Origin of the sequence: Bradyrhizobium sacchari (assembly GCF_002068095.1) — a bacterium.
Classification (GTDB): Bacteria; Pseudomonadota; Alphaproteobacteria; order Rhizobiales; family Xanthobacteraceae; genus Bradyrhizobium; species Bradyrhizobium sacchari.
Genome location: NZ_LWIG01000013.1, coordinates 52,373 through 109,088, shown reverse-complemented (window position 1 = coordinate 109,088; position 56,716 = coordinate 52,373). Strand labels below are relative to the sequence as shown.

The following is a 56,716-nucleotide window of genomic DNA, read 5'->3' as shown; positions in this document are numbered from 1 at the left end:
CATCGTCGAGAACGAGCTCGCCGACGGCCGGTTGCAGCTGCTCGACACCGAGCTCGCGATAGCACCGCTGACATTCACGGCGAGCTGGCTCGCCTCACCCGACGTCGTCGCCGTGGAGCGCGTCGCCGAGCTTGCACGGCAGATTGCGCAGAGCAGCCTCGCGGTTGACGCGCCCGCGCTGGCGGGTCATTGAAAAAGAGCCGGATTTTCTACCGTCATTCCGGGCTCGCACGGGACCGCGCTACGCGCGGCCCGGAAACGAGAACCCGGACTCTCGAGATTCCGGGTTCGCCCTTCGGGCGCCCCGGAATGACAACGATCAATGGAAGAGACGCATGAGCCGAGTCGCCACCAACCTGCAAATCGATTCCGCCCGCCTGTGGGGCTCCATCCACGAGACTGCGCAGTTCGGGGCGACGGCCAAGGGCGGCGTGCGGCGGCTGACGCTGAGCAACGAAGACAAGCAGGTGCGCGATTGGTTCCGCAAGGCCTGCGAGGATGCCGGACTCGAGGTTCACGTCGACGCGCTCGGATCACAGTTCGGATTGCGCAAGGGGCGCGACATGTCGAAGCTGCCGGTCGGCATCGGCTCGCACCTCGACACCCAGCCGACGGGTGGCAAGTATGACGGCATCTTGGGAACGCTCGGCGCGCTGGAAGTGATCCGCACGCTGAACGACGCCGGCATCGAGACCGAGGCGCCGATCTGCGTCGTCAACTGGACCAACGAGGAAGGCTCGCGCTTCGCGCCGGCGATGATGGCCTCCGCCGCCTATGTCGGCGATTTCACCACCGACGACATTTTGTCGCGCAAGGACATCGACGGTACCACCGTCGGCCAGGCGCTCGACAGTATCGGCTATCGCGGCGACAAGCCGGTCGGCTTCCAGAAGCTCGGCTGCTTCGTCGAGCTGCATATCGAACAAGGCCCGATTTTGGAAGCCGAGGGCAAGACCATCGGCGTGGTCGATTCCGGCCAGGGTGTGCTCTGGTACGACGGCAAGATCTCCGGCTTCGAGAGCCATGCGGGTTCGACCCCGATGCCGTTGCGGCGTGATGCGCTGGCGACGCTGTCGGAGATCGTGCTTGCGATGGAGGCGATTGCGAAGAAGCATGGGCCGAACGCGGTCGGCACCATCGGCGAGGCCGTGATCGCAAATCCCTCGCGCAACGTCATTCCCGGCGAGATCGCCTTCACCATGGACTGCCGCAGCGCCGATGGCGCGATCATGGATGCGCTCGACCGCGACCTGCGCGCCGCCATTGCCGAGATCGCCGGGCGCCGCAAGGTCGAGGTCAAGATCGACCTCGTCTGGCGCAAGCCGCCGACGCATTTCGATCCGAAGCTGATCGCGGCGGTCGAGAACGCGGCGAAGACGCTCGGCTATTCCTCCCGCCGCATCACCTCCGGCGCCGGCCACGACGCCTGCAACCTCAACACAATCATGCCGGCGGCGATGGTGTTCGTGCCGTGCAAGGACGGCATCAGCCACAACGAGCTGGAGGACGCAACCCAGCCCGACTGCGCCGCGGGCACCAACGTTCTCATGCATACCGTGCTGGCGATCGCCGGCGTCGCATCCTGACCGGAGAGAGCCATGCGCGGAGTTTTCGTCGACGCCAACGAAGCCCTCGCCGTGATCATGGAGCGGCTGGAGAAGCCTGGTGACCCCGAGGTGCGGATCCACCGGGATCCGGACATCAAGCCCGAGCAATATCCCGAGATCTTAGGCGGCGCCGAGATCGCCATCGTCGACCACACCGCGCTGCCGACCGAGGTCGCGAGGAAGTGCACTGGCCTGAAGCACGTCGTGTTCCTCGGTACCGGCGCGCGCAGCTACATGAACCCGGAGGAGCTCGCCGAGCTCGGCATCTCCGTGCACCTGATCAAGGGCTACGGCGACACCGCCGTGGCGGAATCCGCGATTGCGCTGATGTGGGCCTCGGCGCGCGTCATCGCGATGATGGATCGCGAGATGCGCGTCGGCAGCTGGCTGCGCGAGGACGGCATGCAGCTCACCGGCAAGACACTCGGCCTGATCGGCTTCGGCGGCATCGCCGCGGAGGTCGCGCGTATTGCCACGGGCAGCGGCATGAAGGTGATCGCCTGGAACCGCTCGCCGAAGAGCTATCCGGGCGTCGAATTCACCGATCTCGATACGGTGCTGGCGAGGAGCGACGTCGTGTCGCTGCATCTGCTGCTCAACGACGACACACGCGGCATGATCACGCGCGAGAAGATCCTTGCGATGAAGCGCGGCGTCATCCTCGTCAACACCGCCCGCGCCGCTATCGTCGACGAGGGCGCGATGATCGACGCGCTGAAGTCCGGCCATATCCGCCATGCCGGCCTCGACGTCTTCAATATCGAGCCGCTGCCCGGCGACCATCCGCTGACGAAGCTGCCGAACGTGACGCTGTCGGCACATTCGGCGTTCCGCACGCCGGAGGCCAGCGAAAACCTGATTGAAGCGGCGTGGGTTCACTGCCGCCGAATCGTGAAAGGATAAGAGCAACAACAATGGCCGACTATCGCACCTTAAAGGCAGAGCCGCTCACCAACGCCATCCGCGCCATCGTCAAGGCCGGCGGCTCCTCGGACCACGAGGCCGAGCTCGTCGCGACCAACCTCGTCGAGGCCAATCTCAGGGGACATGACTCGCACGGCGTCGGCATGATCCCGCGCTACGTCCAGAGCGTCACCAACGGCGGCCTCGCGGTCAACCAGCACGTCAAGATCGTGCTCGACACGGGGCCGCTTCTCACCCTCGACGGCCTCACCGGCTACGGCCAGGTGATCGGCCATGAAGCGATGGAGCTGGCGGCCGAGCGCGCCAAGAGCAACGGCGTGTGCCTCGTCGGCCTCTCCAACTCGCACCACATCGGCCGCATCGGCCACTGGGCCGAGCAGTGCATCGACCACGGGCTGGTCTCGATCCACTTCGTCAACGTGATCTCGCGTCCGATCGTGGCGCCCTGGGGCGGCAGCGATGCCCGCCACGGCACCAACCCGTTCTGCGTCGGCATCCCGCGCAGGGGCAAGGACCCGATCGTGCTCGACTTCGCCACCAGCCGGATCGCACAGGGCAAGACCCGCGTCGCCCACAACAAGGGCGTCGAGCTCGAGCCCGGCACCATCATCGACAATGAAGGCAAGCCCACGGTCAATCCGCGCTACACCGTGATCCCGCCGTACGGCGCGATCCTGCCGTTCGGCGAGCACAAGGGTTCGGGCCTCGCACTCGTGTGCGAAATCCTCGGCGGCGCGCTCTCCGGCGGGCAGGTGGTGAAGGGCCCGTCCGACGGCAAGTACAACGTCATCAACGGCATGCTCTCGATCGTCATCGACCCCGGCAAGCTCGGCACCGGCGAAAACCTCGCGCGCGAAGTCGAGAGTTTCGTTGCCTGGCACACCGGCTCACCGCCCGGCCCCGGCGTCGACAAGGTACTGATCGCCGGCGATCCCGAGCGGGAGACCAAGAAGAAGCGCCTCGCCGAAGGCATTCCGGTCGATCCGACCACCTGGCGGGAGATTTTGGAGGCCGGGAAGAAGTTCGGGCTGGATCAGGCGGCGATCGAAAAGATCGCGGGCTGATTCAAGCGGGAGCGCGCTGACCTTCCCTTCTCCCCTTGTGGGAGAAGGTGGCGCGATGCGCCGGATGAGGGGTTCGCTCCGCAAAGAAAATATTTCTCGAACCAGAGGCCAATCTCCGCGGTGAGAGACCCCTCACCCGTCTTCGATGCTTCGCATCGAAGCCACCCTCTCCCACTAGGGGAGAGGGCGAGCAGCGAACTAATCCACCATATCCGCAACCGCCTTGCCGCAGGCCGTGGTGTCGGCATTGCCGCCGAGGTCCTTGGTGCGCAGCGTGCGCTCGGCCAGCGTACGCTCGATCGCTTCGACGATCGACTTGCCGGCTTCCTTCTCGCCGAGATGTTCGAGCATCATCGCGCCCGACCAGATCATGCCGATCGGGTTGGCGATGCCCTGGCCTGCGATATCGGGCGCCGAGCCGTGCACCGGCTCGAACACCGAGGGAAAGTCGCCTTCGGGATTGATGTTGCCGGACGGCGCGATGCCGATCGTGCCGGTGCAGGCCGGGCCGAGGTCGGACAGGATGTCGCCGAACAGGTTCGAGCCAACCACGACGTCGAACCAGTCCGGGTGCAGCACGAAGTTCGCGGTGAGGATGTCGATGTGATACTTGTCCCACTTCACACCCGGAAACTTCTTGGCCATCGCCTCCACGCGCTCGTCCCAGTACGGCATGGTGATGGAGATGCCGTTGGACTTGGTCGCCGATGTCAGGTGCTTCTTCGGCCGCGATTGCGCGAGCTCGAAGGCGAATTTCAGGATGCGATCGACGCCGATGCGGGTCATCACCGTCTGCTGGGTGACGAACTCGCGATCGGTGTCCGGGAACATGCGGCCACCAACCGAAGAGTATTCGCCTTCGGTGTTCTCGCGCACCACCCAGAAATCGATGTCGCCGGGCTTGCGACCCGCCAGCGGTGACGGCACGCCGGGCATCAGCCGCACCGGACGCAGATTTACATACTGGTCGAACTCGCGGCGAAACTTGATCAGCGAACCCCACAGCGAGACGTGATCCGGAATCTTGGCCGGCCAGCCGACCGCGCCGAAATAGATCGCGTCGTGCTTGCCGATCTTCTCCTTCCAGTCATCGGGCATCATCTGGCCGTGCTTCTCGTAATAGTCGTAGGACGAGAAGTCGAAATGGTCGAAATGCACCGAGACGCCATGCTTCTTCGCGGCCGCCTCCAGGACGCGCAGGCCTTCCGGCATGACTTCCTTGCCGATGCCGTCGCCGGGAATGACCGCGATCCGGTATTGTTTCTTGCTCATCGAGAACGTCCTTGGTTGGTCCGGCAGCCGCCGCCTTTTTTGATCGCACTGCAATGGACCAAAGTCGGCGGCAGCGCAACGCTGCACTGCAATGTTGACCATGGCGCTGCCGGGCGCCTACTGATTTCATCCAGTTCCCATCCTCGCGAGTATTCCCCATGGATCTGCATCTGCGCGGCAAGCGCGTCCTGATCACCGGCGCATCCAAGGGCATTGGCGCAGCCGCCGCCGAGGCGTTTGCCGAGGAAGGCGCGCATCTCCTGCTCGCCGCCCGCAGCGGCGACCAGCTCAAGGCGCTGGCGGATCGCCTGCGCGCTGCGCACCAGATCGACGCCGTGACGAGCATTGTCGACCTGCGCAAGGAAGAGGATGTGGCGCGGCTGGCGAAGGAAGCCGCCGACATCGACGTCCTCGTCAACAACGCCGGCGACATCCCCGGCGGTTCGATCGACAAGATCGACGAGGCGACCTGGCGCCACGCCTGGGAATTGAAGGTGTTCGGTTACATCAACCTCACGCGGTACATCTACGCCCAGATGAAGGCGAAGGGCGGCGGCGTCATCGTCAACGACATCGGCGCCGCCGGCGAGAAGTTCGACGCCAACTACATCTGCGGCAGCGCCGGCAATGCTGCGCTGATGGCTTTCACCCGCGCGCTCGGCGGCAAGAGCCTCGCAGACAACATCCGCGTGGTCGGCATCAATCCCGGGCCCGTCGGCACCGACCGCCACGTCACCCTGCTCAAGACGCGGGCGAAGCACCAGTTCGGTGACGAAAGCCGCTACAAGGAATTCCAGAAGAGCCTGCCGCTCGGACGCCCCGCGCATGCGCGGGAGATCGGCGATCTCATGGCCTTCCTGGCGTCGGACCGCGCCGGCTATACCTCGGGCGTGATCTACACGGTCGACGGCGGCATCAGCGCGGGCTGGGGTTAACTCTATCCTCGTCATTGCGAGCGTAGCGAAGCAATCCAGGAATGTATCCGCCGGTAGCAGTCTGGATTGCTTCGCTGCGCTCGCAATGACGTTTGAATAAGCACAGGAGTACGATAGTTGTCTCAAGACCTGATCCGCGAAACCGCCTGCACCGTCGTCGACAAGCTGCGCTCAGGCGACGTCTCACCGCTCGAGCTGCTGGACGTGGTGGAGAAGCGCATCAAGGAGGTCGACGGCAAGGTGAACGCGCTGCCGACACTGTGCTTCGATCGCGCGCGGACCAATGCGAAAGCCATGATGCAGAAGCCGGCCGGCGCGCGCGGGCTGCTCGCCGGCCTGCCGGTGCCGATCAAGGACCTGACCGATGTCGCCGGCGTGCTGAACACGCAGGGCTCGCCGATCTTCAAGGATAACATCCCCGCGAAGTCCGATCTCATGGTCGAGAACCTCGAAGCCAACGGCGCGGTGGTCTACGCCAAATCCAACACGCCGGAGTTCGGCGCTGGTGCCAACACCTTCAACGAGGTGTTTGGCGCGACGCTCAATCCCTGGGATACGGCGAAATCGGCAGCCGGCTCCTCCGGCGGCGCCGCCGTGGCGCTTGCGACCGGCATGGCGTGGCTGGCGCAGGGCTCCGACATGGGCGGATCTTTGCGCAGCCCTGCGGCATTCTGCGGTGTGGTCGGCATGCGGCCAAGCATCGGCCGCGTCGCACATACCCCCAAAGCGGGCATCGATCGCAATCTCGGCGTCGTCGGCCCGATGGCGCGCAACGTCGAGGATCTCGCGCTGCTGCTGGATGCCATGAGCGGCGACTATGCGGATGATCCGCTGTCGCTGCCGGCGCCCACGACCTCGTTCCTGTCGGCGGCCCAGGCGGGCAAGAGACCGAAGCGCATCGCCTATTCCCCCGATCTCGGCATCACCCCTGTCGATCCCGAGGTCAAGGCGATCACGCGCAAGGCCGCCGAACGTTTCGCGGAAGCCGGCGCCATCGTCGAGGAGGCACATCCCGACTGGCGCGAGGCGCATGAATGCTTCCACGTGCTGCGCGCCTTCGATTTCGCGATCACCAAGGCCAATCTGCTGCGCAACAAGCGCGATCTGCTCAAGCCCGAGGTGATCTGGAACATCGAAGAAGGCCTCAAGCTCACGGTCGAGCAACTCGCGCGCGCCGAGGCGCAGCGCGTCAACATGACCGCCCGCGCGGTCGATTTCTTCAAGACCTATGATCTGTTGCTGACACCGACGACGATCGTCCCGCCCTTCCCGATCGAAAAACGCTATGTCGCCGAATGCGGCGGCAAGAAATTCGAGAATTATGTCGAATGGCTCGGTATCGTCTACGCCATCACGCTTGCCTGCTGCCCCTCGCTGTCGCTGCCGTGCGGCTTCACGACATCGGGCCTGCCGGTCGGCGTGCAGGTCGTCGGCGCCCCGCGCGCCGACGCGCAGGTGATCGCCGGCGCGAAGGTGCTGGAGGACATTCTCGGCCTGCGCGCGACGACGCCGATCGACCCGAAGATGAAGGCATAAGGTACGCCGCACCGGGGACCTTGGCTGTCCCCGGTGCCGGCATCTTCGCCATCGAACCGTTGGTATGTGACCAGCCACCACGGCCTTGCCCCCAAGATCAGTCCTAGTCGTTCACTTTGGGGCCGCCGTGGTACTGGTGCGCATCATAGCCGACGTCCTCGGCCATGGCTGAATAGTCCATGGAGGCCGGATGGACCTGCGACAGCTGGACGGCGCCTTCCGAATTCGCATAGGGATGGTGCACCACGTCGCGCGCGGCGGCGGCGGCGCAAAGCGCGACCAGAATGGCCGACGCAGCGAGAACAGACTTCATCATGATTCACGTGCCTCTTGTTGAATGCCACCAGCAAACAGGAGATGGCTTTGGCAACGTAGGAATCCCAGGCTGAATCCGCGCTTGCGTTATAGGCGTCGCATAGGCATTCCGTGGGTCCTGGATCACCTCGATGCCGTATGCGCCTCCAGGCTCCGGCTGTAGCGCGACATCGCGAAGCAAAACATGAAGTAGATCGCGGCGACGAAGATGTAGACCTCGACCGAAAACTGCTGCCAGGCCGGATCGATGATCGCGGTCTTCGCCGTGGTCAGCAGGTCGAAGATGCCGATGATCAGCACGAGGCTGGTGTCCTTGAAGAAGGCGATGAAGGTGTTCACCAGCGGCGGGATGACATGGCGGATCGCCTGCGGCAGGACGATCAGCCGGTGCTTGCGCCAGTAGGACAGTCCCAGCGCATCGGCGGCTTCATATTGTCCGCGCGGCACGGCCTGGAGACCGCCGCGGATGACTTCGGCGAGGTAGGCGCCGGCGAACAGGATGATCGCGATCTGGGCACGCAGCAGCTTGTCGATGTTGAACCCGCTGGGCATGAACAGCGGAAACATCACGCTTGCCATGAACAGCAGGCTCACCAGCGGCACGCCGCGGATCAGCTCGACATAGAGCACGCTGAGCGAGCGGATCGCCGGCAGCTTCGAGCGCCGGCCGAGCGCGACGAGGATGCCGAGCGGGAAGCCGAAGGCCAGACCGAACGTCGCCAGGATCAGCGTCACCGGCAGTCCGCCCCAGCGGTCCTGCGAGACAAAGGACAGCCCGAACACGCCGCCCCACATCAGCACGCTGATCAGCGCCAGCGCACCGATCCAGAGATAGGCGAGCTCGCGTCGCCATAGCGCGCGGCGGGTCGAGAGAAAATACAGCGCGATGAACAGCACGACCGACAGCGCCGGCCGCCACTGCTCGTCAAACGGATAGGTGCCGAACAGGATGAAGCGGTATTTTTCGGGGATGATGGCCCAGCAGGCGCCGACGCCACGCACGGCGCGGCAGGCGCTGGAATCGTTCGCCGGCGTCAGCCACACTGCGTTCGCGAGGCCCCATTGCGCGAAGCTGAAAATGCCTTTGGCCAGCAGAGCCAGCAGCACGACCGTGAGGATGCCGTTGGGGATCGACGAGAACAGGTTGGTACGCAGCCAGCGCAGGGCCGGATTGCCGATCTGCGGTCGGCGGGCGGCGCGGGGTGCTTCGGGGATGTCGGTGACTGCGCTCATGCTCAGCGCTCCACCAGCGCGATGCGCGCATTGTACCAGTTCATGAAGAAGCTGATGGAAAGACTGATGGTCAGGAACACTGCCATGATCAGCGTGATCGCCTCGATCGCCTGCCCGGTCTGGTTCAGCGTGGTGTTGGCGACCGAGACCACGTCCTGATAGCCGATCGCGACCGCGAGGGAGGAGTTCTTGGTCAGATTAAGGTACTGGCTCGTCATCGGCGGAACGATCACCCGAAGCGCCTGCGGCAGGATGATCTGCCGCAGCATGAAGCTGCGGCGCAGGCCGAGCGCATTGGCGGCATCCCACTGGCCGCGCGGTACGGACTGGATGCCGCTGCGCACGATCTCGGCAATGAAGGCCGAGGTATAGGTCACGAGCGCGATCAGTAGCGCGAAATATTCCGGCGCAAGCGTCAGCCCGCCGACGAAGTTGAAGCCGCGCAGCTGTGGCCATTCGATCGTCCAGGACACGCCGAGCACCAGCGAGACGGCCGCCGGCAGCGCAACGATGAGGCCGAGCGCAAAGGGCCAGGCCGGCCGCGGCCGGCCGTCGCGCATCTGCTGCGCGATCAGCCGGCGCCGGATGACGTAGAACACGACAAGGCCCAGCACGGCCGTGCCGAGTACCCAGAGTTGCGGCGAGCCGATCGGGATAGCCGGCAGGATCAGGCCACGATTGGACAGGAACACGCCCTCGACGGGCCGCCACGCTGCGCGCGCGGCTGGCAGCGCCTGCATCAGCACGTACCAGAACAGCAGCTGGAGCAGCAGCGGGATGTCACGGAGGGTTTCGACATAGACGGCGGCAAGCCGCGACAACAGCCAGTTGGCCGACAGCCTGGAGATGCCGATCAGCGTGCCCAGAAGGGTCGCGAGCACGATGCCGATCACCGCAACGCGCAGGGTGTTGGCGATGCCGACGACGAAGGCCCAGAGGTAGGGATCCCTCGGACTGTAGGCGAGCAGGCTGTCGGCGATCGGCATGCCGGCCTCGCGGCCGAGGAAGGCGAAGCCGGTGGTGATCCGGCGGGCCGACAGGTTGGTGACGGTGTTGGACCAGAGGAAGGCGATCACCGCGAGCGCGATGCCGACCACCAGGACCTGCCAGAACAGGCCCTTCAATTCGTTGCGGCCGAGCGCGAAGAGGCGGCGGCGCGGCGGCGGTCTGGGATGATCGGCGGTCACAGCACAAAAATCCTTCTCGAATGCAATGATTTCCGGCGGCGCACGTCAACTGTTGCACCAAACCTGGTTTCATGCAACAAATGTTTCATGGCCGAGCCCGCGAAATCCTCGCCCCTGAGCGAACTGCGCATCGCATTGCCATCGCTCCCCCTGCGCTTGCAGGAGGTCGGCCGCTTTGTTGCCGCCAATGATTACGACGCCACCACCCGCTCGATGCGCGATCTCGCCGCCGAGGCCGGCGCCGATCCCGCCGCGTTCACCCGGCTCGCCAAGGCGATCGGCTATTCCGGCTGGGACGAGCTGCGCGCGGCGCTGACCGAGGCGCGGCGTCCATCGCAGACCTCGCCCTTCTCCGGCCGCGCAAAAAGCCGCCGTCACGGCCCTCACGCCGACGTCGCGCTCGTCATCGACAAGCTCGAGGCCGAGGCCGCGGGCCTTCCGCGCATTCCCGCACACCCCATTGCGGAAGCCGCCCGTGCGCTGCACGAGGCCAAGCGGATCTGGATCGCGGGCTATCGCAGCTGCCGTAGCGTCGCCGAACTCCTGAACTACGAACTGCGGCTGTTCCGCCCCGAGCAGGTGCAACTCGTCGGCGCATCCGGCCCCGACGATCTCGATCTCGGCGCGTTCCGCCCCGGCGAAGCCGTCATCGTCCTCGGCTTCCTGCCCTACACGCATGCGAGCGTCCGCGTCGCCCAGGCCGCTCATTGCAGCGGCGCAACGCTGATCGCGATCGCGGACAGCCTTTCGGCACCGATGGCTGAGGGCGCCGCCCACGTGCTGCTGTTCGAAGCGGCCTCCTCGCCCGGTTTTTTCCCCAGTCTCACCGGCGCGATCGCGATCGCGCAGTCACTCGCAGCGGTCACGTTCTCGCTCGGCGGCCTCGCCGCGAAGAAACGTCTGGAACATACCGAGGCGCGGCTCGCCGCGGCTACCACCTACGTCTCGGAGAAAGGTTGATCCATGAGCACTCGCACCAGCCGCGTGCTGCACCGCTCGCTACGCGAAACCCCGCCCAAGGCAATCGGCGGCGAAGGCGTCTATCTGTTTGCCGAGGACGGGCGCCGCGTCATCGACGCCTCCGGCGGGGCGGCGGTCTCCTGCCTCGGCCACCAGCATCCGCGCGTGATCGCGGCAATGACGAAACAGGCCTCGACGCTGGCCTATGCTCACACCGCCTTCTTCTCCTCCGAGCCGGCCGAGGCGCTGGCCGAGAGGCTGGTCGGCCACGAGCCGGGCGGACTTGCCTACGCCTATTTCGTCAGCGGCGGATCGGAGGCAATCGAAGCCAGCATCAAGCTGGCGCGGCAATATTTCATCGAGCGCGGCGAGCCGCAGCGGCAGCATTTCATCGCGCGGCGGCAGAGCTATCATGGCAACACGCTCGGCGCGCTCGCCGCCGGCGGCAATGCCTGGCGCCGCGCGCCCTATGCGCCGCTGCTTTCGGCCGCGTTCAGCCACGTCGCGCCGGCCTTTGCTTATCACGAGAAGCGCGAGGGCGAGTCGGATGCGCATTTCGTGGCGCGGCTCGCCGCCGAGCTCGAAGCCGAGTTCCAGCGGCTTGGCCCTGACACCGTGGCGGCGTTCCTCGCCGAGCCCGTCGTCGGCGCCACCGCCGGCGCGGTGACCGCACCGGATGGCTACTTCAAGGCGGTGCGCGAGATCTGCGACCGTCACGGTGCGCTGCTGATTCTCGACGAGGTCATGTCGGGCATGGGCCGCACCGGCACGATGCATGCCTGGGAGCAGGAAGGCATCGCCCCCGATATCCAGGCCATCGCAAAGGGGCTCGGCGGCGGCTATCAGCCGATCGGCGCGATGCTGGCGAGCGGCAAGATCATCGACACCATCCGCGCGGGCTCGGGCGCCTTCCAGCACGGCCATACCTACCTTGCGCATCCCCTTGCCTGCGCGGCGGCGCTCGCGGTGCAGGATGTGATCCTCGAGGACGGCCTGCTCGATCGCGTGAAGGAACGCGGCCGGCAGCTCGAGCAGCGCCTGACCGAGCGCTTCGGCAATCATCGCCATGTCGGCGACATCAGGGGCCGCGGGCTGTTCTGGGCGATCGAGCTCGTCGCCGACCGCGCCAGCCGCACCTCGTTCGATCCCGCGCTCAAGCTGCATCAGAAGATCAAGGCCGAAGCCTTCGCCAACGGGCTCGGCTGTTATCCCGGCGGCGGCACCGTGGATGGCGTCCGCGGCGACCATGTTCTGCTGGCGCCACCCTATATCGCTTCCGCCGCCGAGATCGACCTGATCGTCGACAAGCTCGGCACGAGCGTCGACAACGTGTTGCGTAGTGTCAATCACTGAGGGGAGAGTACTATGAGGAAAGTGGTTATCGCAGCGGGCGTGCTCGCAGCATCGACGGTGATCGCGTCGGCGGCGACGCTCGACACGGTGAAAAGCCGCGGCACGCTGGTGTGCGGCGTCAGCGCCGGCTTTGCCGGCTTCTCCGCGCCGGATTCGCAAGGCAACTACAAAGGTCTCGACGTCGACTATTGCCGCGCACTCGCGGCAGGCGTGCTGGGCGATGCCAGCAAGGTGCGTTACGTCTCGTTGACGGCGCAGAACCGCTTCACCGCGCTGCAATCGGGCGAGATCGACGTGCTCTACCGCAACTCGACGCAGACATATCTGCGCGGTGTGACGCTCGGCCTGCGCCAGGGCCCGATCAACTTCTATGACGGCCAGGGATTTGTGGTGAAGAAGGACCTCGGCGTGAAGGAGCTGAAGGACCTCAAGGGTGCCACCGTCTGCGTCGCGCAGGGCACGACGCACGAGGTGACGCTCGGCGATTACGGCCGCGCCAACGGCATCGACTGGAAGCCGCTGGTGTTCGACCGCGTCGACACCATGTACCAGACCTTCTTCGGCGGCCGCTGCGATGCCATGACCCAGGATGCCTCCGCGCTCGCCGGCGCCGTGACGACCGCCGCGCCGAACCCGGCCGACTACGTCGTGCTGCCGCAGACCATCAGCAAGGAGCCGCTCGGTCCCTTCACCCGCAACGGCGACGAGGTCTGGAGCGACATCATCACCTGGCTGCATTACGGCCTGATCGAGGCTGAAGAGCTCGGCGTCACGCAAGCCAATGTCGACGAGATGGCGAAGTCGCAGACGCCCGCGATCCAGCGCCTGCTGGGCGCCACCGGCGATCTCGGCTCGCGGCTCGGGCTCGACAACAAATGGCTGGTCACGGCGATCAAGGCCACCGGCAATTACGGCGAGATCTATGAGCGCAATGTCGGCAAGGCCAGCCCGCTGAAGCTCGATCGCGGCCTCAATGGCCTCTGGAGCAAGGGCGGCTTGATGTACGCGGTGCCGTTCAAGTAAACGACTGCCGTTTCACGGACGCGCTGCAGCGTCCCGGCGATGCGAAGCATCGTCCGGTGCGCTGCTGCGCAGAGCCGGGCCCCGGTCATCGCGAATGGGCCCTGGCTCTGCAGCGTAATACTCCGCATTGCGCTGCGTCCGGGGCACGAGACCTGTGAGGTAATCATCTTCAATGACGACGCCGCCCCCTCGCATCGCTCTGATCCACGCCCTCAAGCACTCTATCGCGCCGATCGAGGCGGCCTTCGCGAAGGCATGGCCGCAGCCGCGCCTGATGAACCTACTCGATGACAGCCTGTCTGCGGATCTGGCGCGCGATGGTAAACTGACCGACGCCATGAACGACCGCTTCGTCACGCTCGGCGACTATGCTGTGGCAACTGGTGCGAACGCGATCCTCTTCACCTGCTCGGCCTTCGGCCCCTGTATCGAGGCTGTGGCGCGCGCGCATGCGCCGATGCCGGTGCTGAAGCCGAATGAAGCGATGATCGAGCGCGCGGTGACGATGGGCAAGCGGATCGGCCTGCTCTCGACCTTCCCGCCAACACTGGTCTCGATGCCGCCGGAATTCCCCGCCTCGGTCCAGGTCGTGCCGAAACTCGCCGAGGGCGCGCTGGCCGCGCTCGACCGCGGCGACCGCGCCACACATGACCGGCTGATCGCGGAAGCCTCGCGCGACCTACGCGATTGCGACGTCATCGCACTGGCGCAGTTCAGCATCGCGGCAACGGCGCCGCTGGTCGCGGAAGCCACTGGTCTTGCGGTCGTAACGACGCCGGACAGCGCGGTCGAGAAGCTGATGAGGCTGCTGAAAGCGAGCGCTTAGGCGCCCGCTTTCGTCCGGCGCCTTGCATTCTTGATTGCCAGCGCGAGCGCGGCCTTGGTTTCGGTCACGAAATCCTCGACCAACTCCTCGCGCGTCGCATGTGCCGACCCGCCGGTGAACAGGCCCTGCTCGGCCAGCATCACCACGCCATGCACCGCCGCCCAGATCTTCAGCGCTTGCCGTTCGCGCAAGTAGCCGACGGCCGGCGATTCCAGCGCTTCGATCACCAGCCCGAGCGTCTCGCGCGTCGCCTCGTGCAGCTCGCTGCCCTTGGCGGCGCAGGAGACGGTGCGCGAGGCAAACATCAAGCGGTAGATGCCGTTGCGGCGCAGGCCGAAATCGAGCGTCGCGTGCGCCAGCCGCGACAGCTTCGATTGCTTCGACGGCTTTGCCATTGCCTCGCGCAGGATCGTGCTGAGCTGCCGGAACGCCTCCGCCGTCACCGCCGCGAGCAGTGCCTCACGGTCGGCGAAGTGCCGATACGGTGCCGGCTGCGAGACGCCGAGCTGCTTTGCCAGCGCCTTGATGCTGATCGCCTCCGCCCCGCCCCGCTCCGCCTCACGCAGCGCGGCCTTGATCAGGGCGTCACGGAGATCGCCATGGTGGTACGTCTTCTCGGGCTTGCGAGCGAGTTGTGAACGCATGTTGCGGCAAAGCCTATAAGTTTGCGCTTGACAGGGAAAGCCCGCCGCGAATGTAATAGCATATAACTTACGCCGAGCGGCAAATGCCGCCGACAAAAATCGACATGAGGAACGCGGGCCGCCTTTCGCGCACGCAAACGACCAGGGAAGCCGCCATGGCAGAGCGACTGAAGGTTCACGTCGATCCCGACAAATGCCAGGGCCATGCGCGCTGCAAGGCGCTGGCGCCCGAGCTGTTCGAACTCGACGAATACGGCAACGCGCATGAAGCCGGCGATGGCACGGTCCCGCCGGGGCTCGAGGACAAGGCGTGGCTTGCCAAATCCAACTGCCCGGAAATCGCAATCGACGTGATCGAGGAGTAGCGCGGGCGTCCTGTCCGCCCGCGTGCGCGTGATTCCAGCGACCACAAGCCGAGGATTCCCCCGACATGTCCGACGTCAGCCAGCCCGTCGCCCATCCGCCCGTCACCGACTGGGTCAACGATTTCGACCACACCGATCCGCAATGGACGGACGATCCGTTTCCGATCTGGGATGAGATGCGCGCCGCAAGCCCGGTCGTGCACACCGAGCGATTCCTCGGCTGTTACATGCCCACGACCTACGAGGCGGTGCGCGCGATCGCCAACGACACCGAGCATTTCTCCTCGCGCCGCATCATCGTCCGCGACGTGCGGCCGGAGATTTCCAGGAACGCGGCCCCTCCGATCACCTCAGATCCGCCCGCGCACAAGCCGGCCAAGCAGTTGCTGCTGCCGCCGTTCACGCCGGATGCGATGAAGAAGCTGGAACCGCGGATGCGCGCGATCTGCAACGAGCTGATCGACGGGTTCATCGCGGACGGCAAGGTCGATGCCGCCGCGCGCTACAGCAAATACATTCCGGTCCAGGCCATCGCGCACATGCTCGGCATCCCCGAGAGCGACAGCGATCTCTTCATCAACTGGATCCACATGATCCTGGAGCTCGGCATCAAGGACCAGAGCAAGCTGCTCCAGGCCTCGGAGGAGATGACCGCCTATTTCAGTGCCCACATCGAGGAGCGCAAGGCAAAGCCGACGGACGATCTCATCTCCTATCTGATGAACGCCACGGACAAGGAGGGCAACCCGCTGGAAGATTCCCACGTGCTGGGATCGCTGCGCTTGCTCCTGATCGCCGGCATCGACACCACCTGGAGCGCGATCGGTTCCTCGCTTTGGCATCTGGCGAGGACGCCGGCCGACCGCGAGCGGCTGATCGCGGAGCCCGCGCTGATCCCGACGGCGGTCGAGGAGCTGCTGCGCGCCTATTCGCCGGTGACCATGGCCCGCGAGGTGGTCAAGGAAACCACGGTCTCGGGCTGCCCGGTCAAGGCGGGCAACATGGTGCTGCTGTCCTTCCCAGCCGCCAACCGCGATCCAAAGATGTTTCCGGACGCTGACAAAGTCGTGATCGACCGCCGGGAGAACCGCCACGCCGCCTTCGGCCTCGGGATCCATCGCTGCGTCGGTTCCAACCTTGCGCGAATGGAGATGCAGGTTGCGCTGGAGGAATGGCTGAAGCGGATCCCCGATTTCCGCCTCGATCCGGCAGGCACCGTGACCTGGTCGCAGGGCACGGTGAGAGGCCCCCGGCAGTTGCCATTTTTGCTGGGAAAGGCGATGTAGGCCTCTCCAAACAGGGATAGAGAGAGGCCGGACGTGGCAGAGCAAGTAATCCAACCGGCCTCCGACCATATCGACATCGCCGATGCCGAGCGGCGGATCAAGGCGATCCTGATCGGCTCAATCGGCAATCTCGTCGAATGGTACGATTTCTACGCCTATACGGCTTTCGCGCTCTATTTCGCTCCCGCCTTCTTCCCCGGCAACGACCCCGTCGTCCAGCAATTGAACGTCGCCGTCGTGTTCGCGGCGACCTTCCTGATGCGGCCCCTGGGCGGCTGGTTCTTCGGCTACCTCGCCGACCATTTCGGCCGGCGCATCTCGCTGACCCTGTCCGTCGTGTTCATGTGTTTCGGCTCGCTGATCATCGCGCTCACGCCGACTTATGCCACGATCGGCTTTGCCGCGCCTGTCATCCTGGCGCTTGCCCGCGTGATCGAGGGCCTCAGCCTCGGCGGTGAATACGGCGCCAGCGCCACCTACCTCAGCGAGGTCGCCGATCCCAGACATCGCGGCTTCTATTCCAGCTTCCAATACGTCACCCTGATCGGCGGCCAGCTCACCGCGATCATCGTGCTGCTGCTCCTGCAGAAGGTCTTCCTGACGCCGGAGGAGCTGAAGGCCTGGGGCTGGCGCATCCCGTTCGCAATCGGCGCGGCGCTCGCGATCTTCGCCGCGGTGATGCGGCGCGGCCTACATGAGACCGAGGCGTTCGAGGAAGCCAAGAAGGTGGTGAAGCCGACCGGCTCGATCACCAATCTGCTGCGCTACCCCCGCGAGCTCTTGCTGGTCGTCGGCCTCACCGCCGGCGGCACCGCGGCGTTCTACACCTTCACCACCTACATGCAGACCTTCGTCAAGCTCTCGGTCGGACTGACCGAGGACCAGACCACCTTCGTGATCTTCGGCTCGCTGATCTTCGCGACCATCCTGCAGCCGATTTACGGCGCCATCTCCGACAAGATCGGCCGCAAGCCGCTGCTGATCTTCTTCGGCGTCGCCGGCACGCTCGCAACCGTTCCGCTGCTGATGACGCTGAAGGAGACCAAGTCGCCTTTCATGGCCTTCATCCTGATCTGCTGCGCCTGGCTGTTCGTCGCCGGCTACACCTCGATCAACGCCGTGGTGAAGGCCGAGCTGTTCCCGACCAATGTCCGTGCGCTCGGCGTCGGCCTGCCCTACGCCATCACGGTCTCGATCTTCGGCGGAACCGCGCCGGCGATCGCGCTCTACTTCAAGAGCATCGGGCACGAGGACTGGTTCTACTTCTACCTCAGTGGCATCATCTGCCTGTCGCTGATCATCTATTCCACCATGCGCGACACCAAGCACGCTTCCGCAATGCATCGCCACGAGTAGTTCATTCACGAGTAGGCCATGGCCGACGACGAGCCGCCCGACAGCAAGCTGACGCGCACCAAGGAGAAATGGGCGCGCGAAGGCCGCTTCCTCACCGGCAGGATCACGCGACCGGAAGACCAGCGCCTGCCGCCCGGGCAGCACCTGACCAAGGACTGGCCGGTGCTCGATCTCGGGGTCACGCCGCCGGTGTCGCGTGAGCGCTGGCGGCTCGACGTCTACGGCGCGATCGAAAATCCGGTGTTCTGGACTTATCCCGAGTTCGCCGCGCAGAAGCAGCAACAGTTCACCTCCGACATCCACTGCGTGACGACCTGGTCACGCTACGACAATGAGTGGGAGGGCCTCGCCACGCGCGAGCTGCTCGCCGTCTGCCGGCCCCGCGAGGATGCCCGCTTCGTCGTGCTGCATTCCTACGACGGTTACACCACCAACCTCGCGCTGGAGGACTTTGCCGCCGAGGACGCGCTGCTCGCCCATAGCTGGTCCGGCCAGCCGCTGACGGAGGAGCATGGCGGACCGGTACGCATGGTGGTGCCGCATCTCTATTTCTGGAAGAGCGCGAAATGGCTCCAGGCCATTGAATTCCTGACCGAGGACGCGCCGGGTTTCTGGGAAGTTCGCGGCTATCATAACCGCGGCGATCCCTGGGCCGAGCAGCGCTATTCTGGCGACTAGGATTCAAACAGAAACGGGGGAAAGCCCATGCCGACGGAACGCTTTCAATTCACCGGCGAAGGCGGCCATCAGCTCGCGGCGGCGCTGGAGCTGCCCGACGGCGAGCCTTCGGCTTATGCACTGTTCGCGCACTGCTTCACCTGCGGCAAGGACACGCTGGCGGCCAAGCGTATCTCGGTCGCCCTCGCCGCCAAAGGCATCGCGGTGCTGCGCTTCGACTTCACCGGGCTCGGCTCCAGCGAGGGCGATTTCGCCAATTCGACCTTCTCCTCCAATGTCGCCGACCTCGTCAGGGCCGCCGATCATCTGCGCGAGACGCACAAGGCACCGTCGATCCTGATCGGCCACAGCCTCGGCGGCGCCGCGATCCTGGCCGCGGCCGCAAAGATTCCCGAGGCAAGAGCGGTGGTCACCATCGCCGCGCCCTCAGATCCCGTCCACGTCACCGGCCTGTTCAGGGAGCATCTCGACAGCATCCGCACGCAGGGCGAGGTCGAAGTCTCGCTCGCGGGGCGTCCGTTCCGGATCAAGCGCGAATTCCTCGACGACATCGCCGAGCATGAGCTGATGAAGGATGTCACCGGGCTGCACAAGGCGCTGCTGGTGATGCATTCGCCTGTTGACGACACCGTCGGCATCGACAATGCGACAAGGATATTCGTTGCGGCCAGGCACCCCAAGAGCTTCGTCTCGCTCGACCACGCCGATCATCTCCTGACCAAGTCTGCCGACGCGCTCTACGCAGCCGATGTGATCACAGCCTGGGCGAGCCGCTACGTCGATTCGGCAACGGCCGCGAAGGTGATGGATCTCCCCGAGGAACCGCGGAAGGTCGTGGTGCAGGAGACCCGCAAGAGCAAGTTCAACCAAATCATCACCGTCGGCCCCCATCATCTGGTGGCAGATGAGCCGAAAGCTGCCGGCGGCGAGGATGCCGGTCCCGGCCCCTATGACTTCCTGCTTGCAGGCCTCGGGGCCTGCACGTCGATGACCATGCGCCTCTATGCCGATCGCAAATCGCTGCCGCTCGATCGCGTCACGGTCACGCTGAAGCACGCGAAGATCTACGCCAAGGATTGCGCGGAGTGCGAGACGCGCGAGGGCATGCTGGACCAGATCGAGCGCGACATCGCGATGGACGGCGCGCTCGACGCCGAGCAGCGCAAGAAGCTGATGGAGATCGCCGACAAGTGCCCGGTGCACCGCACGCTGACATCGGAGATCCGCATCGTGACCAGGGCCGTGGAGTGAAGTGTTGTTGTTTGAGCATGATCTTTTCGGAAAACCACTTCCCACATTGCGCTAACGCGGCGCTTCGGGTCCGGATCATGCTCTAGAAGCACGAGGCCATCGTCCGCACCGCCGCGCTGATCTCGCTCTCGCGCCACGCCGCAAAGCCGAGCAGCAGGCCGTGATCGTGCGGCTTGCCGAGTGCCAGGCTGGATAGAGCTCGCGTGACAACGCCCGCCTCCGTGACCCGCTTCACCGCCGCCTGATCGGCGCGACTGCGCTTGAGGCGCGCCACGAGCTGGATGCCGCCAGAGGGCACCTCGACCGAGAGCACCTCGCCGAGATGGCGTTCCAGCCCCGCGACGAGATGATCGCGCCGCGCGTGATAGAGCCGGCGTACCCGGCGCAGGTGCGCGAGGAAATGGCCATCGGCGATAAATTCGGCGAGCGCTTCCTGGATATGGCTGGCGGCGATCAGCCCAATATGCCGCTGTGCGATCTCCAAAATGCTGACCAGCGCCGGCGGCGCGACGAGATAGCCGAGCCGGATATCCGAGGTCATCGCCTTCGAGAAGGTGCCGACATAGAACACCCGGCCGTGTGCATCGAGGCCCTGCAAGGCCGGCACGGGACGGCTGTCGTAGTGGAATTCGCCGTCGTAATCGTCCTCCACGATCCAGGTCTTGCCTGGACGGCTCAGCCGGAGAAACTCGGTGCGGCGTGCCAGTGACATCAACCGTCCGGTCGGATGCTGGTGCGACGGCGTCATGAAGATCAGTGTTGGCGCTGCGGGCCCCGGCATCCGCTGCATGCCCTGCTCATCCAGCCTGATGCCGCTCACGCGCGCTCCAGAGGCATGGAAGGCGGCTGCGGCCCCGGGATAGCCGGGATCCTCGACCCAGACCTCGTCACCGGACGTGATGACGGCAGCCGCAATCAAGGTGAGCGCGGCCTGCGCGCTTGGCAGAATCAGGATCTGATCCGCCGTGGCGCGAACGCCCCGGCTGGTCGCGAGGTAATGCGCCAGCGCCGCGCGCAGGCGCGGCCGGTTGACGGGGCCGAGCTCGCGCCTGGCTGCCCATACGGCGCTGCGGCGCAGGCAGCGTCCCCAGATATCGTTCGGAAACTCTCTTGCATCGCCATGCCCCGGGCGGAGGGGTTTGAGCGGCGCCAGATAGGACATCGGCCAGTCCGTCTGCTTGAGCTTCGAGGCCCAAGGCGAGAGTCGCGGCTTGCCGATGCGCGGACGCGATGCAGCTGTCCCTGCTGCATCGATCTGCGCAGCGCCGTCGACGGTTACGACCGGGCGCCGTCCGTGCGACGCTGCCAAATACCCTTCCGCAGCGAGCTGCTCGAAGGCGTGGGTGACGGTGTTGCGGGAAATGCCGAGATCGCTCGCGAGCCGGCGGCTCGACGGCAGCGCACGGCCCTTGCCGAGGCGGCCGCTCGCAATCAGGCCTCGGAGCTGCCCTGTCAGCTGCATCGCAAGTCCGTCCGCGTCGGCCCGCTTCAGGTCGATCAGACCCGCGATCATGGCTTCGGAAACTGGCACCTTGTTCTTCTCCAATCTGGCACTTTTTCCGGTGCCAGCCGAGATGCTATCCGCCGGGCTGGACTGCTTCAAGGACCATCGAGATGAACTCCCTGTCCCCGCGCGCGGCCATCGGCCTTTTCCTCATCGTCGTGCTGGCCTGGGGCGTGAACTGGTCGGTGACGAAGCAGCTCGTCCAGTTCCTTCCCCCATTGTGGACTTCGGCGATCCGGAGCTGGATCGCGCTGGCCGGATTATTCGTGATCCTCGGACTGAGCAAGAATCTGGTGATCCCGGATCGGCGCGACATTCCCGTGGTCTTGAGCGTGGCGCTGCTGCACATGACGATATTCTCGGTCCTGGTCGCGGCCGGTGTGCGCTTCCTGCCCGCGAGCAAGGCTATCGTGCTCGGCTACACCACGCCGCTCTGGGTCGCCATCGCCGCGCCGCTGCTGGGGAAGGATACGCTGACCGCGCCAAAGCTCGCCGGCGCGCTGCTCGGATTGATCGGCCTCGCCGTGATCCTGAATCCGACGTCCATCGACTGGACCAATGCGAACGTCATGCTCGGCGCGGGCATGGTCATCCTGGCCGCGATCTCATGGGCCGCCAACATCATCTATATCCGCGCGCATCGCTGGATCGCCTCGCCGCTCCAGCTTCTGATCTGGCAGGTCCTCGTCGCGACGATCGTGCTGACAGGGTCGGCGGCGGTCACCGACGGCCTACCGCATGCGGAATGGTCGTGGAGGCTCGTGTTGCTGTTCCTGTATTCCGGTCTGATCGGGACTGCATTGGCCTATTGGGCGATGTCGATGGTCAACAAGAGCATCTCGGCCCTGACGACGGCACTGGGCACCACGGGAACGCCGCTCGTCGGCATCGCCAGCGCCGCGATCCTGCTCGGCGAGCCCATCGATGTCAGCCTCGCTGTCGCGGCAGGGCTGATCGTCACCGGCATCGGCCTTGCGACGCTCGGCGACCGGCTGCTACGAGGTCAGGCGACGGCGAGCGGCTGAACCCGCAAAACGCCGCGTAGACCGGCCGCCGTACCGAGCAGGATGCCGGCGACTGCAATGAGCGAGCCCAATGCGAGGGTCGACACGCCCGTGAGCCCCTGCCCGATCGAGCAGCCGAACGCCATCACGCCGCCCATCCCCATCAGCGCAGCGCCTGCGCCCGAGCGCAGCATGTGGCGCGGCGAGGAATAACCTTCGAGCTTGAAGCGACCCGTAGCAAGTGCCGTCACCATACTGCCGGCAAAGACGCCGGCAACCGTCGCGACGCCGAAATTCAGCGTCAGGCCGGTCGAGAGCATGGCGTATTGCAGGGCGTCCGCGATCGGCGCGACGAAGGTGAGCGAGGTCACCGGAACGGGGTTGAAATCGTCGGCGCCGAGATAGCCGGTGACGTACCAGCCGCCGGCGACGAGGAGGCCGACGATGATGCCCGCTGCGATCTGGCCGGGCGAGCGGCGGAACGCAGGATGCGCGAAAGCGAACAGGATCAGCGCGACGATGATCGCCGCAGCTGCGAGCGCGCGCGAAAGCACTTCCGTCAGTCCGAGCGTCGCCAGCACGGTCGGCAGCGAATTCGTGCCAACGGTGGTTTGCGACGCCTGGACCAGCGCAATGCGCGCCGGTGCAATCAGGCCCTTGAGCGTCATCTGCGCCGCGATGGCCAGCACGATCACGACGACGAACGAACGGAGATTGCCGCGCCCGAGCAGCACCAGCGCGCGTGAGCCGCAGCCGTTCGACAGCACCATGCCGTAGCCGAACAGCAGGCCGCCGAGAAACAGCACCGGCACCGAAAAGGTTGCTTGTAGGTAGATCGACTTGCCGAGATCGACCATGCCGCTACCGGCGAGGAACTGGCTCGCGGCAATCGCGACCGCAATCGCCAGCGCATAGGTCCGCACCAGCCTCCCGTCGCCCTCCGCCAGAAAGCCGCGCATGCTGCTCATCAGGCAGAAGCCGCTGAGCAGGCCCACGGTGCCGTAAATGAGCCCGATGACGAGACCGGCGAGGATGACGAGCTGGGTGGATTCCATCAGTTGTTCTCAGACCTCTCGCCATACTCCGTCATTGCGAGCGCAGCGAAGCAATCCAGACTGCCGCCGAGGATACAGTTCTGGATTGCTTCGCTGCGCTCGCAATGACGAGCTTCATGGCCGCAGGATTACCCTATCGCGCGACGAGCCGGCGACCGCTACATACGCCTCCTTCGCGCGCTCCAGCGGATAGATCGCGTTCGCCCTGATCGGAAACGGCTTCAGATGACCGCTTGCAAAGCCGGGCCCGAGGTCGCGCAGCACCGCGCCCGTCGCGGCCGAGGACAGGCCGAGCGTGTCGATGCCGACATAAGTATGCTGCCCCCGGTAGAATTCGAGGATATTGAACTGCACGATGCGGTCGATCGCGGCGATCAGGATCTGGCGGCCGCGCAGGGCAAGCGACTTGTGCGCGGCCTGGAAATAGGGATCGCCGACCGTGTTGAAGACGATGTCGGCGCCCTTGCCGCCGGTCAATTCGCGCACGCGCGTGGCGACGTCGGTGGCGGAGGCATCGATCACCTCGATCGGCGCGTTGGCGTGACCTTCATAGGCCTCCGCCTTGCGCACCACTCCGATGACGCGCGCGCCCCGCCAGGTCGCGATCTGCACCGCGGCCTGCCCGACCTTGCCGTTGACGCCGAACACCAGAACGGTCTCGCCGCTCTTCGGTACGCCGGCCCGGCGAAAGCCTTCCATCGCGGTGACAAAGGGCACGCCGATGCCGGCGGCCTCCTCCCAGGACACCGTCTTGGGCTTTTCCACCACCGCATCGGCCTCGACGACGAGATGAGTTGCGTGGGTGCCGTCGCGGCGGATGCCGAGGTCGCCGGAGGAGCCGAACACCTCGCGCCCCATTGCGCCCGCGGGCCCGTCAACCACCACGCCGGCGTAGTCGCGGCCGGGGGTTCGGGGGAACACGGCATAGGGCATCAGCCCGGTCGCCGCCTTGACGTCGGATGGATTGACCGCTGCGGCCTTCACCTCGATGAGGAGATCGTTAGGCCCCCGCGTGAGCGTCTGGCGCTCGACGCCAGGTGCGAGAGCAGCAGCGTTCTCGGCTTTGGCGTTGAGGCGCACACAGCGCGCTTCGACCGTATTGGCATCGGCTGGCGACATGAAAAGGCCCGCGAGTTCTCGCGGGCCTTTTCGCCTTTGGGGGCGGTCGAGTCAATCCGTCAGTCAGTCCTTGGGCCGCTTGTCGTAGAGCCGTTTCGCCTTGCCGAGCGAACGCTCCAGTGTGGCGGGGGCGACCACCTGAACCCTCGAACTGACGCCGATCGTGTTCTTGATGTGGGTCGAGATCCGGTCGGCATGGTCGACGAGGCCCCTTCCGTCCCAGCTCTCGGGCCGCGCCTCGGCGATGATGGTCAGCTCGTCCATGCGGCCTTCGCGGGTCAGCTCGAGGATGAAGTGGCCGCCGCACCAGTCGGTCGCGAGCAGCACCTCCTCGATCTGGGTCGGGAACAGATTGACCCCGCGCAGGATGATCATGTCGTCCGAGCGGCCCGTCACCTTGTCCATGCGCCGCATGCCCGGCCGCGCCGTTCCCGGCAAGAGCCGCGTCAGGTCGCGGGTGCGATAGCGGATCACCGGAAAAGCTTCCTTGGTGAGCGAGGTGAAGACCAGCTCGCCCTTCTCGCCGTCCGGCAGCACCGCGCCGGTCTCCGGGTCGATCACTTCGGGGTAGAAATGGTCCTCCCAGACATGCAGGCCGTCCTTGGTCTCGATGCATTCCTGCGCGACGCCCGGGCCGATCACCTCCGAGAGGCCGTAGATGTCGGTTGCATCCATGTCGAAGGCATCCTCGATCTCGGCGCGCATCGCATTGGTCCAGGGCTCGGCGCCAAAGATGCCGACCTTGAGCGAGCATTGGCGCGGATCGAGCTTCTGGCGCTTGAACTCGTCGAGGATCGCCAGCATGTAGCTTGGCGTCACCGTGATGATGTCAGGCCGGAAATCGTTGATGAGCTGCACCTGCCGCTCGGTCATGCCGCCGGAGATCGGCACCACGGTGCAGCCCAGCTTTTCGGCGCCGTAGTGCACCCCTAAGCCACCGGTGAAGAGGCCATAACCATAGGCATTGTGGATGATCATGCCGGTGCGGCCGCCGGCTGCGCGGATCGAGCGCGCCATCACCTCGGACCAGGTGTCGATGTCGCGTTGGGTGTAGCCGACCACGATCGGTTTGCCGGTCGTGCCGGAGGAGGCATGAACGCGCACCAGCCTTTCGCGCGGCACGGCGAACATGTTGAAGGGATAGTTGTCGCGCAGGTCTGTCTTCACCGTGAACGGAAATTTTGCAAGATCGGAGAGCTCGCGAAAGTCCGACGGGTGCACGCCAGCCCTGTCGAAGACCTTCCGATAATGCGCGACGTTGTCGTAGGCGTGCTTCAGCGACCAGGCCAGCCGCTGCTTCTGCAGCGCCATGATCTCGTCGCGCGAGGCTCGCTCATGCGCGTCCATCTCGGCACTATAGGTGCTGCCGCCTTCCTTGCGCCTCGTCAGAGCCATGCTCGTTTCCCCACATTGGTTCGTTTCTTTTCTTGTTTGGTCTTATTGATCTTGCGTCGGCAGCCAGGTGCCAGGAATGACGCGCGAATGTCCGCGGAATTCCGCGATGACGGTGTCGCCCGCGGTCACGCGCACGTCGTAGATCCCGGACCGGCCGCCGCGGGTGATCTCCCGCGCCTTCGCAACGAGGCGGTCACCGAGCTTGCCCGGCTTGATGAAGGTGATCTGCCCCTGCGCGGCGACCACGCGCTCGTTGTGCGAGTTGCAGGCAAAGGCGAAGGCCGAATCGGCGAGAGTGAAGATGAAGCCGCCATGGGCGATGCGCTGGCCGTTGACCATGTCCGGCCGCACCGTCATGGCAAGCGTCGCAAAGCCCGGGCCGATATCGACGATCTCCATGCCGAGACCTTTGGAGGCATCGTCCTCGGCCCACATTGCCTCTCCGCAGGCGCGGGCGATATCCTCAGGCGACAGGGCGGCTTTGACGTTCACGCGCTTCTCCCGGCTGTTTACACGCAATGTTCTGCTGGTTGGACAGCACTGTCAAACATGGTCGTAATCGACGACGACGCGCTCCGTGGACGGCTTGGCCTGACAGGTGAGAACAAAACCGGCCTTGAGCTCCCACGGTTCCAGCGAATAGTTGATGTCCATCGGCGCTTCTCCCTCGACCAGCTTGGCGCGACAGGTCGAGCACATGCCGCCCTTGCAGGCGAACGGCAGATCGACCCCGGCGCGCAGCGCGGCATCGAGGATGGCCTCGTCCTCCGCAACCGGCACATCGCGGCGCTTGCCGTCGATGATCAACGAGGCGATCGCCCTGGGCGGCGCGTCGGGCGCGACGACCTTCTTCGGCCGCGGCTTGCCACCGAATTCGGAGACGAAGCGCTCGACGTGAATCCGCTCGTCCGCGATGCCGAGGGCGCGGCAGGTCGCCCCGATCTCCTCGCTCATGCCAAGGGGACCGCAGACGAAGACATGATCGACGCTTTCCGCCGGCACCAGCGAGCGCAGCAGCACCCTCACCTTCTCGCCGTCGAGCCGGCCATGCAGGATCGGGATGTCCTGCTCCTCGCCGGAGATGACGTGGAAGATCGAGAGGCGATCGATGAAGCGATCCTTCAGCTCCTCTAGCGCTTCGAGGAACATGATGTTGTCGGTGGTGCGGTTGCCGTAGAACAGGAAGAAGCGACTGTCCGGCTCACGCGCCAGCACGCCCTTCACGATCGACAGGATCGGCGTGATGCCGGAGCCCGCGGCGAAGCCGACATGGATGCGCGCGCCATCCGCCGGCGGCACCACACCGAAGCGGCCTGTCGGCGTCATCACGTCCAACTCGTCGCCGCATTTGAGATCTTCGGCTGCCCAGCTCGAAAACGCGCCGCCATCAACCCTCTTCACGGCGATGCGGATCTCGCCATCATCGGGGCCGGAGCAGATGGAGTAGGAGCGGCGCACCTCCTCGCCGTCCAGCATCGTGCGCAGCGTCAGATACTGGCCGGGCGTGAAGGCGTAGTCGCCAGCGAGTTCGCCGGGAATGGCAAAGGTCATCGAGATAGCATCGGACGCCTCCCTACGGAGGTCGCTGACGGCCAGGCGGTGGAAGCGCGGTGCGGCTGCGGACATCATGGGCACTCTACATTGGTCTCACCGCCGTCATTGCGAGGAGCCCTTGCGAGGAAGCAATCCAGACTGTCTCTGCGGAGATAGTCTGGATTGCTTCGCTGCGCTCGCAATGACGATGGAGTTGGCATCGTGCGCCTCTCAATGACACTTGAAATAATCAAAAGGTTCGCGGCAGGTCTGGCAGCGCCACAGCGCCTTACAGGAGGTCGAGCCGAATTCGGACAGCAGCTCGGTCTTGTCAGAGCCGCATTGCGGGCACGCGACCACCTGCTCACCGAACAGCGCACGGCGCGAGCGCGAGGCTTGTGGCGGCGCGATGCCGTAGGCGCGCAGCTTCTCACGACCCTCCTGGCTCATCCAGTCGGTGGTCCAGGCCGGCGACAGCACGGTTCGCACCCTGGGATGACGAAAACCGGCGCGCTCCAGCGCGACCTCAATTTCGAGCGCAATCATGTTCATGGCCGGGCAGCCCGAATAGGTCGGCGTGATCGCGACCTCGACATGATCGCCGTCGAGAATGACGTCACGGAGCACACCGAGATCGGCAATGCTCAACACCGGGATTTCCGGATCGACCACGCTCGCGGCGGCCTCCCAGGCGCGCTGGCGCAGCGCGGCGTTGTCATCGACCGCCGTCACCATGTCAGCCCCGGAAAGGTTCGCTGCATCGATTGCAGCTCCGACAGCAGATGGCCGAGATGCTCGCTGTGGCGACCGGAGCGGCCGCCCTGCTGCATCCAGTCGTTCTGCGGCAGCGTGAGCGTTGCTTCACGGGTGATGTCCGAGAGCGTCGTCAGCCAGCGGCCGCGCAAGGTGGCGGGGTCGATGGCAATGCCGGCATGGATCAGGGCGCGCTCGCCGTCGTCGACGGCAAACATCTCGCCGGTAAAGGCCCAGAGATGGTCGATCGCTCCTTGCGCGCGGGCGTGGCTCTCGTCGGTGCCGTCGCCAAGCCGGATGATCCATTCCGAGGCATGGCGAAGATGATAGGCGCTCTCCTTCTCGGACTTGGCCGCAATCGCCGCCAGAGTCGTATCGCGCGAAGCCATCATCGCGCGCCAGTAGAGATCGGCAAAGGAGGAATAGAGGAACTGGCGTACCAGCGTCTGGGCGAAGTCGCCGTTGGGCTGCTCGACCAGCAGGAGATTGCGGTACTGCCGCACGTCGCGCAGGTAAGCGAGCTTGTCCTCGTCGTTCTCCATGCCTTCAGCCTTGGCGGCATAAGTATAGAGCTCGCGCGCCTGGCCGATGAGGTCGAGCGCGATGTTGGAGAGCGCCATATCCTCTTCCAGCATCGGCGCGTGCCCGCACCATTCCGACAACCTGTGACCGAGGATCAACGCGTCGTCGGCGCGGCGCAGCGCGTAGAGCACCAGCGGCGTTTCGGCGACCCGGATGTTGGCGACCGACATCACATGTGCCCCACTTCGTCCGGCACCTCATAAAACGTTGGATGCCGGTAGATCTTCGACTCCGCCGGCTCGAACATCATGCCCTTCTCGGCGGGATCGCTCGCGGTGATCGCAGTGGACGGCACCACCCAGATCGACAGGCCCTCGCCACGCCGGGTGTAGATGTCGCGCGCGGCCTGCAGGGCCATGGTCGCGTCGCTCGCATGCAGCGATCCCACGTGCTTGTGCGCGAGCCCGTTGCGGCTGCGAATGAAGACTTCCCACAGCGGCGTGTTCGGCGTGGCCATATCGATCTCCCTATTCCGCGGCTTGCGCGGTTTGACGCTGAGCGCGCTTGGCGGCATAAGTGGCCGCCGCCTCGCGCACCCAGGCGCCCTCCTCGTGCGCCTTGCGGCGCGCGGCCATGCGGTCGCGGTTGCACGGGCCATTGCCAGCGAGCACCTGCTTGAACTCGGTCCAGTCGATCTCGCTGTAGCGCCAGTGCCCTTCGGCATCCTGAACCATGCCGGGATCGGGAATGGTGAGGCCGAGATATTGCGCCTGCGGCACGGTGGCATCGACGAATTTCTGGCGCAGCTCGTCGTTCGAGAAGCGCTTGATCTTCCACTTGGTCGAGGTGTCGCTGTGCTGGCTCGTGGCATCAGGCGGGCCGAACATCATCAGCACCGGCCACCACCAGCGGTTCAGCGCATCCTGCGCCATCGCCTTCTGTTCGCCCGAGCCGCGGCACAGCGTCACCATGATCTCGTAGCCCTGGCGCTGGTGGAACGATTCCTCCTTGCAGACGCGGATCATCGCGCGGGCATAGGGCCCGTAGGAGCAGCGGCACAGCGGGATCTGGTTCATGATCGCGGCGCCGTCGACCAGCCAACCGATCGTGCCGATGTCGGCCCAGGTCAGCGTCGGATAGTTGAAGATCGAGGAATACTTTGCCTTGCCCGCGAGCATCGCGTCGACCAGCTCTTCCCGCGATGAGCCAAGCGTCTCGGCGGCGGCGTAAAGATAGAGCCCATGGCCGCACTCGTCCTGCACCTTGGCGAGCAACGCCGCCTTGCGGCGCAACGTTGGCGCGCGGGTGATCCAGTTGCCCTCGGGAAGCATCCCGACGATTTCGGAATGCGCGTGCTGGGAGATCTGACGGGTGAGCGTCTTGCGGTAGGCCGCCGGCATCCAGTCGTTCGGCTCGATACGTTCTTCGGCATCGATGCGGGCCTGGAACTGCGCAGCCTTGGTCGCGTCTTCGAGACCGCGATCGTCGGTCTCGGCCATGTTCAGCGCCTGGGTATACATGCGCGTCCTCCCGTTTTATGGGAGGCAATATATAACAGAAATTACGTTATGCAAGATATTTCTGTAACATAAAGATCAGGTGCCGAACCTCCGTTCCAGCAGTTTCCGCGCCGCCGGCAATGGCCCCTTCTCGTTGGTCGCATGGCCATCAAGCCATTTTTCCGACGGCGCAAGCAGCGCGCGATAAATCTCGCCGCAGAGCGCGCGCGCGGCCCTGCCCGGCCAGTCCGCCGGCAGCAGGCTCTCCGGCAGCAGCGGATCGCGCAACACGACGCGGCGGTAATAGTGGATCAGCAGGATGCGCGCAGTGAAGGCCTCGGCCTCGGACAAGTCCGTGCCGCGGCCGATCGCGGCGCGCAGCGGCTCGAACGTCTTCATGAATTTCAGATAGGCATCCGCGGTGCGGTCCAGCGGCCAGCTCGCGCTGAGCAGGCGGCGGCCACTGTCGTCCTCCGCGGAGACTTCGAGACGGATCGCGCCGGCGGCCTCCTCCGGCACCGGCACGCCTGACGGCGCGACCCACACGCCCGGCAGCGGACTGCCGAAGCCGGCATTGCGCAGCGCTTCGCGCGAGGCGTCGCGGTCCTCGCCATTGCCGATCAACAGCAGCTCGAAGCGCCCGGTCCAGTCCGATGGCGGCGGATCGTAGATGTGGCGCGTGGCGGCCTCGAAGGTTTGCCGACCCTTGTCGGCCAAGCGATAGAAACTGTTGCGGCCGACCTTTTCGCGCGTCAGCCAGCCGTCGGCGGCAAGGCGAGACATCGCGGTGCGAACGACGCCGCTGTCGATGTCCAGGCTTTCGAAGAATTCCAGCAGCGTGCCCAACCACACGGAGCCGCCGCGCGGCACGATGGCGTCTCCGAACACGGTGATGACGATGGAGCCGGTGCGCGAGGGTTCGCGCTTGAGCTGGTCGATGATGCGGGAAAGCGGATGCGCCATGCGCGAGGCATAGCGCGTTTGGTGCAGGTGCGACAATGGACGGCAGCGACGGCTCTTCCCCTTCTCCCGCGCAGGTCCGCCGAAGCTTTAGCGAAGGCGGATGCGGGGGGAGGCGAAGAAACCTACCGATGCGGATCCGGATAGGCGAGGCTGCGCCAGCCGCTGCGGTCGAAGGGGCGCCACTGGCCTTCCTTCTGTGCGAGCCGGTCCGCCACGGCATAGACCGCAGCGGGATGATGGCCCATGCCGCAATGACTGCTCTCGACCTCGATGCTCTCGGTCTGCGCGCCCGACTTCTCCATGCAGCCTTGCCAGGCGCAGACACCATCGGTGCGGCTGAAGATGGCGGTGGTCGGCACCGGCGGCGGCACCGCGAGTTCGCCGCCGAAGTGCGGATCGACCTCGTCGGCCTTGCGGCCGCTCGCCCATTCATAGACCCGCCAGGCATTGGTCGAACGGGGGTCGCCCGCGAACGGGCTGCCGAGCGTGATGACCTGGCGCACGCGCTCGGGCATCATCTTGGCGAGCTGACGCGCATAGAGGCCGCCAAGGCTCCAGCCGACCAGGCTGATCTTGCGGCCATGCCTGTCGCTGAGCTCCTCGACCAGATCGATCATCGCATGCTGCACGCCCGGACGGAGACCGTAGTTGCGGCCCTGGCGCCAGCCGCTCACCGCGTAGCCCTTGCCGGTGAGGAACGTGCGCAGCGCGCGCGTGGATGCGTCCGAGGCTACGAGGCCCGGCAGCACCAGCACCGGATGGCCGTCGCCGCGCGGCGCAAGACTCAGGAGCGGCAGCGCGCCGAGAAATGCGCCGAACTCGTGGATCGCGCGCCCTTCCAGAAACATCAGGGTACGGGATGGCGGACGCAGCGTCTGGGCAGTAGCGGTCATCGATGTTTCCCCTGGAGAAGGCTCCGGCTGCGATGCCGGCAATGGGCATGAATTCCAATACGCCGGCTTCTTGAATGTTCCGCAACGCAACATGAATCAGCTAGGCGGCCGGTTCCCGACATTCAAGCGGGAGAGTCGCGGGGCGGCAATAGGCCCGCGTGTTAATGCTAACGGCCGTGACGCAAAAGTCACAACAATCGAAGCAGGGTCTCTACGGAGTAGAGCGCAACCCCGGCGAGCCCCCCGATCAGCGAGCCGTTGAAACGGATGTATTGCAGGTCGCGGCCGATGTTGATTTCGATCAGCGAAATCAGCTGCGTCATATTCCACGCCTTGACCTGGTCGGAGATGAAGGTGGAGACGCCGCTCTTCTGGTCGGCGACGAAGCTGCGCAGCACCGTCACCAGCCCCTTGTTGATCTCACCGCGCAGCTCGGCATCGCCGGCGAGCGCCTCGCCTGCCGAGACGAACATGCCTGCGAGATGATGCTGCAGCACCTGCGTCTCGCCGCTCGCGCTGCGCTCGATGAAGGAACGAGTGTTGGCCCAGACGGTGCGGGCGAGATCGGCAAGCTCAGGCCGCGCCAGCAAATCGCGCTTCAAGGCGTCGATGCGGTCGATATAGGCCTGATCGGTCCCGAGCCGGTCGACGAAGTTCAGCACCATACGATCAAACTCGCCACGGAACGGATGCTTGGGATCGCTGCGCACCTCGTTGAAGAAGGCGGTGGCGGAGGCCACGATCTTGTTCACCAGAAACTTGTCGGCACGATAGAGATTGAGCAGGGTCGGCAACTCCGCGCGCACTTTCTCGCGGATCATCGCCATCGTCTCTTTCTGGTTCAGCGTCTCATGCATCACGCGCAGGAGATCGTCGAACAGGATCTGGTGCCGCCCCTCCGCAACGAAGCCGCGCAGCGTGCCGGCCGCGAGCGGGGCGAGGTCGATCGCCTGGAGCTGCGAGGACATGCGGCGGATGATGAAGGTCATCAGGCCGGAGCTTTCCGTCGCCGACACCGCCTCCGGCAACAGGCGTAGCGCGAAGCGCGCAAGATCATCGCTGCGTTTGCGGTCGCGCAGCCAGTCGGCGACGAAGGAGCCGAAATCGATCTCATTCAGCTTGGCCTCGACGGGACCCGCCTCGAGGAAATGCACCTGAATGAATTCGCCGAGCTTGTCGGCGATGCGGGCCTGGTTGCTCTGGATGATCGCGGTGTGCGGGATCGGCAGGCCGAGCGGCCGCTTGAACAGCGCGACCACCGCATACCAGTCGGCGAGCCCGCCGATGGTCGCAGCTTCCGCGAAGGCTGCAATGAAGCCGAACACGGGATGCACCGGCAGCAACCACTTCGCAACGATGAAGACCAGCAGCGTCGAGGCCAGCACCAGCGTCGCCAGCGCCTTCACGCGGCGCAGCTCGGCCGCGCGTTCGGCATCGCCGGGGGTGTCGAAGGAGAAGGTGGCGGGTGCGTTCATGGCAGCATCACAGTACTCGTCATTGCAAGCGAAGCGAAGCAATCCAGTCCGCCTCCGCGGAAAGACTCTGGATTGCTTCGTCGCTTCGCTCCTCGCAACGACGGCGGCGCAAAAACAAAAGGCCCGCCGAAGCGGGCCTCAAATTCAGTTTGTACTCAGGGCGCCAGATCAGGCAGTCTTGTTGTAGACCTTGGCAAAGTTGTCCTGAGCGGACTTCGCACCGTTGGCGGCGAGCTTGCCGAGATAGTCGGCGGTCGCCTTGGCGCGCGAGACAAACGCTTCGCCGCGGGCGCGGAGCAGGCTCGACTGGATCTCGACGGCTTCGCTGACCGACTTGGCGGACGCGAGCTTGTCGATGCCCGAGAAGAACGCCTCGGCGTCCTCGTAGATCGCCTGCTGGATGTTGCGGCTGATCTTGCCGGCCTCAGCAACGGACTCGGTCACCGCGTTCTCGACGGCGGCGGTCACGCGCTCGGAGCCAGCGAAAGCCTCGGCAGCACGGTCCTTGGCAGTGTTGGCGGTCTTCTTGACGAATTCGCGGGCGGCCTCGGGAACTTCCAGGTTCTGGATGTTCTTGAAAGCGTCCTTGAAGCCCTCGAAAGCGGTGTTGGTTTCAGTGGTCATGGGGTTCTCTCCATCCTCATTGGGTTGAGCTATGGCTCACCCCGTCCGCATTGGCCCGGGGCACGTCTTATATGGCATACTCAATTGTGCGATGCAATATTCATATTGCACTGCGGTATCACGAAATCGTGAAAAGCCTTGCCGGGAGGCATCCTGATGCCTCCCTAGCCAATGAGGTCCGCGATCGGTCCGACTTGGACCTAATGCTGAAGAGCGGACCTAATGCTGGACCGCGGTCCGAGTGCTGGACGGCGCTCCCAGTGCTGAACGGCGCTCCCAGTGCTGGACGGCGCTGCTAGTGCTGGACGGCGCGGCTAGTGCTGGACGGCACCTGGCAGCCCATAAGCCTCCATCTGGGCCTGGACCTGCGCAATGTTGTGGCCGAGCACGACAATGTCGTGGGTCTTGCCGTCGACGTCCCGGACATGATCCCGCAGCAGCGCCTCGGCCTTGAAGCCTAGGCTCTCAAAGAGCGCGATCGCCGCCTGCTGGTCCACCGTCATCTGGACCGAGAGCTTTTCCAGCCCCGCCCCGAGTGCGAGGGCAAAGGTCTCCTGCGACAGCGCCTTGCCCACTCCCTTGCCGCGCACGTCGGGGGACACCACCATGCGGATCTCGCCGACATGGGGCGACCAGGAGTGCGGATCGCGCACCAGCGTGCCGCAGCCGACGACGTCGCCGTCCCTGACCGCGAGCAGGCTCGTGATCGCGCCGCGCTCGATCTCCTTGACCCAGGCTGACAGCACTTTCGGTTCGCTGATGTTGCGCGGCAGGAACAACAGGTCATGGGTCGGCAGGCCCTTGCCGAAGGCCAGCACCGCGGCTTCGTCCGCAGGTGACATCAGACGGATCTCGATATCGCCGGCGTCGGTCTTGACGTGACGCGGATAGGAACGCTGCTCGCTCATGTCGATCTCTTCCCCAGCCAGGAATCCAGTTTCGGCCACAGCCGCTTTACGGCGTTGGCTCCCGCGACCAGCGAGACGTGACCGCCCTTCAGCATCACCTCTTCCTTGTCCGCCGAGCCGATCTTGGCGATCAGGTGCTTTGCGGCGTCATAGGGCACGATGTGGTCGTGCTCGGCGACCGCATGCAGGATCGGCACCTTGATGTCCTCGAGCCTGGCCGCACGGCCACCCACCGACATGGTGTCGTTGAACAGCTTGTTGTCCCACATCAGGTCCTTGGTGATGGCGCGGAAATACTCGCCGGCCAGCGGCAGCGTATCGGTCGCCCAGCGGTCGAACATGCGGTAGGACTTCACGAACTCGTCGTTCCAGATGTTTTCCCAGAGCTGGATCTGGCTCACCGTGCGCGAGGCGGGGCGCAGCATCTCGAACGAGGACAGGATCATCTCCGGCGGCACGTTGCCCACGCTGTCGACAAGGTGGTCAACGTCGAAATAGCGGCGGTCGGAGAAGTTCGAGAACAGCTTCATCTCGCGGAAATCGATCGGCGTGGTGAAGCAGATCAAATTCTTCATCGGCCCGTCCTTGTGGATCGAGCCGTAGAGCAGCGAGAGCACGCCACCGAAGCAATAGCCGATGACGGAGACGTCCTGCTCGCCGGAATCGGCCTGCACGCGGCGGATGCAGTCGGGGATGAAGTCGAGGACGTAGTCCTCCATCCGCAGGCTCTTCTCCTCCGGCCGCGGCGCGCTCCAGTCGAGCATGTAGACGTCATAGCCGCGCTTCAGCAGGAACTCGATGAAGCTCTGGCCGGGCACGAGGTCGAGGATGTAGCCGCGGTTGGTGGTCGCCATCACGATCAGCACCGGCACGCGGTAGATCTCGTCCGACATCGGCCGGTAGTGATAGAGGCTCATGGTGCCGCGCGAATGCAGCACGTCCTTGGGCGTCGAGCCGAGCGAAGGGCCAGAGGTCGAGAAATACTCGACGCCCTTGATGCTGCGCTGGATGGCGCGCTGCACCTCGGACTGGATGCGCTCCGGGATGGACGCGAAATCAAGCCCCGCCGGCGCGTTCATGTCTGTCCTCCGTTTTCGGAGGGCGGACGCTTCGTCCGCGGCGGCCGCAATGCGGAATCGGTCCCTTGTGCCACGCCCGCACTTGCTGCGATCTGGCTCAGCATCAACTTGATCTCGCCGATCTGGCCTTCGATGGCCTGCAGCCTCTCAGCAAGGCCGGTGACCTGCTCGCGGCTCGGCAGGTTCATCGTAACCAGGTATTTCTCCATGAGGTCGCCGAGCTGCTTCTGAGCACCTGCAGCAACTCCGCCCGCACGGTTCATAGCTTGCGAAAACTCGGGCGACGACATGGCCTGGTTGGCGAAGGAATTGAACCCCTTCTCCATCTCCCCCATCATCTTCTGCCACATGGCGACGGGGTCATTGGTCTTGTCGGTCATCGGCGTCCTCCTGAAATCGAGAGCTGCGATGCCCTTCTTTTCCGCCATACCACACCGTTGCGCGGGGCCGGTCAACCGGCAAGCGGCGGAGGCGTCGTCGCGCATGCGCTTCTTTGCGGCGGCAAACCGTGCGATACAGCATCGACAGCAGGAGGGACCCAGTGACCGCCCATCAGCCGCCCCAGACCGTCCGCGCCAACGGCATCGACATCTGTTACGAGATCTTCGGCAACGACAATGCCGAGCCGCTGCTGCTGATCATGGGCCTGGGAGCGCAGATGATCCATTGGGACGATGCGTTCTGCGAGCAGCTCGCCACGCACGGCTTCCGGGTGATCCGCTTCGACAATCGCGACATCGGCAAGTCGAGCCATCTCACCGGCGGCAAGCGACTGACGCCGCTCGAGCTGCTGAAGCTGCGCTTCCTCCGGATTCCCGTGGCCGCAACCTACAAGCTGATCGACATGGCCAAGGACACGGTCGGCCTGATGGATGCGCTCGGCATCAAATCGGCGCATCTGGTCGGGGCATCCATGGGCGGCATGATCGCGCAGGAGGTGACGCTGTCGTTTCCGCAGCGCGTGCGCTCGCTGACCTCGATCATGTCGACCACGGGCAATCCGCGCATACCGCCGCCGACACGCGAGGCCGCGGCGATGCTGATGGCGCCGCCGCCGCGCAGCAAGGAGGAGTTCATGGTCCGCTTCGGTCAGACCTGGAAGGTGCTGCGCGCGGGGTCGTTCCCCGAAGAGGAAGCGCTCGACCCTGGCCGTGCCGAGCGCGTGTTCGCGCGCGGGCTCAATCCGGCCGGCGTAGGCCGGCAGCTTCGCGCCGTGCTTGCCTCCGGCAGCCGCAAGGAGCGGCTGCACGCTGTGACGACCCCGACGCTCGTCATTCACGGCACGGTCGATCCGCTGGTCCATCCCGAAGGCGGCAAGGACACGGCGGCGTCAATTCCGAACGCAAAGCTGTTGATGATCCCGGGCATGGGCCACGCGCTGCCGATGCGCTTCTGGCCGGAGATCATCGGCGCCATCGACAAGCATGCGCATGGCGCAGCAGCGCGGGCGGCATAGATCGACGCGGGTGGTCTCTCGCGGTGACCATGTGAGCTGCCGGTGACTGTCTTAACGGAAGCCGGCATGAAAGCTATAGAGGCCCCTCGATCACAACAGAGGCTGCGGCCTCTCGGAGTCCGCATGCATCTCACCGTCCGCCCGCTCGCAATGATCGCGGCTTCCATTCTCATGCTGTGCCTCGGCAGCGGCGCTGCGCTGGCCGCAAGCGCGCAGGAAGAAGCCAACCGCGCCGCCGTGCTTGCCTTCTACGAGAAGGGCCTCAACCAGAAGGATGCGGATGCGGCCATCGCCTATATCGGCAACCGTTACGTCCAGCACAATCCCAATGCCCCGGACGGCCCAGACGGCTTCCGGAAGTTCATCGGCTTCCTCCGTGAAAAACTTCCGAACGCGCACAGCGAGATCAAGCGCAGCTTCGTGGATGGCGACTACGTCATCCTGCACGTCCACTCCGTTCGCGAGCCCGGGACCAGGGGCCGCGCCATCGTGGATATCTTCAAGCTGGAGGACGGCAAGATCGTCGAACACTGGGACGTCGTGCAGGACATTCCTGAAAATCCGGCAAACGGCAACACGATGTTCTAGCCCTCGTTCTGCCCCCTCTTCGCGATCCAGATCACGTGCCGCGCGCCGCCGCCTCTGCCGGTGGCCCGGACGTTGACCTCGTTGACGTCGAAGCCGGCGCTGCGAAGGCGTCTGGTGAATGCTGGGTTCGGTCCTGACGACCACACGGCGAGGACGCCGCCAGGCCGCAGCGCCGCCTTCGCGGCCGTCAATCCGCTCGCATTGTAGAGCGCATCATTGCCCTTCCGGGTCAGCCCCTCCGGCCCGTTGTCGACATCGAGCAGAATGGCGTCGAAGGCCGAGCGCTGCGCCCGGATGATTTCGCCGACATCGGTCTCGCGGATCCTTACCCTGACATCGTCGAGGCTGTCGCCGAAGACCTCCGCCATCGGGCCGCGTGCCCAGGCGACGACCGACGGGACCAGCTCCGAAACCACGATCTTCGCCTTGTCTCCGAGCACGGCCAGCGCCGCACGCAGCGTAAAGCCCATGCCGAGACCGCCGATGAGGACGACGGGCTTCGCGACCTTTTCGATCTGCTTGGCGGCAAGGGTTGCGAGCGCAGCTTCCGAGCCCGACAGGCGGCTGTTCATCAGCTCGTTGGTGCCGAGCTTGATGGAGAACTCCTTGCCCCGCCGCATCAGGCGGAGCTCCTCATCGGAGCCGGGGATTTTGGCGGTGTCGATCTTTTCCCAGGGAATCATGGGAGAGCATTAGCATGATTTGGCTCGTAGCCCGGATGGAGCGAAGCGCGATCCGGGAAACACTCTCGTGAGGAAAGACCACCCCGGATTCGCCGCGCTCCATCCGGGCTACAAGATCGCGCCTCGGCTTATCCTCCCGCCCAGACGTCCAGCACATAGCGGTTCTTCGCACCCATCTCCTCGATCCAGCGGGCGCTGGCGGCGGCATCGCTGCCGCTCTTCTCGCCATGGATCGCAACCAGTGCGGCCTTCACGTCGGGCTCCATTTTCCCGCCATCGCCGCAGACATAGATGATGGCGCCCCGCTCGATCAGCGGCCACACCCTGTCCTTCTGCGCGGCGAGCACATGCTGCACATAGGTCTTCGGTCCGTCCGCGCGCGAGAACGCCGTGAACAGCTCGGCGATGCCGGCGCCGGCCAGCGCCTTCAGCTCGTCCGCGTAGAGAAAATCCTGGTCGGGATGGCGACAGCCGAAGAACAGCATGGCCGGACCGAGCGTGGTCCCCTTCGCCTTGCGCGCCGCGCGCTCCTGAAGGAAGCCGCGGAACGGCGCAAGTCCCGTGCCCGGGCCGATCATGATGATCGGCACGGACGAATCATCCGGCAGCCGGAAGCCCGCCTTGGTCTCGCGCACGGTGGCATAGATCGTATCGCCCGCGCGGCGATTGGCGAGGTAGTTCGAGCAGATGCCCTTGTAGACACCGCGGCCGGAGGCGGCCGGACCTTCGACCACGCCGACCGTGACGCTGCAGCGCGCCGGGTCGGCCGACGGCGAGGACGAGATCGAGTAATAGCGCGGCGCCAGCAGAGAGAGCATCTCCAGATAAGCGTGGAACGGCAATTCGCAGGCGGGATATTCCAGCAGCAGGTCGAACACCGATTTGCGCTTGGACAGGATCTCGGTGCGGTAACGCTCAAGCGTTTCTGGCTCCTCGCCGACGAAGCCGAGCAGCTTCGGCTTCGTGACGGGGCAACGGGTGTGATCGGCCATGATCTGGATCTGCTTGCGGGTCGCGACCTGCTGCAACTCGACGAACTCGCTGAGCAGGCGGCCGACCGACACGGCGTCCCCCACGGGCAATTGCGCACGCCGACCTTCGGCGACCTGGAGCCGGATCTGGTCGGCCGGCAGGAAGCCGAAGCGGCGAGCGACCGAATCCACCAGCGTCGGATCGTTGCGCGGGACGACGCTTAAGTGATCGCCGACGCGATAGCTGACATTGGCCGGCAGTTGAACCTCGATATGACGTGTCGAGCGCTCCGACGGATTGGGCCCGCTCTTGTTCTGAAGCTCGTCGTTGACAAGCACCTTCATCGCGACCGCGCCGCCCTGGGCGACGATGGTGTTGACGGCAGTGACCGCGACAGGCTCGATCGCGTAGAGCGGATCGTCCTCGGCCGTGCGGGTGAAATTCCAGTCGATGCCGAACTCCTTGGTCGCGACCTGGGCCGCCGCCGGGAACCATTTCTGGAACTGGCCGTCGAGATCGCTGCGCGCATCGCCCTCGCCGCGCGGATAGACCGCCCGGGCGCCATGCTTCGACAATTGCTCGTCAATGAAGCGCGGCACCGACTGATAGGTCGCGGCCCAATCGCTGTTGCCGCAGCCAAACACGGCGTACCGCACCCCGGCAAAGGCGTCCTTGGGCAAATCGTCGCCGAGCCATCTGACGAACTGCGTCGCATTGTCAGGCGGCGCGCCGTTGTAGGAGGCACAGATGATGAGCACGCCGCCCTGCTGCGGCAGCTTGCCGACGTATTCGTCGAGCGGGCCGAGATGCACGGCAAAGCCGTTGATCTCGGCAAGGTCCGCCATGCGCGTCGCGAGCTCCTCGGCGGTGCCGAGATTGGAGCCGTAGAGCACCAGCATCGGCGTGTTGTGGCCGGGCCGCGTGGTGGGCTGGCGCTGCGCCTTCGGCGCAGCAGCCGCCGCGACAGGCCCGCCATAGGCGCCGCGCTCGCGATCGGCGCGCGGACGCACCTTGATCTTGAAGCCCTCCGGCTTCATCGTCAGCGTTTCCTTCAGGTGCATCTGGTAGCGCTGGTGGTCGATCAGCTTGAAGCGCTGCAGGATCATGCCGAGCGCAAGCGCCGCCTCGTGCATGGCAAAGCCGCGGCCGATGCAGGCGCGCTGGCCGTTGCCGAACGGCTTCCAGGCGTTGACCGGCCGCTTGGCTTCCGCATCGCGGCTGAAATTCTCGGGATCGAAGGCGTCGGGGTTGGGCCCCCACACGCTGGGATCACGATGCAGCGCCGTCACCAGGATGGTGATGAAGGTGCCCTTCCTGAGCTTGTACCTGCCACCGCCGATGGTCTCGTCGGCGAGCGGCGAGATGCCGTAGGCCGGCGCCGGCGGCCACAGCCGCAGCGCCTCTTTCAAGATCTGCGTGATGTAGGTGAGCTGCGTCACCTGCTGGTAGGTCGGCTTCGCATTGAGGTCGGGGCCGAAGACGCGATCCACCTCGTCATAGGCCTTCTTGAGAATCTCGGGGTGCTTGAGCAGCGCATAGAGCGTGTAGGACAAAAGACCACTGGTGGTCTCGTGGCCCGCGATCAGGAACGTGTTGATCTGATAGCGGATGTTGACGTCGTCGAGCTGCTCGCCGGTGGAGCGGTCGACGCCGGTCATCATGGCCGCGAGCATGTCCTTCTTGTCGTCGATCCCCTCCGCGCTCTTGCGGCGCTCGGCGATGATCTCGTCGACCATCTTGTTCATGAAGGCGACGTCTTCGGCCAGCGTCTTGCGCCGCTTCTGCATCCAGAGCTGCTCGAACGGCAGGCCGCGCGTCATCATGATGGTTTCGAGCGAGCGCACGAGCGACTCGACGAAGGGATGGTAGTCCCGCCGGTAGAACGAATTGAAGCGATAGTCGAAGCCGCACAGGCCGATCGTGTCCAGCGTCAGCGCGGTCATGTCATGGACGACGTCGATCTCGTCATCGGCGTTGAGGCGCTCCCATTTCTGGACGAGCTGCTCGGCGATGTCGACCATGCTCGGATGGTAGGACTGCATGGCGCGGTTGCCGAACGGCTGCAGCAGGATGTTGTGCGCCTTGCTCCAGTTCGGCTCACGGGTGTCGGCCGTGAATAGGCCGTCGCCGCCGACCGCACGCACGCGCCTGAGCGCGCCGCGCACCGTCTTGTCGAAGCGCTTCTCGTCGGAGAGCTCGTCCACGAGATCGTGGCCGGAAACGACGACGATCGGCGAGCCCATCATGTCGAGCCAGAAGATCGGACCGAGCTCCTTGGCGAGTCGCGTCAAATGCTGCACGGGAGCAGCCGAGTCCAGCGACAGCATGTTGCCGACCACCGGCTTGGTCGGCGGCTGCGGGATCGGGTCCAGCCGGTTCTTGGATGACGACATTAAATGCGCTTCCCCTGCATCGATCAGTCACCTCGTCATTGCGAGGAGCCCTTGCGACGAAGCAATCCAGAGTGCCTCCGCGGACAGATTCCTGGATTGCTTCGCTCCGCTCGCAATGACGAGCTAGCCAAACCGCCTCCTACGCCATTCGATCAGCTTGGCGCTGACCTCTTCCGGCTTCTCCTGCTGCGTCCAATGGCCGCTGTCCTTCACCAGATACTTCTCGAGATCCGGAATCAGCTTCTCCATGCCGTCAGCGGAGGATGGCGGCAATACCGCGTCATTCTCGGCCATGATCATCAGCGACGGCACGCGGACCGTATGATCAAGCCCCTCGGCACGCGCCCAGTTGCGCGACATGTTGCGGTACCAGTTGATGCCGCCAGTGAAGCCGGTTCTGGTGAAGGCGTCGACGAAGACTTTCTTCTCTTCCGGAGACAGGATCGGCGTACGCGGATCGTGCTTCGCGTCATAGCCGGCAATCATCTGCGGAAATGCCAGATTGAGCCGCGGCGAAGCGCCGACACCGGCAACCACCTCCTCCGGCGGCGCGTCGGCCGGGCGCGGCACCGGCCTACGCATGAACGCATCGAAGGTCTGTTCGACACGGCTGCCGAAAATCCTGTCCGGCTCGCGCGCCGGATCCTGGAACTGCACGATGTACATCTTGTCGCCGAAGCGTGCGCGCAACAGCTCGATCGGATCGGCCCAGGCGCGATTGGTGTGGGGCGTGTTGATGCCGACCACGCCAGCGACCCGGTCGATGTGCCGCAACGGCATCTGCCAAACGATGAAGCCGCCCCAGTCGTGGCCGACGAAAATCGCCTTGTCGATCTGCAGATGATCGAGCAGTCCGACGAGATCGCCGGTCAGATGCTCGATGTCGTAGGCCTCGACCGGCTCCGGCCGTTCGGTCGCGCCATAGCCGCGCTGGTCGGGCGCGATCACGCGGATGCCGGCCTCGCTCAGCGCCTTGATCTGGTGGCGCCAGGAGAAGGCGAGTTCGGGCCAGCCGTGGCACAGCACGACCGGCGGCTTGTCGTCGGCCGGGCCAGCCTCGTAATAGCCCATGCGGATTCCGTTCGTCGTCGCGAACTTGAGCGGCGGCATGTCAATCATGGCGAACTTCCTACTCGGCAGCACCCTTGACGTCGGCTGCCGGCGGCGCATAGGCCGCCTCCAGCGCAGCGAACTCCTCGGGCAGCATGTCGCACATCACCTGCACATGCGGAATGATGTTGGCGCCAACGATGAAGCCGAAGTCGAGCTGGTCGCGATAGCTCTGCACGGTGATGTTGAGCGCCTGCCCGTGCGTCGAGATCGACACCGGGAAGATGTGCAAGAGCTCGGCACCGGCGGCGTAGAGCGTCTGCCGCGGCCCCGGCACGTTGGACACGGTGATGTTGGCGGCCGGCGGCAGCACGTCGGAGAGATTCGAGCGGCTGTAGAGCAGCGCCAGGATCTGCACCATGATCGGCGCGCCCAGCATCGAGATATTGGAGACCTGCGGCATCAAGGCGCGCAGCGGATGCGACATCTCCTTGGACTTGGTCGATTGCGCGATGATGGCTTCCAGCCGCGCCTTGGGATCGTCGATGTTGGTCGCGATCGCGCAGATCATGCCGAACACCTGGTTGTTGGCCTCGGTGTTGCCCTCCTCGCGAAGCGAAATCGGCACGGCGGCGGTCAGGGATTTCGCCGGCAGAGTGCCATATTGCTGGAGATAGCGGCGGACCACGCCGGAGGCGAGCGCCAACACGACGTCGTTGAGCTTGCCGCCGGCCTGCTTGGCCAGCGCCTTGGCCCGCGACAGCGAGATCGACACGCCGGCAAAGCTTCGTTCCGACGAGATCGTCTTGTTGAGCATGGTCGGCGGCGACACCATGCTGGCAAGGCTCTCGCGCGATTTTGGATCGGAGACCTTGCCGAGCACCTCGGAGACGCTCTTGACCATGGTCGGGATATTGCCGGCAAAGCGCACCGCGCTCTCGATCTGGTACATCGCGTTGTCGAACAGGATCGAGCCGATGTCGCTCTTGCCGGTGCGCGGCAGCTGCAGGTTCTTCGCCGCTTGCGAAGCATCGAGCGGCTGGCTGAACAGCTGCTGATAGGAATCGAGCAGATTCGCGGCGATGTCGCGCGGCTCCTGTCCGGGCCTGGTGCCGCCGGTCGGCGGCTCGACCTTCCGCGGGATCGGCGAGATGTCGTAGATCATGCTGGTCAGCGCCGCACCGGCGCCGCCGTCGATCGCGGCATGGTGCATCTTGGAATAGAGCCCGACCTCGTTGTCCTTCATGCCCTCGAACACGTAGAACTCCCAGAGCGGGCGGGCGCGGTTGAGCAGCTTGGCGTGCATCCAGCCGACGATGCGTTCCAGCGTGGCGCGGTCGCGCGGCTGCGGCAGGCTGGCGCGGAAGATGTGACGGTCGATGTCGAACTGGTCGTCCTCGACCCAGGAGGGATGGTCGATGTCGAGCGGCGCCTTCTCCAGCCGCGCCTTCAGGATCGGCGCGATGTGCAGGCGCGAGACGATCATCGCCTTGAAGTCTTCGAAGAAGTCGCCCTTGTAGTCGTCGGGCAGGCGAAAGATCGCCATGCTCCCGACATGCATCGGCATTTCCGGCGTTTCCAGATAGAGAAACGACGCATCCAGCGACGACAGCTTCTTACCGTCAGCCATAGTTCCCTCCCGAATATTCGACGGGCGCCTTGGCGGCGCTTCTCGTCAGGCCGATACTGCCCGCTCCGGCGGGGCATATGCAATGGCAAAGGGCCCCGCCCGGTCGAATGGCCAGAACTCCCCCTCCGGTTGCGCCAGGCGGTCCGCCACGGCCCACAGCACCGCGGGGTTCACGCCGAGCCCGATATGGCTCGCCAGGTGCACCTCGATATTCTCGGCACGGTCGGAGGGACGCAGCAGGCAGGTCCGCCAATTCACGACACCGTCGGCACGCGAATAGATCGACGTGGCAGGCACCGGCAGTTCGCCAGCGATCGCTTCGCGCGCCTCCGCGTAATCTTCGACCCGCTCGCCGGACAGCGCCTCGTAGAGCCGCGTGGCATTGGTCGCGCGAACGTCATTGGCAAAGGGGCTGCCGAGCATAACGACGTAGCGGACCTTCTCGGGCGCCCAAAGCGCGAGATCGCGGGCATAGACGCCGCCGAGGCTCCATCCGATCAGGCTGACCCTTCGCCCGCTCGCCGCGTGGATTTCGGCGAGACGCCTGCGCAAAGCCTCCCGCATCCGCTCCAGCCCGCCGAGATTGCGGCCCATCCGCCAGGCATGTGCCTCGTAGCCAAGCTCGCTGAGATAGCGCCGCATCGGCGCCATCGAAAGATCGCTGGCGAGAAAGCCAGGCAGCGCCAGCACCGGATGGCCGTCGCCTCCGGGCGCACGCATCAGGAGCGGGGAGAGCAAAAGGCTCGCATTGAGCTCGAACAGTCCGCGGGCTTCAGCCAGCAGCAGGCCGAGACCCGGCGGACGAAGCCGGCCCGGATCCTGCGCCCCGTCCCGCCCGGACTGCACTACTTCTTCTTGTCGCTGCTGCGGGGGCTGCCGAGACCTGCCATGGTGACGAACATGTCCTGAAATCGCTCGGCGATCTTGGGATCGAAGGTGAACCAGCTCTGGATCAGCGATTCCGGCGAGACCTTCTCGATATTGCTGAGGACCTGCTGCTGCAGCTTGTCCATCACCGCCGTCTGCATCGGCGCCACGTCGGGCAATCCGAAGAACTGGCGGGCCTCGAGGGGGGTGCAGTCGATTTCGATGTTAACCTTCATGTCCCCTCCGGTGAGATTCGAGCGGCCTGCCGGAGTATCACCGCGACACGGTGTGCAACGCAAGCGACCTGAGGGGAAGCTGCTCGGACCGGCTTCGGCAATCGGCGGGTATGGTCAATCAAATCGCCCGGCCGCGGCCGCAGTGGACGGCTGAAACGCCGGCGGGCCGACAAGGCCAATCTCCCCTGCTTCCTGAGATTCCACAGGTCGAAAGTCGAATGTCGTTTGCGCGCCGGCCTCCCCTAAATTGCCGGGCAGCATTGCTGCACAGCGGTGCAACTTGGCGCGTTCCTTGCTGGAATGGCGCTTGCACGGGTCGTGAACTCTGGGCAACATGGATCAGTCAGCCCCGCCGAACAATCAAAAATGACGGTCGGGGCGAGTGAAGAGGGTCAAGAATGTCAGTCGGACGAAGTCTATATGCGGCGACGCTCGCCGGTGTGCTTGCGCTGGCCGTTTCGCCGGCATCGAGCCAGACGCTGCGCTATGCCAACCAGGGTGAGCTCAAGTCGCTCGATCCCTACACGCTGAACGAGTCGACCACCAGTGCGCATCTCGGTCATGTCTATGAGGGTCTGGTCGCCCGCGGCAAGGACCTGAAGATCATCCCGGCGCTCGCCGAAAGCTGGGAGATCCCGGAGCCGACGCGCTGGCGCTTTCACCTGCGCAAGGGCGTGAAATTCCACAATGGCGACCCCTTCACCGCTGATGACGTGGTGTTCTCGGCTGAGCGCGTGCGAGCAAAAGGTTCAAACTTCCTCAGCCGCGTCCCGGCCGATGCCAAGGTCGTCAAGATCGACGATTACACTGTCGATTTCATCCTGACCTCGCCCAATCCGATCCTGACGGCGCTGTGGGCGACATGGTACATCATGGACAAGAAATGGGCAGAGGCGAATGATGCGGTGGCACCGACGCCCGCAGCTGCGACGACCCCGAGCTATGCCTCGCTTCATGAAAACGGCACCGGCCCCTTCGTCATCGAGAGCCATCAGCCGGGCGTGAAAACCGTCTTCAAGCCCAATCCGGACTGGTGGCGCAAGCCGGAGCATAATCTGAAGGAGATAATCTTCACGCCGATCGCAAACCCGGCCACGCGCGTCGCAGCCCTGTTGTCGGGCGAGGTCGACGTGATCGAACCGGTTCCGGTCCAGGACATCGAGCGCGTCAAAGCAAGCCCCAACGCCACGGTGCTGACGGGACCCGAGCTCCGTACCCTCTTCGTCGGCATGGATCAGGCGCGCGACGAACTGCTGTACTCCAACGTCAAGGGCAAGAACCCGTTCAAGGACGTTCGGGTCCGCGAAGCCGTCTACCGGGCGATTGACGTCGACCTGATCAAGAATCGCGTCATGCGCGGATTGTCCACGCCGTCCGCATTGATGGTCGCACCAGAGATCTTTCCCTCGAAAGACTTCGCCCGGCCGAAGTTCGATGCCGACGCTGCCAAGAAGCTTCTGGCGGACGCCGGCTATGCTGATGGTTTCGAGGTGACGATGGATTGCCCGAACGATCGCTACGTCAATGACGCCGCGATCTGCCAGGCGATCGTCGGCATGCTCGCCCGCATCAACATCAAGGTGGATCTGCTGGCGCAGCCCAAGGCCCAGTATTTCGCCAAGGTGCTCAAGCCCGGCGGCTACAAAACCTCGCTGTTCATGCTGGGCTGGACCCCGGACACGCTCGATTCCCAGAACGTGCTGCACGACATCATGGGCTGCCGGGATGACCCGAAGGATCCCAACCGCGGTGAGGCAAATCTCGCAGGCTATTGCAACAAGCAGTTCGACAAGCTCGCCGACAAGGTTCTCGTGGAATCCGATGCGACCAAGCGCGATCAACTGATCAAGCAGGCTTTCGAGATCTCGATGAAGGACTGGGCCTATGTCCCGCTGCACCAGCAGGCGCTCGCCTGGGGCGTGTCGAAGAAGGTGAAGCTGACCCAAGGTGCGGACAACATGGTCAGGCTCTACTGGGCGACCAAGCAGGAAGAGTGAGTGTCGACAAGTTGTGAAGTCCCGGAAGCCATAGCTTTCAAGATCTGGCTTCCGGGACTTGTTATTTCGAGCTAACGCAATGATGCGTGCTGCTGAAGAGATGTGAAAGGAACAGATGCTCGCTTTCACACTACGCCGGGCAATCCAGGCCATCGGCGTCATGATCGCCGTCGGAATCATCGCGTTCTCGATGTTTCGCTTCGCCGGCGATCCCGTGAACCAGATGGTCGGAATGGATACTTCCGGCGCCGAACGCGCCGCGATCCGCAAATCGCTCGGCCTCGACGATCCCGTGCTCGTACAGTTCGGCCGCTATATCGGCAACGCCGCACAATTCAAGTTCGGGGTGTCCTACCAGTTCCGCCTGCCCGTCACCAATCTGCTGATTGAGCGGATGCCGGCGACGCTCGAGCTGGCCATCGTTGCTACGATCTTCGCGATGCTCAGTGGCATCCTGATGGGCGTCTATTCCGCGCTGCGCCGCGACAGCTGGCTCGCGCATGTCTTCCAGGCCGTCTCGCTGATCGGCATCTCTCTGCCGACCTTCCTGATCGGCGTCCTCATGATCTACCTGTTCTCGGTGACGCTCGGCTGGCTGCCCTCGTTCGGACGGGGTGACGTCGTGCAAATCGGCTGGTGGACCACGGGCCTGCTGACGCTATCAGGATTGAAGGCGTTGATCATGCCTTCGATCACGCTCGGACTGTTCCAGATGACGCTGATCATGCGCCTCGTCCGCGCCGAGATGCTGGAAGTGCTGCGAACCGACTACATCCGCTTCGCCCGCGCCCGTGGTCTGACGACACGCGCGATCCATTTCGGCCATGCGCTGCGCAACACGCTGGTTCCCGTGATCACGGTGGCCGGCCTGCAGTTTGGCTCGGTCATTGCTTTCGCGATCATCACCGAGACCGTCTTCCAGTGGCCGGGCATGGGATTGCTGTTCGTGCAAGCTGTTCAGAATGTCGATATCCCGATCATGGCGGCCTATCTGATGATGGTGTCCCTGATCTTCGTCACCATCAACCTCGTCGTTGATATCCTCTACACCATCGTCGATCCGCGGCTGCGCTCGACGGTCAGCCGGGCACACTGACATGAGCGAAGCCGTCGTTCCCCACCCGACCGAGAAGCGCCCTGCGGCGCCGCCTGGCTGGTTCAGGCGCGCGCTCGACAGCGACCTGTTCTACTCGTTCCTCCGCTCCAAGATCACCATGATCGCGGCGGGGGTGACGCTGCTGTTCTTCCTGGTTGCGATCTTCGCTTCAGTACTGTCAGTGCAGAATCCGTTCGACCCGGCGCAGCTCCAGCTGATGAATTCGCGCATCTCGCCGCTCTGGACCGCCGACGGCCAGAGCCCGTTCCTGCTCGGCACCGACGAGCAGGGCCGCGACGTGCTGTCCGCAATCCTCTACGGTCTGCGCATCTCACTGCTCGTCGGCGTGCTCGGCGTGGTCTTGTCTGGCGCGATTGGCATCCTGCTCGGGTTGACGGCGGGCTATTTCGGCGGCGCGGTCGATGGATTGATCATGCGCATCGCTGACGTGCAGCTGTCCTTTCCGGCCATCCTGATCGCGCTTCTGATCAACGGCATCGCCAAATCGGTCTTCGGCAACAAGCTCGACGAGATGAGCATGCTGGCGGTCCTGGTCTTTGCGATCGGCCTGAGCTTTTGGGTACAGTATGCGCGCACGGTGCGTGGCTCGGTCCTGGTCGAGAAGAACAAGGATTATGTCGCAGCCGCGCAACTGATCGGCCTGCCCGCGCCTGTGATCATGCTGCGTCACGTGCTGCCGAACACCACGGGGCCGATCCTCGTGATCGCCACCATCAACCTTGCACTCGCCATCATCACCGAGGCGACGCTGTCGTTTCTCGGCTCGGGCATGCCGGAGACCATGCCGTCGCTCGGTACGCTGATCCGCATCGGCAACGGCTATCTGTTCGCGGGCGAATGGTGGATCGTCGCCTTCCCCGGAATCGCGCTCGCGGCGTTGATCCTGTCGATCAATCTGCTCGGCGACTGGCTGCGCGACGCGCTCAACCCCAAACTCCGATGAGTATGCAGCGTTCATGACCGAACCCGTTCTCTCCGTGCGTAATCTCCAGGTCGAGTTCGCCTCCCGCCGCGGCACGCTGCGCGCCATTGACGACGTCTCCTTCGACATCGCCAAGGGCGAGGTGCTGGGCGTGGTCGGCGAATCCGGCGCCGGCAAATCCGTCACCGGCCTCGCCGTGATCGGCCTGATCGATCCCCCCGGCCGCATCGCCGGCGGCGAGATTCATCTCGCGGGCCTGCGTGTCGACAATCTGCCGGCGGAGGAGATGCGCCGCGTCAGGGGCAAGCGCATCGGGATGATCTTTCAGGATCCCCTCACCTCGCTCAATCCTCTGTACAAGGTCGGCGACCAGATCGTGGAGACGATCCGGACCCACCTTAGTCTCTCCGAATCCGCCGCGCGCCGCCGCGCCATCGACCTGCTCGCCGAGGTCGGCATTCCCGCGCCGGAAAAGCGCATCGACGGCTATCCCCACGAATTCTCCGGCGGCATGCGCCAGCGCGTGGTGATTGCGCTCGCGATCTGTGCCGAGCCCGAGCTGATCATCGCGGACGAGCCGACCACCGCGCTCGACGTCTCCGTGCAGGCCCAGATCATCTCGCTGATCAAGCGGCTCGGCCGCGATCACGGCACCGCGGTAATGCTGGTGACCCACGACATGGGCGTGATCGCCGAGACCTCGGACCGCGTCGCGGTGATGTATGCCGGCCGCGTCGCCGAGATCGGGCCGGTGCAGGACGTCGTGAAGAACCCGCTTCACCCTTACGCCAAGGGCCTGATGGGCGCGATCCCGACGCTCGCCGGCGAGGACAAGCGCCTGGTGCAGATCCCGGGCTCGATGCCGCGCCTGTCGGCGATCCCGCGCGGCTGCTCGTTCAATCCGCGCTGTGCCTTCGCTTTCGATCGTTGCCGCGTCGAGCGGCCGGAGCCGCTGCCGCGCGGCACGCAATCGGTCGCCTGCCATCTCTACGATACCGTGCCGGCGGAGAGCGCGGCATGAGCACGTCTTTCGTCCAGGCCACAAATCTGCGCCGCGTGTTCGACGTCTCGAAACCCTGGCTCAACCGCGTGCTCGAAGGCGGCCATCTCGAATACCTCAAGGCCGTCGACGGCGTGACGTTCGACATCCGGAAGGGCGAGACCTTTGCGCTGGTCGGCGAGTCCGGCTCGGGCAAGACCACGGTGGCGCGCATGGTGGTCGGCCTGCTGCCGCCGAGCTCCGGCGACGTGCTGATCGACGGCGTCTCGATGGCCGATCCCAGGCAGGCCCTCGCGCGGCGCAAGCTGCGCCGCCGCATCCAGATGATCTTCCAGGACCCCTATGCGAGCCTGAACCCGCGCTTCCGTGTCGATGCCATCATCTCCGAGCCGATCCGCGCCTTCGACCTGATCCAGGGCGAGCGTGACATCCAGGCCCGTGTCGGCGAGCTGCTCAGCCTCGTCGGCCTGCATCCCGACGACCGGCTGAAATTTCCGCACGAATTCTCCGGCGGCCAGCGCCAGCGCATCGCGATCGCGCGCGCGCTCGCATCCGACGCCGAATTCATCGTCTGCGACGAGCCGACCTCGGCGCTCGACGTCTCCGTGCAGGCGCAGATCCTCAACCTGATGCGCGACCTTCAGGACAAGTTCGGCCTGACCTACATGTTCATCAGCCACAACCTCGCCGTGGTCCGCCACATGGCGAGCCGCGTCGGCGTGATGTATCTCGGCCGCATCGTCGAGATCGCGGAGGGACGCGAGCTTTTTTCCCGCCCGCGCATGCCTTACACCAAGATGCTGCTTGGGGCCGTGCCTGATCTTGCGATGAGCGGCCGCCAGCGCATTCCGGTCAAGGGCGAGATCCCGAACCCGATCAATCCGCCGCCCGGCTGCGCCTTCAATCCGCGCTGCCCGCTGGCGTTCGATCTCTGCCGTAAGGAGACGCCGGAACTGATCGACGGCGTCGCCTGCCACGCAATCAACACCGCGCCGGTCCCGGCGTGACGCGCGCGTGCCATGCAGCCTGCGCATTGGCGGCGCGGCATCGGCTGTGATCAATTGCGCGCGCCGGAAATAAGGTAGCGAAAGTCCCATGGGCAGCAATATCAATCCCGATCCGTTCACGACGAGGCCCGAGATCGAGGGCACGTTCGGGGTCGTCGCCACCACGCACTGGATCGCGACCGCCGTCGGCATGGGAATTCTGGAAAAGGGCGGCAACGCCTTCGATGCCGGCGTCGCGACCGCCTTCACGCTCCAGGTGGTCGAACCGCATCTGAACGGTCCCGGTGGCGATGTTCCTGTTATCGTGCACGACGTCAGGCGTGGCCGCACCGAGGTGATCTGCGGCCAGGGTCCTGCCCCGGCGCGCGCCACCATCGCGCATTACAAGAGCGAAGGCCTCGACATGGTGCCGGGCACCGGCCTGCTCGCCGCCTGCGTCCCCGGCACGTTCGAATCGTGGATGATGCTGCTGCGCGACTACGGCACGATGCGCGTGCGCGACGTGCTGGAGCCGGCGATCTCCTACGCCCGCGACGGCTATCCGCTGGTCGAGCGCGCCTGCGCCACGATCCAGACCGTCGAGCAACTGTTCCGCAAGCACTGGCCGACATCGGCTGCGGTCTACCTTCCGAACGGCGAGGTACCGAAGCCCGGCACGCTCTTCACCAACAAGACGCTGGCGGCGACCTACTCCCGGATCCTGAGCGAAGCGGAAAGCGGCGGCGGTGGCCGCGACGCCGAGATCGAGCGCGCGCGCAAGGCCTGGTCGCAAGGCTTCGTCGCCGAAGCGATCGACAAGTTCTGCCGCACGCAAGAGGTCATGGATGTCAGCGGCTCGCCGCATCGCGGCGTGCTCACAGCCGACGACATGGCACGCTGGCAACCGACGGTCGAGACGCCGCTGACCTACGACTACGGCCGCTATACCGTCTGCAAAGCCGGCGTCTGGAGCCAGGGCCCGGTGACGCTGCAGCAGCTCGCGCTGCTGAAGGGTTTTGCGCTCGACAGGCTCGACCCGACCGGGCCCGAGTTCATCCATCTCCAGATCGAGTGCGCAAAACTCGCCTTCGCCGACCGCGAAAAATTCTACGGCGATCCCAAATTCAGCGAGATCCCGATCGCGACGCTGCTGTCGGATGCCTATAACGACGAGCGCCGCAAGCTGGTCACCGAGAAGGCTTCGCTCGATCTCCGGCCCGGCGCCGTCGAGGGCTTCGGCGGCGTGGTCAAGCTGCGCCGCGCGGAGGGCCAACGCGAGGCCGTTGGCGCGCTCGGCGCCGGTGAACCAACCGTGGGGCGATTCGGCGAAGTGCGGGGCGACACCGTGCATTTCGACATCATCGACAAAGCTGGCAACATGGTGTCCTCGACGCCTTCAGGGGGCTGGCTGCAATCATCGCCTGTCATTCCCGAGTTGGGCTTCTGCCTCGGCAGCCGCGCGCAAATGTTCGATTTGGAGGAGAACCAACCGGGCTCGCTGGCGCCGGGCAAGCGGCCGCGCACGACGTTGTCGCCGACCATGGCATTGCGTGACGGCGAGCCGTACCTGGCCTGGGGTTCGCCCGGCGGCGATCAGCAGGACCAGTGGATCACGCAGTTCTTCCTGCGCCACGTCCACTGCAACCTCAATCTCCAGGAGGCGATCGACGCGCCGGCCTGGCACTCCGAGCATTTCCCGATCTCGTTCTGGCCGCGCACCGCGCGGCCCGGCGTGCTCGTGGTCGAGAACCGCGTGCCCAAGGCGACGATCGAGAATTTGCGCGAGCGCGGGCACATCGTCGAGGTCGGCCCCGACTGGTCGGAAGGACGCCTCACCGCGGCCTCGCGCGTCGGGGTCCGCCGCCGCGCCGCCGCCAATCCGCGCGGCATGCAGGGCTACGCCGCGGGACGCTGAAGGCAGCACATGACCTGGTCGATCATCGCGCGCGATCCTGCTACCGGCCAGTTCGGCATCGCGGTTGCGACGCGCTTCTTCGCCGTCGGCGCACGCGTGCCTTATATCGCCGCCGGCGTCGGCGCCATCGCGACGCAGGCCTTCGTCAATCCCTATTACGGCATCGACGGCGTCAAGCTGCTGCGCGAAGGTTTGAACGTCCACGACGTACTCGCGACCCTGCTCGCGACCGACGATGGCCGCGAGAGCCGCCAGCTCCACATCATGGATGCGAACGGCGAGATCGCGGCGCATACGGGGCGCGACTGCGTCGATTGGTGTGGCCACATCGCCGGCAGCGGTTTCTCCATCGCCGGCAACATGCTCGCCGGCGCCGACGTGCTCGACGAGACCGCGAAGGCCTATATCGCCAATGACAGCCTGCCCTTCCCGCGCCGCCTGCTCGCGGCGATGCGCGCGGGCGAGGCCGCCGGCGGCGACAAGCGCGGCAAGCAATCGGCCGCGCTCCTGATCCACGGCGAGGAGGAATGGCCGGCGCTGGATATCCGCGCCGACGACCATTCCGATCCGCTGGGCGAGCTCGAACGGCTCGAGCGCGTCAGCCAAGAGCTCTGGGTGCACTTCCGCCCCTCCATGCCGACGCGGCAGAATCCCGCCGGCAATACCGATCGCAGCGTCATCGACGCCAGCATCGCAGCCGCGCGCGCAAGGCAATCATGAGCGCGAGCCCCCTCATCGAGATCAAGGATCTGCGCATCCGCTTTCATGGCGACGATGGCCGCGTCACCCACGCCGTCGACGGCGTCGATCTCAGCGTCGCCAATGGCGCCACGCTCGGCCTCGTCGGCGAATCCGGCTGCGGCAAGAGCGTAACTTCGCTCGCGATCATGGGCCTGCTGCCGAAGCAGAGCGCCGAGATCAGTGGCGCGATCCGCTTCGACGGTTTTGACCTGCTGAAGACCCCCGACCAGACGTTGCGCGACCTGCGGGGCAATCGGCTCGCGATGATCTTCCAGGAGCCGATGACCTCGCTGAACCCGAGCTTTACCATCGGCGACCAGATCATCGAGACTATCCTGCGTCACCGCGGCGGCTCGCGGAAGAGCGCGCGTGACCGCGCGATCGAGCTGCTGCGCCGCGTCCACATCCCTTCGCCCGAGCGGCGCATCGACGAATATCCGCACAAGCTCTCCGGCGGCATGCGCCAGCGCGTGATGATCGCGATGGCGCTCGCCTGCGATCCGCGGCTCCTGATCGCAGACGAGCCGACCACGGCGCTCGACGTTACCCTGCAGGCCCAGATCCTGGAGCTGATGCGGGAGCTGAAGGCGGCAAGCGGCGCCGCGATCATCCTGATCACCCACGATCTCGGCGTCGTCGCCGAAGTCTGCGACGAGGTCGCGGTGATGTATGCCGGCGAGATCGTCGAACGCGCGCCTGTAGATGAATTGTTTTCCGCGCCGCAGCACCCTTACACGGTGGGCCTGCTCGGCTCAATCCCGCGGCTCGACCACCGCGCCGAGCAGCTCGCGACAATCGAAGGCATGGTCCCGAACATGGCGCAGCCGCCCGCCGGTTGCCGCTTCGCCGCGCGTTGTCCCTTCGTGCTGGACGCCTGCACCAAGGCGCCGCCGCCGCTGGTGGAGGTCAGCTCGGGCCACCTCTCGCGCTGCGTCCGCGCGCCGCTCGAACTATTGGTGTCATGATGGCGCTGCTCGAAGTCAACGGCCTGGTCAAGCATTTCGTCGCCGAGCGTTCGCTGTTCGGCCGGGCGCTGGCGCATGTGAAAGCGGTCGATGGGGTGTCCTTCTCGCTGGACGCCGGCAAGACGCTGGCGCTCGTCGGCGAATCCGGTTGCGGCAAGTCCACCGTCAGCCGCCTGGTGCTCCGGCTGATCGAGCCGGATGCCGGCACGGTGCGCTTCGACGGGCGCGATCTGCTCTCGCTCGATGCCGGCGCGCTCCGAACATTCCGCCGCGAGGCGCAGATCATCTTCCAGGACCCCTACGCCTCGCTCAATCCGCGCATGACGGTGGGACAGATCCTGACCGAGCCGCTGGCGCTGCACGATCTCGTTCCGGCGGCGAGGCGACCCGAGCGCGTCGCCGAGCTGCTGCGGCTGGTCGGGCTGGAGCCACGGCTCGCGCGACGCTATCCGCACGAGTTCTCCGGCGGCCAGCGCCAGCGCATCGCCATTGCCCGCGCGCTCGCGGTCGAACCGAAGCTGATCATCTGCGACGAGCCGGTCTCGGCGCTCGACGTCTCGATCCGCTCGCAGATCCTGAACCTGCTGCGCGAGCTGCAGGACCGGCTTGGCCTCGCCTACATTTTCGTCTCGCACGATCTCGCCGTGGTCAAGCACATCGCCGACCACGTCGCGGTGATGAATCTCGGCCAGATCGTCGAGACCGCGGAGGCCGACGCGCTGTTCGCCGCGCCCCGTCACCCCTATAGCCGTGCGCTGCTGTCCGCGATCCCGGTGCCTAAACCGCGGGCAAAGAGCAGCCGGATTGTGCTGCAGGGGGAGATCCCCAGCGCGCTCAATCCGCCGCCAGGGTGCCGCTTCCACACCCGCTGCCCCTATGTGGTGGACCGCTGCCGCAGCGAAATGCCTCATCTCGCGGCGGATGGCATCGGACATGCAACGGCCTGCCACCGAACGTCGGAACTGCCGTCCTCGGCGGCGATCGTTCCCATGGACGGCGGCTTCTCGCCGGTCCTGGAAAAATTGGTCGCAGCCTTCAGCGGCGGGCCGGAAGCAGC

Annotated in this window: 55 protein-coding genes (1 of these 55 only partly in view); 27 read left to right on the top strand and 28 right to left on the bottom strand. The window is 65.1% G+C overall.

Annotated elements, in window-relative coordinates; translation table 11 throughout:
- From A5906_RS17665 to A5906_RS17650, 4 genes are all read left to right on the top strand, one after another.
- Positions 1-193 carry the 3' end of a LysR family transcriptional regulator gene (locus A5906_RS17665; protein ID WP_080136665.1) on the top strand. The gene continues 725 nt to the left of window position 1, outside the view, so only the last 193 of its 918 coding nucleotides appear in the window; the start codon falls outside the window, past its left edge; the stop codon is at positions 191-193.
- A gap of 142 nt (positions 194-335) precedes the next feature.
- A complete protein-coding gene (locus tag A5906_RS17660) occupies positions 336-1,586 on the top strand; it encodes a Zn-dependent hydrolase (protein ID WP_080136664.1) in 1,251 nt (416 codons plus the stop codon).
- A gap of 12 nt (positions 1,587-1,598) precedes the next feature.
- A complete protein-coding gene (locus A5906_RS17655) occupies positions 1,599-2,510 on the top strand; it encodes an NAD(P)-dependent oxidoreductase (protein ID WP_080136663.1) in 912 nt (303 codons plus the stop codon).
- Between the two features lie 11 nt (positions 2,511-2,521).
- Positions 2,522-3,595 (top strand): malate/lactate/ureidoglycolate dehydrogenase, encoded by a 1,074-nt coding sequence (locus A5906_RS17650; protein ID WP_080136662.1) that lies wholly within the window; start codon positions 2,522-2,524, stop codon positions 3,593-3,595.
- Positions 3,596-3,793: 198 nt separating this feature from the next.
- On the opposite strand, the gene A5906_RS17645 is transcribed toward A5906_RS17650, so the two are convergent.
- On the bottom strand, positions 3,794-4,867 hold the full coding sequence (locus tag A5906_RS17645; protein WP_080136661.1) for a tartrate dehydrogenase: 1,074 nt from the start codon (positions 4,865-4,867) through the stop codon (positions 3,794-3,796).
- Between the two features lie 158 nt (positions 4,868-5,025).
- Between A5906_RS17645 and A5906_RS17640 the strand changes: the two genes are divergently transcribed.
- Complete coding sequence (locus tag A5906_RS17640) at positions 5,026-5,802, top strand: SDR family oxidoreductase (RefSeq protein ID WP_080136660.1); 777 nt, start codon at positions 5,026-5,028, stop codon at positions 5,800-5,802.
- Positions 5,803-5,919: 117 nt separating this feature from the next.
- Positions 5,920-7,338 carry an amidase gene (locus A5906_RS17635; RefSeq protein WP_080136659.1) on the top strand — a complete coding sequence of 473 codons (1,419 nt, stop codon included), beginning with the start codon at positions 5,920-5,922 and terminating at the stop codon, positions 7,336-7,338.
- A 103-nt stretch (positions 7,339-7,441) separates the two neighbouring features.
- On the opposite strand, the gene A5906_RS17630 is transcribed toward A5906_RS17635, so the two are convergent.
- From A5906_RS17630 to A5906_RS17620, 3 genes are all read right to left on the bottom strand, one after another.
- Positions 7,442-7,654, bottom strand: a complete 213-nt coding sequence (locus A5906_RS17630) for a hypothetical protein (RefSeq protein WP_080136658.1) — start codon at positions 7,652-7,654, stop codon at positions 7,442-7,444.
- Positions 7,655-7,776: 122 nt separating this feature from the next.
- Positions 7,777-8,886, bottom strand: coding sequence for an amino acid ABC transporter permease (locus A5906_RS17625; protein WP_080136657.1), 1,110 nt, complete (start codon positions 8,884-8,886; stop codon positions 7,777-7,779).
- A gap of 2 nt (positions 8,887-8,888) precedes the next feature.
- Positions 8,889-10,073 carry an amino acid ABC transporter permease gene (locus A5906_RS17620; protein WP_080136656.1) on the bottom strand — a complete coding sequence of 395 codons (1,185 nt, stop codon included), beginning with the start codon at positions 10,071-10,073 and terminating at the stop codon, positions 8,889-8,891.
- An 87-nt stretch (positions 10,074-10,160) separates the two neighbouring features.
- On the opposite strand from A5906_RS17620, the gene A5906_RS17615 reads away from it, so the two are divergent.
- From A5906_RS17615 to A5906_RS17600, 4 genes are all read left to right on the top strand, one after another.
- Complete coding sequence (locus tag A5906_RS17615) at positions 10,161-11,033, top strand: MurR/RpiR family transcriptional regulator (protein ID WP_080136655.1); 873 nt, start codon at positions 10,161-10,163, stop codon at positions 11,031-11,033.
- Positions 11,034-11,036: 3 nt separating this feature from the next.
- Positions 11,037-12,386 (top strand): aspartate aminotransferase family protein, encoded by a 1,350-nt coding sequence (locus tag A5906_RS17610; protein WP_080136654.1) that lies wholly within the window; start codon positions 11,037-11,039, stop codon positions 12,384-12,386.
- Between the two features lie 12 nt (positions 12,387-12,398).
- Positions 12,399-13,409, top strand: a complete 1,011-nt coding sequence (locus tag A5906_RS17605) for an amino acid ABC transporter substrate-binding protein (protein WP_080136653.1) — start codon at positions 12,399-12,401, stop codon at positions 13,407-13,409.
- 172 nt (positions 13,410-13,581) lie between these two features.
- Positions 13,582-14,235 carry an aspartate/glutamate racemase family protein gene (locus A5906_RS17600; protein ID WP_080136652.1) on the top strand — a complete coding sequence of 218 codons (654 nt, stop codon included), beginning with the start codon at positions 13,582-13,584 and terminating at the stop codon, positions 14,233-14,235.
- On the opposite strand, the gene A5906_RS17595 is transcribed toward A5906_RS17600, so the two are convergent.
- Positions 14,232-14,879: a TetR/AcrR family transcriptional regulator gene (locus A5906_RS17595; protein WP_080136651.1), complete on the bottom strand. Its 648-nt coding sequence runs from the start codon at positions 14,877-14,879 to the stop codon at positions 14,232-14,234. The genes A5906_RS17600 and A5906_RS17595 overlap by 4 nt on opposite strands.
- A gap of 155 nt (positions 14,880-15,034) precedes the next feature.
- On the opposite strand from A5906_RS17595, the gene A5906_RS17590 reads away from it, so the two are divergent.
- The 5 genes from A5906_RS17590 to A5906_RS17570 all read left to right on the top strand — a co-directional run bounded on the left by A5906_RS17590 (position 15,035) and on the right by A5906_RS17570 (position 19,815).
- The gene (locus tag A5906_RS17590) at positions 15,035-15,244 is read left to right on the top strand and encodes a ferredoxin (protein ID WP_018648108.1); all 210 of its coding nucleotides are present in this window, start codon (positions 15,035-15,037) and stop codon (positions 15,242-15,244) included.
- 65 nt (positions 15,245-15,309) lie between these two features.
- The gene (locus A5906_RS17585) at positions 15,310-16,530 is read left to right on the top strand and encodes a cytochrome P450 (RefSeq protein WP_080136650.1); all 1,221 of its coding nucleotides are present in this window, start codon (positions 15,310-15,312) and stop codon (positions 16,528-16,530) included.
- A gap of 33 nt (positions 16,531-16,563) precedes the next feature.
- The gene (locus A5906_RS17580) at positions 16,564-17,886 is read left to right on the top strand and encodes an MFS transporter (protein ID WP_080136649.1); all 1,323 of its coding nucleotides are present in this window, start codon (positions 16,564-16,566) and stop codon (positions 17,884-17,886) included.
- Positions 17,887-17,904: 18 nt separating this feature from the next.
- Positions 17,905-18,564, top strand: a complete 660-nt coding sequence (locus tag A5906_RS17575; protein WP_080136648.1) for a sulfite oxidase-like oxidoreductase — start codon at positions 17,905-17,907, stop codon at positions 18,562-18,564.
- Between the two features lie 27 nt (positions 18,565-18,591).
- Positions 18,592-19,815, top strand: a complete 1,224-nt coding sequence (locus A5906_RS17570; protein ID WP_080136647.1) for a bifunctional alpha/beta hydrolase/OsmC family protein — start codon at positions 18,592-18,594, stop codon at positions 19,813-19,815.
- Positions 19,816-19,897: 82 nt separating this feature from the next.
- Here A5906_RS17570 and pdxR read toward each other — a convergent pair whose 3' ends face one another.
- Entirely contained in the window at positions 19,898-21,328 is a 1,431-nt protein-coding gene (gene pdxR / locus A5906_RS17565) for a MocR-like pyridoxine biosynthesis transcription factor PdxR (RefSeq protein WP_186465175.1), read from the bottom strand.
- 101 nt (positions 21,329-21,429) lie between these two features.
- On the opposite strand from pdxR, the gene A5906_RS17560 reads away from it, so the two are divergent.
- On the top strand, positions 21,430-22,344 hold the full coding sequence (locus A5906_RS17560) for a DMT family transporter (protein ID WP_080136646.1): 915 nt from the start codon (positions 21,430-21,432) through the stop codon (positions 22,342-22,344).
- Here A5906_RS17560 and A5906_RS17555 read toward each other — a convergent pair.
- The 16 genes from A5906_RS17555 to A5906_RS17480 form a co-directional block, all read right to left on the bottom strand.
- The gene (locus A5906_RS17555; protein ID WP_080136645.1) at positions 22,323-23,378 is read right to left on the bottom strand and encodes a YeeE/YedE family protein; all 1,056 of its coding nucleotides are present in this window, start codon (positions 23,376-23,378) and stop codon (positions 22,323-22,325) included. The genes A5906_RS17560 and A5906_RS17555 overlap by 22 nt on opposite strands.
- A gap of 114 nt (positions 23,379-23,492) precedes the next feature.
- Entirely contained in the window at positions 23,493-24,497 is a 1,005-nt protein-coding gene (locus A5906_RS17550) for a quinone oxidoreductase family protein (RefSeq protein ID WP_080136644.1), read from the bottom strand.
- A 63-nt stretch (positions 24,498-24,560) separates the two neighbouring features.
- A complete protein-coding gene (gene paaK / locus A5906_RS17545) occupies positions 24,561-25,892 on the bottom strand; it encodes a phenylacetate--CoA ligase PaaK (protein ID WP_080136643.1) in 1,332 nt (443 codons plus the stop codon).
- A 42-nt stretch (positions 25,893-25,934) separates the two neighbouring features.
- Positions 25,935-26,384 (bottom strand): hydroxyphenylacetyl-CoA thioesterase PaaI, encoded by a 450-nt coding sequence (gene paaI, locus A5906_RS17540; RefSeq protein ID WP_080136642.1) that lies wholly within the window; start codon positions 26,382-26,384, stop codon positions 25,935-25,937.
- A 51-nt stretch (positions 26,385-26,435) separates the two neighbouring features.
- The gene (gene paaE / locus A5906_RS17535) at positions 26,436-27,518 is read right to left on the bottom strand and encodes a 1,2-phenylacetyl-CoA epoxidase subunit PaaE (protein WP_080136867.1); all 1,083 of its coding nucleotides are present in this window, start codon (positions 27,516-27,518) and stop codon (positions 26,436-26,438) included.
- Positions 27,519-27,656: 138 nt separating this feature from the next.
- Complete coding sequence (paaD, locus tag A5906_RS17530) at positions 27,657-28,160, bottom strand: 1,2-phenylacetyl-CoA epoxidase subunit PaaD (RefSeq protein WP_080136641.1); 504 nt, start codon at positions 28,158-28,160, stop codon at positions 27,657-27,659.
- Entirely contained in the window at positions 28,154-28,930 is a 777-nt protein-coding gene (gene paaC / locus A5906_RS17525; RefSeq protein WP_080136640.1) for a 1,2-phenylacetyl-CoA epoxidase subunit PaaC, read from the bottom strand. Before paaC ends, paaD begins: the two co-directional genes overlap by 7 nt.
- Positions 28,930-29,217, bottom strand: a complete 288-nt coding sequence (gene paaB, locus A5906_RS17520) for a 1,2-phenylacetyl-CoA epoxidase subunit PaaB (RefSeq protein ID WP_080136639.1) — start codon at positions 29,215-29,217, stop codon at positions 28,930-28,932. The genes paaC and paaB overlap by 1 nt, the downstream gene beginning before the upstream one ends.
- A gap of 10 nt (positions 29,218-29,227) precedes the next feature.
- Positions 29,228-30,220 carry a 1,2-phenylacetyl-CoA epoxidase subunit PaaA gene (gene paaA, locus A5906_RS17515; RefSeq protein ID WP_080136638.1) on the bottom strand — a complete coding sequence of 331 codons (993 nt, stop codon included), beginning with the start codon at positions 30,218-30,220 and terminating at the stop codon, positions 29,228-29,230.
- A gap of 75 nt (positions 30,221-30,295) precedes the next feature.
- Positions 30,296-31,162, bottom strand: coding sequence for a phenylacetic acid degradation operon negative regulatory protein PaaX (gene paaX, locus A5906_RS17510; RefSeq protein WP_080136637.1), 867 nt, complete (start codon positions 31,160-31,162; stop codon positions 30,296-30,298).
- 122 nt (positions 31,163-31,284) lie between these two features.
- On the bottom strand, positions 31,285-32,055 hold the full coding sequence (locus A5906_RS17505; protein WP_080136636.1) for an esterase/lipase family protein: 771 nt from the start codon (positions 32,053-32,055) through the stop codon (positions 31,285-31,287).
- 188 nt (positions 32,056-32,243) lie between these two features.
- The gene (locus A5906_RS17500; protein ID WP_080136635.1) at positions 32,244-33,530 is read right to left on the bottom strand and encodes a DUF445 domain-containing protein; all 1,287 of its coding nucleotides are present in this window, start codon (positions 33,528-33,530) and stop codon (positions 32,244-32,246) included.
- Between the two features lie 168 nt (positions 33,531-33,698).
- The gene (locus tag A5906_RS17495) at positions 33,699-34,154 is read right to left on the bottom strand and encodes a phasin (protein ID WP_080136634.1); all 456 of its coding nucleotides are present in this window, start codon (positions 34,152-34,154) and stop codon (positions 33,699-33,701) included.
- A gap of 314 nt (positions 34,155-34,468) precedes the next feature.
- Positions 34,469-35,062, bottom strand: coding sequence for a GNAT family N-acetyltransferase (locus A5906_RS17490; RefSeq protein ID WP_080136633.1), 594 nt, complete (start codon positions 35,060-35,062; stop codon positions 34,469-34,471).
- The gene (locus A5906_RS17485; protein ID WP_080136632.1) at positions 35,059-36,141 is read right to left on the bottom strand and encodes a PHA/PHB synthase family protein; all 1,083 of its coding nucleotides are present in this window, start codon (positions 36,139-36,141) and stop codon (positions 35,059-35,061) included. Before A5906_RS17485 ends, A5906_RS17490 begins: the two co-directional genes overlap by 4 nt.
- Positions 36,138-36,521 (bottom strand): hypothetical protein, encoded by a 384-nt coding sequence (locus A5906_RS17480; RefSeq protein ID WP_080136866.1) that lies wholly within the window; start codon positions 36,519-36,521, stop codon positions 36,138-36,140. Before A5906_RS17480 ends, A5906_RS17485 begins: the two co-directional genes overlap by 4 nt.
- Before the next feature lie 161 nt (positions 36,522-36,682).
- On the opposite strand from A5906_RS17480, the gene A5906_RS17475 reads away from it, so the two are divergent.
- Entirely contained in the window at positions 36,683-37,597 is a 915-nt protein-coding gene (locus A5906_RS17475; RefSeq protein ID WP_080136631.1) for an alpha/beta fold hydrolase, read from the top strand.
- Between the two features lie 123 nt (positions 37,598-37,720).
- The gene (locus A5906_RS17470) at positions 37,721-38,185 is read left to right on the top strand and encodes a nuclear transport factor 2 family protein (RefSeq protein WP_080136630.1); all 465 of its coding nucleotides are present in this window, start codon (positions 37,721-37,723) and stop codon (positions 38,183-38,185) included.
- On the opposite strand, the gene A5906_RS17465 is transcribed toward A5906_RS17470, so the two are convergent.
- The 6 genes from A5906_RS17465 to A5906_RS17440 all read right to left on the bottom strand — a co-directional run bounded on the left by A5906_RS17465 (position 38,182) and on the right by A5906_RS17440 (position 46,016).
- Positions 38,182-38,868, bottom strand: a complete 687-nt coding sequence (locus tag A5906_RS17465) for a spermidine synthase (RefSeq protein WP_080136629.1) — start codon at positions 38,866-38,868, stop codon at positions 38,182-38,184. The genes A5906_RS17470 and A5906_RS17465 overlap by 4 nt on opposite strands.
- Positions 38,869-38,996: 128 nt before the next feature.
- Complete coding sequence (locus A5906_RS17460) at positions 38,997-42,233, bottom strand: bifunctional cytochrome P450/NADPH--P450 reductase (RefSeq protein WP_080136628.1); 3,237 nt, start codon at positions 42,231-42,233, stop codon at positions 38,997-38,999.
- Positions 42,234-42,356: 123 nt separating this feature from the next.
- A complete protein-coding gene (locus tag A5906_RS17455; protein ID WP_080136627.1) occupies positions 42,357-43,352 on the bottom strand; it encodes an alpha/beta fold hydrolase in 996 nt (331 codons plus the stop codon).
- A 10-nt stretch (positions 43,353-43,362) separates the two neighbouring features.
- A complete protein-coding gene (locus A5906_RS17450; protein ID WP_080136626.1) occupies positions 43,363-44,913 on the bottom strand; it encodes a WS/DGAT/MGAT family O-acyltransferase in 1,551 nt (516 codons plus the stop codon).
- Positions 44,914-44,958: 45 nt separating this feature from the next.
- Entirely contained in the window at positions 44,959-45,759 is an 801-nt protein-coding gene (locus A5906_RS17445; RefSeq protein ID WP_080136625.1) for an esterase/lipase family protein, read from the bottom strand.
- Complete coding sequence (locus tag A5906_RS17440; RefSeq protein ID WP_018648137.1) at positions 45,759-46,016, bottom strand: DUF6489 family protein; 258 nt, start codon at positions 46,014-46,016, stop codon at positions 45,759-45,761. Before A5906_RS17440 ends, A5906_RS17445 begins: the two co-directional genes overlap by 1 nt.
- A gap of 398 nt (positions 46,017-46,414) precedes the next feature.
- Between A5906_RS17440 and A5906_RS17435 the strand changes: the two genes are divergently transcribed.
- From A5906_RS17435 to A5906_RS17395, 9 genes are all read left to right on the top strand, one after another.
- Complete coding sequence (locus A5906_RS17435; RefSeq protein WP_080136624.1) at positions 46,415-48,013, top strand: ABC transporter substrate-binding protein; 1,599 nt, start codon at positions 46,415-46,417, stop codon at positions 48,011-48,013.
- A gap of 115 nt (positions 48,014-48,128) precedes the next feature.
- On the top strand, positions 48,129-49,109 hold the full coding sequence (locus A5906_RS17430; RefSeq protein WP_080136623.1) for an ABC transporter permease: 981 nt from the start codon (positions 48,129-48,131) through the stop codon (positions 49,107-49,109).
- A gap of 1 nt (position 49,110) precedes the next feature.
- Positions 49,111-50,073, top strand: a complete 963-nt coding sequence (locus tag A5906_RS17425; protein WP_080136622.1) for an ABC transporter permease — start codon at positions 49,111-49,113, stop codon at positions 50,071-50,073.
- Positions 50,074-50,086: 13 nt separating this feature from the next.
- A complete protein-coding gene (locus A5906_RS17420; protein WP_080136621.1) occupies positions 50,087-51,073 on the top strand; it encodes an ABC transporter ATP-binding protein in 987 nt (328 codons plus the stop codon).
- A complete protein-coding gene (locus A5906_RS17415; RefSeq protein ID WP_080136620.1) occupies positions 51,070-52,059 on the top strand; it encodes an ABC transporter ATP-binding protein in 990 nt (329 codons plus the stop codon). Before A5906_RS17420 ends, A5906_RS17415 begins: the two co-directional genes overlap by 4 nt.
- 88 nt (positions 52,060-52,147) lie before the next feature.
- Positions 52,148-53,953 (top strand): gamma-glutamyltransferase family protein, encoded by a 1,806-nt coding sequence (locus A5906_RS17410; protein WP_080136619.1) that lies wholly within the window; start codon positions 52,148-52,150, stop codon positions 53,951-53,953.
- 9 nt (positions 53,954-53,962) lie between these two features.
- On the top strand, positions 53,963-54,673 hold the full coding sequence (locus A5906_RS17405; RefSeq protein WP_080136618.1) for a DUF1028 domain-containing protein: 711 nt from the start codon (positions 53,963-53,965) through the stop codon (positions 54,671-54,673).
- A complete protein-coding gene (locus A5906_RS17400; protein WP_080136617.1) occupies positions 54,670-55,659 on the top strand; it encodes an ABC transporter ATP-binding protein in 990 nt (329 codons plus the stop codon). Before A5906_RS17405 ends, A5906_RS17400 begins: the two co-directional genes overlap by 4 nt.
- A partial coding sequence (locus A5906_RS17395; RefSeq protein WP_080136865.1) for an ABC transporter ATP-binding protein occupies positions 55,656-56,716 on the top strand: 1,061 nt, incomplete at its 3' end. The genes A5906_RS17400 and A5906_RS17395, both read left to right, overlap by 4 nt.

Coding starts and splice junctions, on each gene's coding strand:
- A5906_RS17630 (WP_080136658.1), bottom strand. CDS start 7,654: ATGATGAAGTCTGTTCTCGCTGCGTCGGCCATTCTGGTCGCGCTTTGC.
- A5906_RS17505 (WP_080136636.1), bottom strand. CDS start 32,055: ATGACCGCTACTGCCCAGACGCTGCGTCCGCCATCCCGTACCCTGATG.
- A5906_RS17430 (WP_080136623.1), top strand. CDS start 48,129: ATGCTCGCTTTCACACTACGCCGGGCAATCCAGGCCATCGGCGTCATG.
- A5906_RS17405 (WP_080136618.1), top strand. CDS start 53,963: ATGACCTGGTCGATCATCGCGCGCGATCCTGCTACCGGCCAGTTCGGC.
- A5906_RS17415 (WP_080136620.1), top strand. CDS start 51,070: ATGAGCACGTCTTTCGTCCAGGCCACAAATCTGCGCCGCGTGTTCGAC.
- A5906_RS17575 (WP_080136648.1), top strand. CDS start 17,905: ATGGCCGACGACGAGCCGCCCGACAGCAAGCTGACGCGCACCAAGGAG.
- A5906_RS17560 (WP_080136646.1), top strand. CDS start 21,430: ATGAACTCCCTGTCCCCGCGCGCGGCCATCGGCCTTTTCCTCATCGTC.
- paaB (WP_080136639.1), bottom strand. CDS start 29,217: ATGGCCACGCCGAACACGCCGCTGTGGGAAGTCTTCATTCGCAGCCGC.
- A5906_RS17585 (WP_080136650.1), top strand. CDS start 15,310: ATGTCCGACGTCAGCCAGCCCGTCGCCCATCCGCCCGTCACCGACTGG.
- A5906_RS17600 (WP_080136652.1), top strand. CDS start 13,582: ATGACGACGCCGCCCCCTCGCATCGCTCTGATCCACGCCCTCAAGCAC.
- A5906_RS17480 (WP_080136866.1), bottom strand. CDS start 36,521: ATGACCGACAAGACCAATGACCCCGTCGCCATGTGGCAGAAGATGATG.
- A5906_RS17465 (WP_080136629.1), bottom strand. CDS start 38,868: ATGATTCCCTGGGAAAAGATCGACACCGCCAAAATCCCCGGCTCCGAT.
- A5906_RS17640 (WP_080136660.1), top strand. CDS start 5,026: ATGGATCTGCATCTGCGCGGCAAGCGCGTCCTGATCACCGGCGCATCC.
- paaX (WP_080136637.1), bottom strand. CDS start 31,162: ATGGCGCATCCGCTTTCCCGCATCATCGACCAGCTCAAGCGCGAACCC.
- A5906_RS17655 (WP_080136663.1), top strand. CDS start 1,599: ATGCGCGGAGTTTTCGTCGACGCCAACGAAGCCCTCGCCGTGATCATG.
- A5906_RS17610 (WP_080136654.1), top strand. CDS start 11,037: ATGAGCACTCGCACCAGCCGCGTGCTGCACCGCTCGCTACGCGAAACC.
- A5906_RS17450 (WP_080136626.1), bottom strand. CDS start 44,913: ATGGCTGACGGTAAGAAGCTGTCGTCGCTGGATGCGTCGTTTCTCTAT.
- A5906_RS17595 (WP_080136651.1), bottom strand. CDS start 14,879: ATGCGTTCACAACTCGCTCGCAAGCCCGAGAAGACGTACCACCATGGC.
- A5906_RS17650 (WP_080136662.1), top strand. CDS start 2,522: ATGGCCGACTATCGCACCTTAAAGGCAGAGCCGCTCACCAACGCCATC.
- A5906_RS17490 (WP_080136633.1), bottom strand. CDS start 35,062: ATGAGCGAGCAGCGTTCCTATCCGCGTCACGTCAAGACCGACGCCGGC.
- A5906_RS17605 (WP_080136653.1), top strand. CDS start 12,399: ATGAGGAAAGTGGTTATCGCAGCGGGCGTGCTCGCAGCATCGACGGTG.
- A5906_RS17555 (WP_080136645.1), bottom strand. CDS start 23,378: ATGGAATCCACCCAGCTCGTCATCCTCGCCGGTCTCGTCATCGGGCTC.
- A5906_RS17570 (WP_080136647.1), top strand. CDS start 18,592: ATGCCGACGGAACGCTTTCAATTCACCGGCGAAGGCGGCCATCAGCTC.
- A5906_RS17460 (WP_080136628.1), bottom strand. CDS start 42,233: ATGTCGTCATCCAAGAACCGGCTGGACCCGATCCCGCAGCCGCCGACC.
- A5906_RS17470 (WP_080136630.1), top strand. CDS start 37,721: ATGCATCTCACCGTCCGCCCGCTCGCAATGATCGCGGCTTCCATTCTC.
- A5906_RS17400 (WP_080136617.1), top strand. CDS start 54,670: ATGAGCGCGAGCCCCCTCATCGAGATCAAGGATCTGCGCATCCGCTTT.
- A5906_RS17660 (WP_080136664.1), top strand. CDS start 336: ATGAGCCGAGTCGCCACCAACCTGCAAATCGATTCCGCCCGCCTGTGG.
- paaC (WP_080136640.1), bottom strand. CDS start 28,930: ATGTCGGTCGCCAACATCCGGGTCGCCGAAACGCCGCTGGTGCTCTAC.
- A5906_RS17425 (WP_080136622.1), top strand. CDS start 49,111: ATGAGCGAAGCCGTCGTTCCCCACCCGACCGAGAAGCGCCCTGCGGCG.
- A5906_RS17455 (WP_080136627.1), bottom strand. CDS start 43,352: ATGATTGACATGCCGCCGCTCAAGTTCGCGACGACGAACGGAATCCGC.
- A5906_RS17435 (WP_080136624.1), top strand. CDS start 46,415: ATGTCAGTCGGACGAAGTCTATATGCGGCGACGCTCGCCGGTGTGCTT.
- A5906_RS17625 (WP_080136657.1), bottom strand. CDS start 8,886: ATGAGCGCAGTCACCGACATCCCCGAAGCACCCCGCGCCGCCCGCCGA.
- A5906_RS17495 (WP_080136634.1), bottom strand. CDS start 34,154: ATGACCACTGAAACCAACACCGCTTTCGAGGGCTTCAAGGACGCTTTC.
- A5906_RS17590 (WP_018648108.1), top strand. CDS start 15,035: ATGGCAGAGCGACTGAAGGTTCACGTCGATCCCGACAAATGCCAGGGC.
- A5906_RS17500 (WP_080136635.1), bottom strand. CDS start 33,530: ATGAACGCACCCGCCACCTTCTCCTTCGACACCCCCGGCGATGCCGAA.
- A5906_RS17420 (WP_080136621.1), top strand. CDS start 50,087: ATGACCGAACCCGTTCTCTCCGTGCGTAATCTCCAGGTCGAGTTCGCC.
- A5906_RS17550 (WP_080136644.1), bottom strand. CDS start 24,497: ATGTCGCCAGCCGATGCCAATACGGTCGAAGCGCGCTGTGTGCGCCTC.
- A5906_RS17615 (WP_080136655.1), top strand. CDS start 10,161: ATGGCCGAGCCCGCGAAATCCTCGCCCCTGAGCGAACTGCGCATCGCA.
- A5906_RS17645 (WP_080136661.1), bottom strand. CDS start 4,867: ATGAGCAAGAAACAATACCGGATCGCGGTCATTCCCGGCGACGGCATC.
- paaE (WP_080136867.1), bottom strand. CDS start 27,518: ATGTCCGCAGCCGCACCGCGCTTCCACCGCCTGGCCGTCAGCGACCTC.
- A5906_RS17410 (WP_080136619.1), top strand. CDS start 52,148: ATGGGCAGCAATATCAATCCCGATCCGTTCACGACGAGGCCCGAGATC.
- paaD (WP_080136641.1), bottom strand. CDS start 28,160: ATGGTGACGGCGGTCGATGACAACGCCGCGCTGCGCCAGCGCGCCTGG.
- A5906_RS17440 (WP_018648137.1), bottom strand. CDS start 46,016: ATGAAGGTTAACATCGAAATCGACTGCACCCCCCTCGAGGCCCGCCAG.
- A5906_RS17485 (WP_080136632.1), bottom strand. CDS start 36,141: ATGAACGCGCCGGCGGGGCTTGATTTCGCGTCCATCCCGGAGCGCATC.
- paaA (WP_080136638.1), bottom strand. CDS start 30,220: ATGTATACCCAGGCGCTGAACATGGCCGAGACCGACGATCGCGGTCTC.
- pdxR (WP_186465175.1), bottom strand. CDS start 21,328: ATGATCGCGGGTCTGATCGACCTGAAGCGGGCCGACGCGGACGGACTT.
- paaK (WP_080136643.1), bottom strand. CDS start 25,892: ATGGCTCTGACGAGGCGCAAGGAAGGCGGCAGCACCTATAGTGCCGAG.